Raw genomic sequence first — 57,671 nt, forward strand, 5'->3', positions numbered from 1 at the left:
GCGATGTTGATCTCCGAAGAAGGGCGCGTCAGCAGATAGCCGCCGCCGGGGCCGCGGAAGCTCTCGACCAGCCCGGCCTTGCGCAGCTTGAGGAAGATCTGCTCCAGATAGGCCAGCGAAATGTCGCGCCGCTCGGAGATGTCGGCGAGCGCCACCGGCGCCCCCGGCGGCTGAAGAGCGATGTCGGCGAGGGCGGTCACGGCGTAGCGGCCTTTGGTGCTCAGTTTCATTCTTGCTTGTCTTTCCAGAGCGAGAGGTGAGCGGCTGAGTTGACCCGGAGCGCGGCGACGACTACTTGACAAGGGCTTGACGTCGGCGGCGTCGCGGCTGTGGCGGCCCGGCGTTTCGGGCGTCGGCCAGCGACGCCTGAAATTTAGAATAACTCTAAAATGCCGGAGCGATTTCGTCAAGAACATCGCGCCGCCGCGCCGCCCTCGCGGGGACGGGCGACGGATGCGCCGAATGCGGAGAATCCATGCCTGAAGTCACGTTCCCCGGCCCGGAAGGGCGTCTTGAAGGGCGCTATCAGCCCAGCAAGACCAAAGACGCCCCCATCGCGCTGGTGCTGCATCCGCATCCGCAGCATGGCGGCACGATGAACAACAAGGTCGTGTATAACCTTTATTACGCTCTGCATGATCTCGGCTTCTCGGTTTTACGCTTCAACTTCCGGGGCGTGGGCCGCAGCCAGGGCGAGTACGACCAGGGCGTCGGCGAGCTTTCCGACGCCGCTTCGGCGCTGGACTACCTCCAGACGATGAATCCCGCCGCGCCGCAATGCTGGGTGGCGGGCTTCTCCTTCGGCGCCTGGATCGGGATGCAGCTTCTGATGCGCCGCCCGGAGATCGTGGGCTTCGTCTCCATCTCGCCGCCGGCGAATCTCTACGACTTCTCCTTCCTCGCGCCTTGCCCGGCCTCGGGGCTGATCGTCAACGGGATGAACGACCGCGTGGCCCCGCCCGAGGACGTGGCCCGGCTGGTGGCCAAGCTGCGCACGCAGAAGGGCGTGGTCATCTCCCATGAGACGCTCGAAGGGGCGAATCACTTCTATGAAAAGGGCATGGAGGACATGCTCGGGCTGGTGAAGGGCTATGTCGGCCCCCGGCTCGGCGATCTCTCGGCGCCTGCGGCCTCTTAAGCGGGGCTGAAGCCCAAGCGGGGAGGGCGGCCGAAAGGCGCCCCCCTCCCGTCTCAAGCTCCGGCTCCGGGGCCTGAGCGGCGCGCCCGTCGGACCCTGCGGATCTCAGACCTTGCGGATCAGGGTGCCGCCGCCCGTGGGGGTGAACAGCTCCAGCAAGGCGGCGTGCGGCGCGCGCCCGTCGAGGATCGCCACCGCCTTCACCCCGAGATCCAGCGCGTTGAGCGCCGTGCGCACCTTCGGGATCATGCCGCCGCTGATGACGCCCGAGGCGATGAGATCCTCGGCCTCCTCGCGGGTGAGGTTGGTCAGCAGCTCGCCGTTCGCGCCCTTCACGCCCGGCACGTCGGTCAGCAGCAGGAGGCGCTCGGCGTTCATGGCCGCCGCCACGGCGCCCGCCGCGAGATCGGCGTTGATGTTGTAGGTCTCGCCCTCGCGGCCCACGCCGACCGGCGCCACCACGGGAATGAAGCCCGCCTTGATCAGCACCTCCAGCACTTCCGGATTCACCTCGACCGGATTGCCGACGAGCCCGATGTCCAGCGCCCGCTCGATGTTGGATTCGGGGTCGCGGGCCTTCTGATACATCTTTTCGGCGACGATCAGCCGGGCGTCCTTGCCCGCCAGACCCACCGATTTGGCGCCCGCCGCCCCGATGGCCGCGGCGATCTCCTTATTCACCTTGCCCGAGAGCACCATCTCGACCACCTCGACGGTGGCGGCGTCGGTGATGCGCATCCCCGCGACGGTCTCGGTGCGGATGTCGAGGCGCTTCAGCATCTCGTTGATCTGCGGGCCGCCGCCGTGCACCACCACCGGATGCGCCCCCGCCAGCTTCATCAGAGCCATGTCGCGGGCGAAATCAGCCATGGCCTTGGCGTCGCCCATGGCGTGGCCGCCGAACTTCACCACCACCACGCGTCCGGCGTAGCTCTGGAGATAGGGCAGGCCCTCGGCCAGCGTGCGCGCGGCGATCTGCAGGTCGTCGCGCGAGGCGAGGGGGGAGGCGGGCGGAACGGACGTCTGAGACATGATGCGGACGAAGCCTCCGGAAGGCGTGGCGGAAGGGCGCGGCGCCGGACGGCGCGGCGGAGCGGAAGGCCTTGTGTTTAGCCCCCCCTGAGAAGGCTGAAAACCGAATTTCGCGTCCTTCGCGGCCCCTTCCGGCCTCCTCGCGGCCCTCTCGCGGCTCCCTTGCGGCGGCGGCGCGCCCTTGGGGCGACCATTCTTTAAGGTTCCGGGCCTATCCTCCCGACGTCGGACGCCTCGTCTTTGGGCGGCCGCGCGGCGGTATGGGGAGCGGAGAGACATGTCGAGCATTCTGGCGCAGGCCCGCGATCGCGATCTGAACGCTGAGGACGCGCCTTATTACTTCAACTCCGCTCACTGGCGCGCCATCGACGGCGCGCTGCAAGGCGTCGCGGCTCGACTCGGCCTGATCGTGATCTCCGGCCCGACGGGTTCGGGCAAATCCACCGTGATGCGCGCCATCACCCAGCAGGCGGGCGACTCCATCCGCTTTCTGACTCTGCCTTACGCCAATCTCGGCGTGATGGAGTTCGTCAACTTCATCGAAAAGGGCTTCGACGCCGCCAAGGGCGTGCCCGACGCCCGCAGCAACGCCGAGGCCGTCAAGCGCTTCACGCTCATGCGCGCCGAGGCGGGCGAAAGCCTCGTGATCCTCATCGACGAGGCTCAGAATCTCTCCGAGGAGGTGCTGGAGAATCTGCCGCGCCTTCTGCGCTTCGGCGCCGATAAGAAGGGCCGTCCCATCGGTCTGCAATTCGTGCTGATCGGCGGCGACGAGCTGACGCGCAAGCTCTCGGAGCCGCGCTTCGACGGCGCCCGCGCCGCCGTGGGGGCGCATTTTCAGCTCCGCAACTTCACGCGCTCCGAAATGGAGGCCTTCCTCAAACGCCGCCTCGCGCCCATCGCGCGCATGACCAGCGAGCCCATCACGCCCGAAGGCGTGGACGCTCTGGCGCTCTATACGGCGGGCAATCCGCGGCTTTTGGGCATGGTCTGCGCCCATGCGATGCTCTTCGCCGCCGAGACTCCCGGCCGCTCCATCGATCAGGACATGGTCGAAGAGGCCGCCAAGGCGCTCATGCTGGAGCCCAAGCCGGAAGGCCCGCCCGTCGACGACGAGCCGCATGGCGAGCCGCTGCTCCACGCCGCGCCCAAGATCGAGCTGAATTTCGGCGACGGCGCCGACGACGCCGACGAGGCGCCCGAGGAGGACGAGGACGAAGATCCCGACGTCTGGAGCGAAGGCGACCGCTCCTTGCGCCGCCGCCGCAAGCAAAGCGTCTCCGAGCAGCTCGGGGCGAAGGTCAAAGGTCTGGTCGGCAAGCGCGAGATCTTCGAGGACGGGCGCAAGAAGACCGCCGCCTCCAACGGCGCTGGCCGCAAGGGCGGAGTCCGTCGTCCGCGCACCCGCGCCCGGGGCCGCGGCCGCGACGCCATGCGCTGGGGCGTGCGGGTCGGCGTGATTCTGGCGGCTCTGGCCGTGCTGATCGGGCTGAGCGGCCCGGCCGGCCGGGCCTATGACGCCGTGAGCGGCTCCATCGTCGCCTGGCTGGATCCGCCTCCGGCGCCGACGCCCATCGGCCTCGGGGTCGGCGTGGACGGCGCGCTCGCGGAGGCCAAGCCTCAGGAGCCGGGGATCATGCAGGCGGTCAAGGGCGTTTTGCTGCGCGGCGTGGACACGGTGCAGCTCTGGCTCTTCGGCGCGGTGGACGCCCCCATCATGGAGGCCTTCAATCTGCCGCTCGGCGAGATGCGCAAGATCCTCATGCTGAGTCTGGTGGACACCGATCCGCTCACGGCTTCGGCGGCCTACGCCCTCGACGGCGAGCGCTATTTCGAGATGAGCCAATATATCGAGCCGCGCAGTCAGAACGCCTACGATTCCTATCGCCGCGCTCTGGCGCTCGACGAAAACAACGAAGTCGCCAAACGCGGCGTGGAGCGGCTCGCGGGGATTTACGAAACCCTGTCCGAGAAGGCCCGCGCCGACCGCGACTGGAACACCGCCAATCTGCTCTATGCGCGGTCGGTCTCCATGCGCGACCTCGCGCCCATCCGCTGAGGCGCGTCGGAGGCGCCTGACCGGGCCGCCCCCCGAGCGGGGCGGCCTTGTCCGCCCTCTGCGCGCGGATTCCCTCGGGCCCGTCGCCTTGACGCGGCCTGCGCCGCCCTCCACCTTCGGAGAAGGCGGCGCCTCGTCGCCTGCGGTTCTCTGAGCGGGGAGGCGGCATGAGCGCGCAGCGGCAGGTTTTGACCTGGGGTTTTCTGCTTCTTGTCTTCGTCGGGTTGTTTCTGCTGCTGGGCGCGGTGATCACGCCTTTTCTGGCGGGCATGGCGCTGGCCTATTTCCTCGACCCGGTGGCCGATCGTCTGGAGCGGCGCGGATTTTCGCGGCTCTGGGCGACGGCGCTGATCACCATCCTGCTGCTGACGAGCGTGATCCTCTTCGGCGCTCTGGTGGGTCCGGCCATCGCGGCGCAGACGGCGGGGCTGATCGAGAGCGTTCCGGGCTGGTTCGCCTCGGCCCGCGACTGGGCCATGGGGCTGCTCGGCTCGACGGGGCTTCTGGAGCGGCTGAACGTCGATTTAGGCTCGGGCGGCGCGGACGTCGGCTCGACCGTCGGCTCGACGCTGGCCAGCGTGGGCGACGCCGCCGCCACGGGCGGCGTGCAGATCGCGAAGACCGTCCTGAGCGGCGGCGCGGCTTTGGTCGGCGCGGTCGCCAATACGGCCATCGCTTTGGTGGTCGCCTTCTACATGCTCCTCGACTGGGACCGCATGGTGAAGGCCATAGACGCCTGGCTGCCGCGCGACCATGCTCCGGTCATCCGTCGGCTGGCGCGCGAGATCGACGCCGTGCTGGCGGGATTCGTGCGCGGACAATTGCTGGTCTGCCTGATTCTCGGAACCTATTTCGCCATCGTCCTGACTTTGGTCGGGCTGAATTACGGCTTGCTGATCGGCATTTTCGCGGGTCTGATCTCCTTCATCCCCTTCGTGGGCTCGGCGACGGGGCTTCTGCTCTCGGTGGGCGTGGCGCTCAGCCAGTTCTGGGGCGACTGGATCATGGTGGCGGCGGTGGCGGGCGTCTTCCTCTTCGGCCAATTGGTCGAGGGGAATTTCCTCTCGCCCAAGCTGGTGGGCGACCGGGTGGGCCTGCATCCGGTCTTGCTGATCTTCGCCTTATCGGCCTTCGGCTCGCTCTTCGGCTTCGCGGGGATGCTCATCGCGGTGCCCGCGGCTGCGGCCATCGGCGTTCTGGCCCGCTATGCGCTGGAGCGCTATTTCGAGAGTCGGCTCTATAAGGGCGACGCGCCCGACGCTCAGGCCGAGGCCGACGCCGCCGCCATGATCGCGGCGGTGACGAAGGATCAGGATAAGGCCGAGGCCGCCGCCGTGGTGGCCGCGGTCATGACCGACGTGGCCCGCGAGGCCAAAGGCGACGACGCGGTCGGGCCGCCGCCCAAAACCTCGCCCTCCTGAGCTTGGCCTTAAGAGCGAGGGCCTTCTCGTCATGAGAACGTCATAATCAGGTCGTTAGCCCTTGGAGCCGACGGCCTCTCCCGGTTCCCAAGATTCGCACAGGCAGGACGCCATGAGCTTTGACGCCTCCGTTTCGACCGCCCTCGTTCCCGCCGCTCCGGCGGAGAGCTTCGGCGTCGGCCCCGTCGCCCCGGATGATCCCGCGCGCTTCTTCAATCGCGAACTCTCCTGGCTGGAGTTCAATCAGCGGGTGCTGGAATCGGCGCAGAACCCGGAGCATCCGCTCATGGAGCGCCTGCGCTTCCTCGCGATCTCCGGCAGCAACCTCGACGAATTCTATACGGTGCGCGTGGCGGCTCTGCGGGGCCTGCTGCGGCGCGGAGTCAGCACCCGCAGCGTGGACGGGCTCGCCCCCGCCGAGCAGCTCGCGCAGGTGGACCGCCGCTGCCGCGAGCTGATGGAGGCGCAGCAGCGCGGCTGGACCTCTCTGCGCGACGAATTGGAGGCCGCCGGAGTCTCGGTGGTGGGCGCCGAAGGAATCTCGGCGGAGGACCGCGCTTGGGCGCGCGAGCGCTTCATGTCGGAGATCTTCCCGGTCCTGACGCCGCTCGCGGTGGACCCGGCCCATCCTTTCCCCTTCGTGGCGAACAAGGGCTTCGGATTCATGCTGGATCTGAAGCGCAAGATCGGCGGCGCCTCCATGCGGGCGCTGCTGCTGATTCCCTCGCAGCTGCGCCGCTTCCTGCGCATGCCCGACGCGCCCGGCGCCGAAGGCGTCTCGCCGCGGCCTTTGCGCTTCATGTCCATCGACAGCATCATCGACCTGAATCTCGACCGGGTCTTCCCCGGCTATGAGGTGCAGTCCGAAGGCGCCTTCCGCATCCTCCGCGATTCCGACATGGAGGTCGAGGAGGAGGCCGAGGATCTCGTCCGCGAATTCGAGACCGCGCTCAAGCGTCGCCGCCGGGGCGGGGTGATCCGCCTGACCGTCACCGCCGAGACGCCCGATTATCTCCGCGAGATGCTCGCCAAGGAGATGATCGTGGGCACGGAGGAGATGATCGTCGTGGACCGGATGATCGGCGTGGCCGATCTCTCGCAGCTCATCTCCGACGACCGCCCGGATCTGCTCTGGCGCCCCTACACCCCCCGCGCCCCCGAGCGCGTGCGCGACCATCACGGCGACATCTTCGCCGCGATCCGGCAAAAGGACATGCTCGTCCATCATCCCTATGAGACCTTCGACGTGGTGGTGAACTTCGTGCGTCAGGCCGCCGAGGATCCGGACGTGGTCTCGATCAAGCAGACGCTCTACCGCACCTCGCATCAGAGCCCCATCGTGGACGCCCTCTGCGCCGCCTCCGAGGCGGGCAAGTCGGTCACGGCTTTGGTGGAGCTGAAGGCCCGCTTCGACGAAGCCGCCAACATCCGTCAGGCGCGGCGTCTGGAGCGCGCGGGCGTGCAGGTGGTCTACGGCTTCATGGATTGGAAGACCCACGCCAAGATCAGCATGGTCGTGCGCCGCGAGCCGCAGGGCATGGCCTATTACACCCATTTCGGAACGGGCAATTATCACCCGATCACGGCGCGCATCTATACGGATCTCTCCTTCTTCACCTGCGATCCGGCCTTCGGCCGCGACGCGGCGCAGATCTTCAACTACATCACCGGCTACGCTCAGCCCGAGGCTCTGGAGGAGCTGGCCTTCGCGCCGCTGACTCTGAAATCCACGATGCTGGACGGAATCCGCGCCGAGGCCGCGCTCGCCCGCGAGGGGCGTCCGGGCCGCATCTGGGCCAAGCTCAACGCCGTCACCGAGCCCGAGATCATCGACGCCCTTTACGAAGCCAGTCAGGCGGGCGTGAAGATCGACCTCGTGGTGCGGGGCATCTGCGCCTTGCGTCCGGGGATTCCGGGGCTCTCCGAGAACATCCGCGTGAAGAGCGTGGTGGGGCGCTTTCTGGAGCATTCCCGCATCATCTGCTTTGGAAACGGCTATAAGCTGCCGAGCAAATCCTCGAAGGTCTACATCTCCTCGGCGGATTGGATGGAGCGCAATCTGAACCGGCGCATCGAGACTCTGGTCCCGATCCTCAATCAGACCGTGCGCGATCAGATCCTGCTTCAGGTCATGGCGGCCAATCTGAAGGACGTGGCCAATAGCTGGATCTTGCGTCCTGACGGCTCCTATGTCAAAGCGGAGTCCTCCGGCGAAGGCGCGCCCTTCAACTGTCATGAGTTCTTCCTGAACAACCCCAGCCTGTCGGGACGGGGCCGCGCCGGAATCAAGGACGCGCCGCGTCTTGAGGCGGCGCGCGACTGACCGAAGCGCGCCTCCGAGCCTGCGAAGCTCCAAGCGGCCGCCGAGGCCGCTTTGGAGCGAAAGGCGAGATGATGGCCGAAATCGAACGCATGGGCGCAGCGAGCTTCGAGCGGCTGACGCCGCAGGAGGTCGCGGAGCGTCTGGCTCAGGGCGTCCGGGTGGTGGACGTGCGCGAGCCGGGCGAATATGAAGCCGCCCATATCGAGGGCGCGGAGCTGGTCCCGCTCTCGACCTTCGACCCCGACGCCTTCCCGCCCGATTCCGAAGTGGTGTTTCATTGCCGTTCCGGGGGGCGCACGCGGCGTCTGGCCGAGGCGCTGACCGCGCGCGGCTGGACTCAGGTGACGCATCTGGAGGGCGGCATCCTCGCTTGGGACGAGGCGGGGCTGCCGGTGGTCCGGCCGGCGGATTGAGCTTGTCCGGCGCAGCCGCTCCGGCTTCGCCTCGTGAAATTCGGAGTTCTGGAGAAGGCGGGCGCCGCGGCGGCCCGCCTTTTTTCGTGGTTTTGCGGGCGGCGCCCTGAGTCTCCGAGAAATTAGGTCAGGATAAGAGACTCAATTCTGAGGGGTCTTCTGAAAAAAAACGTCGCAGGTTCGGAAAAATCTTGATTTAGGTCAATCTTGCTGTCTTTTATGCGCGGGCGAGATCGCGTTAAAAAACGCGCCCGCAAGTTCGCCGAGGCCGCCCCAAAAGCGACGCGTCCGGACTTCGACGGCTCATGGGACAGGAGACCAGCAGGCATGGCCGGCCAGAAGATGTTGAAGTTCGTCTCGCGCGAACGCCAGAGCCCCGACAAGAGATCCGCCGCGGAGCGCTCCGAGGATTTCGACGAGATTTATCGCGCCTTCGCCGCCGTCAAGGCGGAGGAGCAGGCGAGCCGCTGCTCGCAATGCGGCGTGCCGTTCTGTCAGACTCATTGCCCTTTGCATAACAACATCCCGGACTGGCTCATGCTCACCGCCGAGGGGCGGCTTGAAGAGGCCTATGAGCTCAGCCAGGCCACCAACAGCTTTCCCGAGGTCTGCGGCCGCGTCTGCCCGCAGGACCGCCTCTGCGAGGGCAATTGCGTGGTGGAGTTCTCCGGCCATGGGGCGATCACCATCGGCGCGGTCGAGAAATACGTCACCGAAACCGCTTGGGAGAAAGGCTGGGTCCAGCCGCCCAAGCCCCGCGGCGCCGAGCGTTCGGAAAGCATTGGAATCATCGGCGCGGGCCCGGCGGGTCTGGCGGCGGCGGAGCGTCTGCGGCGCAAGGGCTTTCAGGTCGTCGTCTACGACCGCCATGACCGCGCGGGCGGGCTGCTGACCTACGGCATTCCCGGCTTCAAGCTCGAAAAACATGTGATCGAGCGGCGGATCGCAAGCTTCGAGGAGGCGGGGATCGTCTTCCGCCTGAATTGCGAGATCGGCAAGGACGTCAGCTTCGCGGATCTGCGCTCGCGTCACGACGCGGTGCTGATCGCCACGGGCGTTTATCAGGCGCGCGATCTCGGAGGTCCCGGCTCGGGCCTGCCGGGCGTCGAGAAGGCGCTGGATTACCTCATCGCCTCCAACCGCAAGAGTTTCGGCGACGCCGTTCCCGCCTTCGACGAGGGCCGCCTCGACGCCAAGGGCAAGCATGTGCTGGTGGTCGGCGGCGGCGACACCGCCATGGACTGCGTGCGCACGGCGATCCGTCAGGACGCGGCTTCGGTGCGCTGCCTCTATCGCCGCGACCGCGAGAACATGCCGGGCAGCCAGCGCGAGGTCGCCAACGCCGAAGAAGAGGGCGTGATCTTCGAATGGCTCTGCGCGCCCAAGGCCTTCATGGGGGCCGCCGAGGGCGGCGACCGCGTCGAGGCGATGAAGGCCGTGCGCATGCGCCTAGGCGAGCCGGGGCCGGACGGCCGCCGCGCGCCGGAGGAGGCGCCGGGCTCGGAATTCCTGCTCGAAGCGGATCTGGTCATCAAGGCCCTCGGCTTCGATCCTGAGCCGCTGCCGCAGCTTTGGGACGCGCCGGATCTCGAAACCACGCGCTGGGGCACGGTCAAAGCCGATTTCCGCAGCAAGATGACCAATCTGCCGGGCGTCTTCGCGGCGGGCGACATCATGCGCGGGGCTTCTCTGGTGGTCTGGGCCATCCGCGACGGCCGCGAGGCCGCCGACGCCATCATGGCCTATGCGGATCAGCGCGCCCAAGCCGCAGGCGTCGCCGCCGAATAAGGCCGCCGAATAAGGTCGCCGAACGAGATTTCAGCCGCGCCCTTCAGGCGGCGCGGCGATCCGATTTTCCCCAAGGGGCGGCGCGAAGCCCCCCTCAGGCTGAAAGAGACCGTCATGGCTCAGGATTTCACCCTTCCCGCGAATTGGTCGGAGACCCATGAGGCCGAGCGCCGCAAGCTCGCCGAGACCGGCATGTATCGCCTTGAGGACGAGCGCGACAGCTGCGGCGTCGGCTTCGTGGTGGCCATCGACGGCAAGCCCCGCCGTGAGGTGGTCGAGAACGCCATCGCCGCGCTCAAGGCGATCTGGCATCGCGGCGCCGTCGACGCCGACGGCAAGACCGGAGACGGCGCGGGCATTCATGTGCAGATCCCGCAGGAGTTCTTCCGCGAGCATGTGCGGCGCACCGGACATGAGCCTCTGCCGGGACGTCTGGCGGTGGGGCAGATCTTTCTGCCGCGCACCGATTTCGGCGCTCAGGAGGCCTGCCGCACCATCGTCGAATCCGAAATCATCCGGATGGGCTATTACATCTACGGCTGGCGTCAGCCGCCGGTGAACGTCTCGATCCTCGGCGAGAAGGCCAACGCCACCCGCCCCGAGATCGAGCAGATCCTCATCGGCGATCCCAAGGGCGTCGACGACGAGACTTACGAGCGCGAGCTTTACATCATCCGCCGGCGCATCGAGAAGCGCGTGGCGGCCTCCTCCATCGCGGGCTTCTACGTCTGCACGCTGTCTTGCCGCTCGATCATCTATAAGGGCATGATGCTCGCCGAGCAGGTCGCGGAGTTCTATCCCGACCTCAAGAACGAGAGCTTCGCCTCCAGCTTCGCGATCTATCACCAGCGCTATTCGACCAACACCTTTCCGCAATGGTGGCTGGCGCAGCCCTTCCGCATGCTCGCGCATAACGGCGAGATCAACACCATCAAGGGCAATCTCAATTGGCTGAAGAGCCATGAGATCCGCATGGCCTCCAGCTTCTTCAACGGCAATGAGGAGGACATCAAGCCGATCGTCCTTCCGGGCGGCTCGGACTCCGCCTCTCTGGACGCGGTCTTCGAGCTGATGGTGCGCGGCGGACGCTCGGCGCCGATGACCAAGACCATCCTCGTGCCCGAGGCCTGGTCCAACACCGGCGAATCCATGCCCGAGGCGTGGAAGGCGATGTACGCCTATTCCAACTCCGTTATGGAGCCCTGGGACGGCCCCGCCGCCCTCGCCATGACCGACGGACGCTGGGTGGTCGGCGGCCTCGACCGCAGCGGCCTGCGCCCCATGCGCTTCGTGCAGACCGGCGACGGCCTGCTCATCGCGGGCTCCGAGATCGGCATGGTCCCGGTGGACGAGGCGCGGATCAAGGCCAAGGGCCGCCTTGGGCCGGGCCAGATGATCGCCGTGGACATGCTGGAGGGGAAGATCTACCGCGACGCGGAGCTGAAGGATCTCCTCGCCTCCAATCCGGACAAGCCCTTCGACCGTTGGGCCGAGCGCATCACCCCGCTGGAATCGACCATTCCGCCGGGCGCCGTCGAGCCCAAGCGGCTGGAGCGGGCGGAGCTGCGGCGTCGCCAGCGCGCGGCGGGCTACACCATCGAGGATCTGGAGCAGGTGCTCCATCCCATGGGCGAGGACGGCAAGGAGGCCATCGGCTCGATGGGCGACGACACCCCCATCGCGGTGCTTTCGGCGCAATACCGGCCTTTGTCGCATTTCTTCCGGCAGAACTTCAGCCAAGTCACCAATCCGCCCATCGACCCGCTCCGCGAGAAGCGGGTGATGAGCCTCAAGACCCGTTTCGGCAATCTTCAGAACGTGCTGGACGAAAGCTCCAGCCAGACCGAGATCTTCACCCTCGAAAGCCCCGTCGTCACCAACGCCCAATATGACGCCATGCGCGCCTATATGGGCGACCGGGCGCGGGAGATCTCCTGCGTCTTCCCGGTGAACGGCGGCCCCGGCGCCATGGAGGCCGCGCTCAAGCGTCTGCGCGCCGAGGCGGAGAGCGCGGTGCGCTCGGGGGTGGGGCATCTCATCCTCACCGACGAGCATGTCGACGAGAGGCATATGTCCTTGCCGATGATCCTCGCGACTTCGGCGGTGCACGGCTCGCTCGTGCGGGCGGGGCTGCGGACCTTCTGCTCGCTCAACATCCGCTCGGCGGAATGCATGGACGCCCATTATTTCGCCGTGCTGATCGGCGTGGGGGCGACCACCGTCAACGCATGGCTCGCGCTGGAGAGCCTGTCCGACCGCGTGGCCCGCGGGCTGCTCTCCGGGACGACGGCTCAGGCGGCGGCGCGCTTCCGCGAAGCCGTGGATCAGGGCTTGCTGAAGATCATGTCCAAGATGGGCATTTCAGTGATCTCCTCCTATCGCGGCGGCTGCAATTTCGAGGCGCTCGGCCTGAGCCGCGCGCTGGCGGCGGAGTATTTCCCCGGCGTGGCCAGCCGCATCTCGGGCATCGGCCTCGGAGGCTTGCAGAAGAAGGCTCTGGAGCTGCACGACAAGGCCTTCGCGCCTGAGGCCGACGGCGTGCTGCCCATCGGCGGCTTTTATAAGTCGCGGCGCGGCGGGGAATCCCATGCTTGGTCGGCCAATCTGATGCATCTGCTCCAGAAGGCCTGCGAGACCAACAGCTATGAGAGCTTCAAGCAGTTCAGCGAGGGCATGCGCCAGCAGCCCCCAATCCATCTGCGCAATCTCCTCGACTTCCGCCACAGCGTGCGCAAGCCCATTCCGCTGCACGAGGTCGAGAGCATCACCGAGATCCGCAAGCGCTTCGTGACTCCCGGCATGAGCCTCGGCGCGCTCAGCCCTGAGGCCCATGAGGCCCTGAACATCGCCATGAACCGGATCGGCGCGAAATCCGACTCCGGCGAGGGCGGCGAGGATCCCGCCAAGGGCAAGCCCAAGCCCAACGGCGACAACGGCCGCGCCAAGATCAAGCAGGTGGCCTCCGGGCGCTTCGGCGTCACGGCGGAATATCTGAACAACTGCACCGAGCTGGAGATCAAGGTGGCTCAGGGCGCCAAGCCCGGCGAGGGCGGGCAATTGCCCGGCTTCAAGGTCACCGAGATGATCGCCAAGCTGCGCCACGCCACCCCCGGCGTGACGCTGATCTCGCCGCCGCCGCATCACGACATCTACTCCATCGAGGATCTCGCGCAGCTCATCTACGACCTCAAGCAGATCAACCCGGACGCCAAAGTCTGCGTGAAGCTGGTGGCGGGCGCAGGCGTGGGCACCATCGCGGCGGGCGTGGCCAAGGCCAAGGCCGACGTCATCCTCATCGCGGGCCATAACGGCGGCACCGGCGCCAGCCCGGTGACCTCGGTGAAATTCGCGGGCCTGCCTTGGGAGATGGGGCTTTCCGAAGCCCATCAGGTGCTGACGCTCAACCGTCTGCGCGACCGCGTGACCCTGCGCACCGACGGCGGTTTGCGCACCGGGCGCGACATCGTCATGGCGGCCATGCTCGGCGCCGAGGAATACGGCATCGGCACGGCGGCCCTCGTGGCTCTGGGCTGCATCATGGTGCGTCAGTGCCAGTCGAACACCTGTCCGGTGGGCGTCTGCACCCAAGACCCCAAGATGCGCGAAAAATACGTCGGCACGCCGGATAAAGTGGTGAATCTCTTCACTTTCCTTGCTCAGGAAGTACGCGAGATCCTCGCTTCGGTGGGCGCCCGCTCGCTGGACGAGGTGGTCGGCCGCGCGGATATGCTGATTCAGGTGAACCGCGGCGCGACCCATCTCGACGACCTCGACATGAATCCGATGCTCGTCCGCGTGGACGGCGACGCCCGCACCACGCTGAACCTCAACAAGCCGCGCAACGCGGTGCCCGACGCCCTCGACGCCGAGATCATCCGCGACGCCGAGCCCTTCTTCTCCAACCGCGAGAAGATGCAGCTCTCCTATAACGTCCGCAACGTTCAGCGGACCATCGGCACGCGGCTCTCGTCTCAGATCGTGCGGCGCTTCGGCATGCGCGACAACGGCCTGCTCGAAGACCATCTGACGATCCAGCTCGCCGGACAGGCGGGACAGTCCCTCGGCGCCTTCGCGGCGCCGGGCCTCAAGATCGAGGTGACGGGCGATTGCAACGACTATGTCGGCAAGGGGCTCTCGGGCGGCTTCATCACGGTGCGTCCGCCTTTGGGCTCTCCGCTGGTTCCGCATGAGAACACCATCATCGGCAACACCGTGCTGTATGGCGCGACGGCGGGCAAGCTCTTCGCCTCGGGTCAGGCCGGCGAGCGCTTCGCCGTGCGCAATTCGGGCGCGACGGCGGTGATCGAGGGCTGCGGCTCCAACGGCTGCGAATACATGACCGGCGGAGAGGCGGTCATCCTCGGCGGCGTGGGCGACAACTTCGGCGCGGGCATGACCGGCGGCATGGCTTGGGTCTATGACGAGCGCGGGGATTTCGAAACCCGCATCAACCCGGAGACCATCCTCGTCCAGCGGGTCGACAGCGCCCATTGGGAGGGCGTCCTGCGCGGCCTCGTCGAGGCGCATGTTCAGGAGACCCGCAGCCCGCGCGGCCGCGAGATTCTGGAGAACTGGGAGGAGGCTCTCGCCCGCTTCTGGCAGATCTGCCCCAAGGAGATGGTCGCGCGGCTGAGCCATCCGCTTTCCGACCGCGCAGAGGCGGCGGCTTCGGCCTGATCCCGCGCCGGTTTCTGCGAAGACAAGGGCGGCTCCCGCAAGGGGGCCGCCTTTTTCCTCAGCCGCGCCGGACATGAAAACGCCCCGCCGAAGCGGGGCGTCTCGAATCCGGCCGGAGGGTCGGGAAGGCCGGAGACTTCGGCGCGCGCTTCAGCGCCGCTGGACCTGCTCGCCGGTGAGGGGATCGACGCGGATCTCGGTCTTGGCGCCCGAGGCGCTCACGAATTCGATCTCCCAATACCCATCGTCGTCCCAATTGGCTTCGTCGACGTAGCCGACGTCATGGGCGGCCTCGACCTTGGTCAAAATCTCGGAGAGCTTCAGCGCGCCGGCCGGAGGCGGACGATCCGCGAGGGCGGCGGCGGGGGCGGCCAGAAAGGCGCCGGTCGAGAGAAGGGCGGCGAGAGTCGCGCGAGTCATGCGTGCAAGGCTCCTGAAGCGCTAGGGGGAGGGAAATAAGGAGATAAGGAGGGGGCGCGCGCCTCTCAGTCCGGATCAAGGCCGCGCCCGCCCCTTGGCGGGGGAGCCGCTCAGGCCCTTACGGGCGCCGGGCGGCTCCGCGACGTCAACTGTTGGGCTGGCCGGTCACGGCGTCGAGGGAGATGCTCCCTTCGGCGCCTTCGGCGTCCACATAGGCGATGGTCCAGGCCGCCTGATCTTCGTTCCACTCCACTTCGGTCACATAAGCGATTTCGCCCGTGGACTCGACGGTCTGGATGATTTCGGAGAGCGGGAGCGCGTTTTCAGGCGGCTCCGCGAAGGCGGCGGAGACCGAAAAGGCGCTGGCGGCGAGAGCGAGAAAGAGAGGGCTTTTCATCAAAGCCTCCTGTCTTGACTGACCAAAACGAGACGGAAGTCCCGTGTTCAGGAAGATGGGGGCGGGCGCGGAGAAATCCAGCCGCATGTCTGATTTGTAAGAATTCGCCGCCGCCGGGGCGCCGGGGCCTCCTCCCGTTCAGGCCGCGGAGGGAGGGGCTTTCTTATCGGGAATCCGCACGCGGAAATGCGCGCCCTGCAGGCTCTCCATCAGCCGCACCTCGCCGCCATGGGCGCGCGCCAGATCCTGCGCGATGGAGAGGCCGAGCCCCGTGCCGCCTTTGCGTCCGCCGCTTTTGAAGGGCTTGAAGAGCGTGGCCTTGGCCTCGGCGAGCAGACCCGGCCCGTCGTCCTCGACGTCGATGGTCACGCCGCCGTCGCCGCGCCGCGCCGTGATGCGGATCAGCCCCCCCGAGCCCGAGCCCTCGATGGCCTGAGCGGCGTTGCGGATGAGGTTGAGCAGGATCCGATACAGCTGATCGGGGTCGGCTTCGGCCACGGCCTCGGGCGGAGCGTCGATCTCATAGCGCGGCCCGCCTTTCTGCTCGTTCAGCTCGTCCTGAGGGGCGGCGATGGCGGCCACCTCATGGAGGAAGGGCTCCAACGGCAGACGCCGACGCTCCGGCGGGGGCTCGTCGGCCTTGCCGTAGCGCAGCGTTTGGGCGGAGAGATCCGCCGCCCGGTCGAGCGAACGCAGGATCTTGGGCGCGATCTGCTTGACCACGGGGTCTTGGCTGCGCTCCAGACGATCCGCGAGCAATTGCGCGCTGGTCAGGGTGTTGCGCAGGTCGTGGCTGATCTTGGCCATGGCCTCGCCGAGATCCGCCAGCCGCGATTTCTGTTTGAGCGCCGTGCGCAGCTCGCTTTGCAGCGCCGCGAATCCGCGCTCCGCCTCGGCCATTTCGCCGCCGGGCGCGAGGGGTTCGCTGGGGAAGGGCTCGGCGTGTTCGGGATCGGCGCGGAAGGCCTCCACCCCCGCCGCCAGACGCCGCGCGGGGCCGCCCGCCAGACGCCGCGCCGCCAAACCCGCCGCCAAACCCGTCAGCAGCGCGAAGCCGAGCGCCTCCAGAAGATCCTCCAGCGCGGCCGCGCGCAGCCGCCGCTTGAGCGGCGCGCTCTCGATCACGGTGCCGGTGAGGAGGGAATCGGGCGGACGCGGCTGAGCCTGCACGAAGAAGCGCGGCGGAGCGTCGCCGATCAGCGTGCCGAAGGCGCGCAGCAGCCTTGCGCCTAAAGACTCGGTTTCAAGCTGGACCCAAAAGCCCGCCTCTTTCATCTCGCTGCGCCAAAAGACCTGCTCGCGGGCGCCTGCGCGCTCCAGAACGATCAGATCCGAGCTTGCCGCGTTGAGCAGCGTCACGGCCCGCCAGCCCGAGCCGGGGGCGACGGGCGCGGCGGAATCCGCGTCGCGCTCGGAGTCCATCTGAGGATCTTCGGCGAGGGTGACGAGCCATGCGGCGTCCACGCGGTCGCGCAGATGCTCCTCTCGGATCGTGAGCAGATGAAAGGGCAGGGCGAGGATCTGCAGCGCCAGAATCGTCGCGCCCGCAGCGAATCCGATGCGGGCGGCCAGATTGTCGCGAAGTCGCCGCCGATGGGCCAAGAGCTCTCATCCTTCCGAGCGGAGGACGCCGCCCCGCGAGCCTTTCGGCCCGCGCTTCGGCGCAGGCCGGGGCCGGAGAAGGCGTCAGGGCGTGGGAGTCGGCGCCGCCGGTTCGGCCTCAGGGGCGGGGGCGGGCGCTTCGGCCTCGGGGGCCGGAGCGGCTTCGGCGGCGGGCCGGACCGGAGCCGGGGCTTCAAGCGTCTCGATCTCGATGTCGACGGGCTCGATGTCGACGGGCTCGATTCCGGCGGGGGCCTCCACGGGGGCCGCAGGGGCAGGAGTCTCGGCCGGAGCCGGAGCTTCTTCGGCCGGGGCCGCCTCGGAGGCCGCAGGCGCGGCGGGAGTCTCGGCCGGAGCGGGGGCCGCGCCGGGGGTCGGCACGGCGCCGATCCCAAGATCCACGACCGGAGCGGGCGCGGCGGGCGCCGCCGCCGGAACCGTCGTCGAAACGCCGTCGAAGAGCGAGCGCGTCGTCGAGGAGGGCGAGGCCGCGATGGCGAGGCTCACGACGAGGAAGGCGGCGATCAGGCCCCAAGTGGTCTTCTGCAGGGCGGTGGTGGCGCTGCGGCCTTGGGCGGCCGCGTTGCCGCCGATCCCGAGCGCCCCGCCTTCCGAGCGTTGCAGCAGCACCGCCCCGATCAGGAACAGGACGACGATGAGCAGAACGATCATCAGGACTTGGGTCATGGCTTATCCGTGAGCGGGTTCGGCGGAGCGCGGCGGGGGGGCGCGGCGAAAGGCGCTTGTGTTCGGGCGAGCGGAGTCCCGCCCGTCCAAGGGCTGATCGAAAATCTTTGGCGCGGCTTGTAGCGCGGCGCCCCGGCCTTGTCGAGGAAAGTCTTCTCGGGAGCCGTTCAGCGCCCGCCTCCGAGGGCCAGCGCCCAGAAATTCGTCAGGGCCTGCGGCGAGGCGAGGAGCAGGGCGCGGGCCTCCAGATCGCCCGCGGCGGAGACGGAGGGGACGAAGGACTCCAGCCGGGTGCCCTGCAAGGCGGCGTCGGCCACGAGATCCACAGGCTGAAGCAGATCCTCGACCGCGGCGCGCAGAGCGGGCGGGGCGGCGCCCATCCGGCCCTCCGGGCGCAGCTTCAGCCCCTGCGGCGAGACGACGTAAGGAAGGCTGGCCTCGAAGGCCGAAGCCTGAACCCGCGCGCCGGGGCGGGGCGCGTGGCGGATCTCTCCGGCCAGATGGAAGGCGCGGGCGTCGGCGGAGAAGCGCGAGAGCGCGACGCCTTCGATCTGGAGCGCGCCCCGGGTGCGGCGGGCCAGCTCCTGCTTCAGGCCGCGCTCAAGATGGCCGCGGATCTGCGGAACCTGCGCGCGGCCCTCCACCTGAAGCCAGCCTTCCGGCCCCGCCGAGGGGCGCAGCCAGACTTGCATCGGCGTCGGGGCGCCGAAGAGGTTCGGCGAGAGGGAGACCGGCGCGCCGCCGCCGCCGAGGAAGCCCGCGAGGGCGCTGAAATCCTGACTCCGGGCGGGCGCCGCACAGAGCGAAGACATGGACAGAGCCGCGATGAAGGCCGCGGCCGCAAGGCTTCTCAGCCGCATGGAGATCCCTCCTGAATCCGGTCCGCCGCGCCGGGGAGGCGGGCGGGCTTTCGGCCAATATAAGGCGCGTCTTGCGGGAAAGAAGGCTCTCCTGACGGATCGGGCGCGCGGGATCCGGCCTCAAGCGCGGGCGGGCCGCTCTTCGCTTGATCCCCCAAGCGCGGGCGGGCCGCGCTTCGCTTGACCCCCCAGCGCGGGCAGGCCCGCGCTTCGCTTGACCCCCCAGCGCGGGCAGGCCCGCGCTTCGCTTGACCAAAGCGGTTTGAAGGCATAAATATTTCTCAAATAAGGCGGTCGCGGCGCGCGGCGGCCCCAAAGGGGCGGCGAAGCGCGCGGCCTCCTTCAGGGCTCCGCCTCCTCAACAAGATCCGCCGCAGGGAGGATCCGACATGTTCATGATCTGCGGAGAAGCGCTTTACGATCTTTTCCTCGTCGAGGCGCGCCCCGACGGCGCCATGACCCTCGACGCCCGCATCGGCGGCTCGCCGTTCAATCTGGCGATGGGGCTGGCGCGGCTGAATCGGGCCGCAGGGCTCTTCGGCGGAATCTCCACCGATCCTTTGGGCGAGCGCCTGACGGCGCGTCTGGAGGCCGAGGGCGTGGAGCCGCGCTTCCTGCGGCGCAAGCCCAACCTCAGCACCATCAGCCTCGTGGCCGCCGACGCGGCGGGCGTCCCGGCCTACGCCTTTTACGGCGTTCAGGCGGCGGACCGGGCGCTGACGCCCGAAGACCTCCCCTCCGAAGCCGAGATGGCGGGCGTGAAGGCGGTGCATGTCGGCTCCTACGCTCTGGTGACGCCGCCCACCTCCGAGGCTCTGGCGGCGCTGATTCAGCGCGAATCTGGCCGCGAATCGGGCCATGAAGCGGGCCGGGCCTCCGGAGGGCGCTTCTTCAGCCTCGACCCCAATCTGCGGCTCAACGTGGAGCCGGACCGCGAGGTCTGGCGGCGCAAGATGGCCGAGATCCTGCCGCGGATGGATCTCGTGAAGGTCAGCGACGAGGATCTGCGGCTGCTCCATCCCGAAACCTCCGCCGAAGAGATCGCCGCCGCATGGCTGGCGCTCGGTCCGGCTCTGGTGGTGGTCACGCGCGGGGCGGAGGGCGCCTTCGCGCTGGCCGCCGGGGGCGCGCGGGCCGAGATCCCCGCCGAGAAGATCGCCCTGATCGACACGGTGGGGGCGGGCGACAGCTTCATGGCCGCCCTGCTCGCCGGATTGGCGGAGACGGGGCGGCTCGACCGCGCCCGGCTGGCCGAAATCCCCTCCGAAGACTTGGCGGAGCTTCTGCGCTTTTGCGCCAAAGCTTCCGGCTTGACCTGCGCGCGGCGCGGAGCCGATCCTCCCCGGCGCGACGAACTGCCCGCCCTTTCGACCTCCACGCCGCCCCATCCATAGGAGCCCGCCGAGCCCATGAGCAGCGTCATCATCCCCGTCGACCCCTTCGACCTCGTGATTTTCGGCGCCACGGGCGACCTGACGCGGCGCAAGCTGCTTCCGGCGTTGTATCAGCGCGACCGGGCGGGGCAATTGCCTCCGGACGCCCGCGTGATCGGCGCGGCCCGCACGGAGATGGCCTCCAAGGCTTGGCGCGCCGAGGCGCAAAAGGCGCTGGAGGAGTTCGTTCCTCAGGAGGATCTCGACCCCGAGGCGGTGAAACGCTTCCTCGGGCGGCTGGAATACGTCCGGGTGGACGCGGGTTCGGAGACGGGATGGCCCGCTCTGGCCAAGCATCTGGAAGGGCGCGAAGCCCTCGTGCGGGCCTTTTATCTGGCGGTGGGTCCGGCCTTCTTCGGCTCCATCGCCGAGCGGCTCAAGGCGCATGGCCTCGTGACGGAGAAGGCGCGGCTGATCGTCGAGAAGCCGCTCGGCCATGACCTCGCCAGCGCCCATGCGCTCAACGACCAGCTGCGCGCGGCCTTCCCGGAGAGCGGCATCTACCGCATCGACCATTATCTCGGGAAGGAGACGGTGCAGAACCTCATGGCGCTGCGCTTCGCCAACGCCTTGTTCGAACCGCTCTGGAACGCGCAATACGTCGACCACGTTCAAATCACCGTCGCCGAGACGGTGGGTCTGGAGGGGCGCGGCGGCTATTACGACCAGTCGGGCGCCATGCGCGACATGGTGCAGAACCACCTGCTTCAGCTTTTGTGCCTCACGGCCATGGAGCCCCCCGCCGTCTTCGACGCCGACGGCGTGCGCGACGAAAAGCTGAAGGTGCTGCGCTCTCTGGCGCCGATCTCCGCGAGCAACGCCCATGACGTCACCGCGCGCGGGCAATATGGCGGGCGCAAAGGCGAGAAGAAGAGCTATCTCGAAGATCTCGGGCTTCAGGCCTCCAACACCGAGACCTTCGTGGCCATCAAGGCCGAGATCCGCAATTGGCGCTGGGCGGGGACGCCCTTTTATCTGCGCACCGGCAAGCGGCTGAGGGCGCGCTCTTCGGAGATCGCGGTGATCTTCCGCCATCCGCCGCATATGATCTTCCCGCATCTGGCCCAAGGGCTGCGGCGCAACGCGCTGATCATGCGGCTTCAGCCCGACGAAGGCGTGACTCTGCGGGTGACGGTGAAGGAGCCGGGGCCGGGCGGGATGCGTCTGCGCGAGGCGGCGCTGGACATGACCTTCGCCGACGCTCTGAACGGCGTGCGGATGCCGGACGCCTATGAGCGCCTCGTGATGGACGTGATCCGGGGCGATCAGACGCTCTTCATGCGCGGCGACGAGGTGGAGGCCGCCTGGGCCTGGATCGATCCGATTCTGGCGGCCTGGGCGGGCTGGACGGAGCCTCCGGCGGTTTATGATCCCGACGGGCGCGGCCCCGAGGACGCTTTGCGGCTGATCCATCAGGACGGCCGCCGCTGGCGGGAGATCGAGCCATGAGCGGATTGGTCTCCAAAGTCGAAATCCGGGCCTTCGCGGGCCGCGAGGCTCAGGCTCTGGCTTTGGCCGAGGCCGTGGCGGCGGATCTCGCCGAGGCGATCCGCCTGCGGGGGCGGGCCTCTCTGGCGGTTCCGGGCGGAACCACGCCGGGGCCTTTCCTCGCCGAGCTCTCGCGCGCCGGTCTCGACTGGGCGAAGCTCTCCGTCACCCTGACCGACGAGCGTTGGGTTCCTGAGACCAGCGAGCGCTCCAACGGGCGGCTCTTGCGCGGGGCCTTGCTGCGCGGTCCGGCTTCGGCGGCGCGTTTCGTTCCGCTCTTCACCGGCGCCCCGACGCCCGAAGAAGCCTTCGGCGCGCTCGACGCCGCCCTGAGGCCGCTCGCGCCTCTGGACGTCTGCGTGGTCGGCATGGGGACGGACGGACATACGGCCTCGCTCTTTCCCGGCGGGGATCGTCTGGCGGAGGCCATGGACCCGGCGCAGCCTCTGGCGGCTTTGGCTTTGCGGGCGCCGGGCGCGCCCGAGCCGCGCCTCACGCTGACGCGCCCTCTCCTGACCGGAGCGCGGCGCGCCTATCTGTTGATCAACGGCGCCGAGAAACGCCGTGTCCTCGCCGAGGCGCTGGATCCCGCAGGCGCCGAGGCTGAAATGCCCGTGCGGGCGATCCTGCGCGCGCCGGGGGGCCTGACCGTCTACGACGCGCCTTAATAATCTCTCTTGTGACCTATGGGGCCTCGTCCCCTCGGCGAAAGGAGCCTTCTCCATGACCAGCGCCAGCCAGAATCCGACCCTCGCGGCCGTCACGGAGAGGGTGACGGAGCGCAGCCGCCGCTCGCGTCAGGCTTATCTCGACATGATCCGCCGCGCCGCCGAGAACCGGCCCGCCCGCCGCGATCTCGGATGCGCCAATTTCGCCCACGCCTTCGCCGCCTGCTCGGCGCATGACAAGGACAAGCTCGTCGGCGCCGAGGCCCCGAATCTCGGGATCGTCACGGCCTATAACGATATGCTCTCGGCCCATCAGCCCTATGAGCGCTTCCCGGAGATCATCCGTCGGACGGCGCATGCGGCGGGCGCCACGGCGCAAGTGGCGGGAGGCGTGCCCGCCATGTGCGACGGCGTGACTCAAGGCCGGGCGGGCATGGAGATGTCGCTCTTCTCCCGCGACGTGATCGCGCTCTCCACGGCGGTGGCGCTGAGCCATGAGAGCTTCGACGCGGCGGTTTATTTGGGCGTCTGCGATAAGATCGTGCCGGGTCTGGTGATCGGGGCGGCGCGCTTCGGGCATCTTCCGGCGGTGTTTCTGCCCGCCGGACCCATGACCTCCGGCCTGCCCAACGACGAGAAAGCGAAAACCCGCCAGCGCTACGCCGTGGGCGAGGCCACCCGCGCCGAATTGCTCGCCTCCGAGATGAAATCCTATCACGGCCCCGGCACCTGCACCTTTTACGGCACGGCCAACAGCAATCAGATGCTCATGGAGATCATGGGGCTGCATCTGCCGGGATCGAGCTTCGTCAATCCCAACACCCCCCTCCGCGACGCCCTGACCGAGGCGGGCGTCAAACGCGCTCTGGCGATCACGGCTCTGGGCAATGAATATATTCCGGCGGGCGAGATCCTCGCGGAGAAGAATTTCATCAATGCGGTGGCGGGGCTGCACGCCACGGGCGGCTCGACGAACCACGCCCTGCATCTCATCGCCATGGCGCGGGCGGCGGGGATCCTGCTGACTCTGGAGGATTTCGCCGAACTCTCCGGCGTGGTTCCCTTGCTGGCGCGGGTCTATCCGAACGGCCTCGCCGACGTGAACCATTTCCACGCGGCGGGCGGGATGCAATACGTCATCCGCGAGCTCTTGGGCGGCGGGCTGCTCCATGACGAGGTCCGCACCATCGCCGGAGACGGCATGAGCCGCTACACCCAAGAGCCCAAGCTCGGCGCGGACGGCGAAATCCAATGGGTCGAGACCTCGGGCGAATCCCTGCATAAGGACATCCTGCGGCCCGTCTCGGCGCCCTTCCAGCCGACGGGCGGCCTTCAGCTTCTGAAAGGCAATCTCGGGACCAGCGTGATCAAGGTTTCGGCGGTGAAGCCGGATCGTCATGTGATCGAGGCTCCGGCGCGGGTCTTCCACAGCCAGGAGGCTCTGGCGGCCGCCTTCAAGGCGGGCGAGCTGGAGCGCGACGTGATCTGCGTCGTGCGCTTCCAAGGCCCCAAGGCCAACGGCATGCCCGAACTCCATAGCCTCACGCCGCCGCTCAGCGTGCTTCAGGACAAAGGCTTTCGCGTGGCTCTGGTCACCGACGGGCGCATGTCGGGGGCTTCGGGCAAAGTGCCCGCCGCGATCCATCTGACGCCCGAAGCCGTCGAGGGCGGCCCCATCGCGAGGATCCGCGACGGCGATCTCATTCGCCTTGACGCCGACGCCGGAACTCTTGAAGTCTTCGCCGAGGGCTTCGACTCCCGCGAAGCGGCGACCGCCGATCTCTCCGCGCATGAATTCGGCGTCGGGCGCGAGTTGTTCGCGCCTTTCCGCGCGGCGGTGGGGCCTGCGGACCAAGGGGCGAGCCTCTTCTCCTTCTGATGTTTTGTTTGGCCGCGCGATTCATCCGAAAAATCGGGTGATTTTTCGGATTGCGCTTGGGGATTGAGGGTCTGGCCATGACGCAGATGAAAACCCGGCTCGGCCTCGGCTTGGTGGCCCATGATCGTCTGAAGCCCGCTTTGGCGGAATGGGCGAGGGCGAATCAGGAGCGTCTGACGCGCCACAGGCTGTTCGCCACCGGCACCACCGGACGCCTGCTGCTGGAGGCCATGCCCGGCGCCGAGATCGCGCGCGTCGAGAGCGGACCCTTGGGCGGAGACCTCCAGATCGGGGCGGCCATCGTCGAGGGCCGCATCGACGCTCTGATCTTCCTCGTGGATCCTCTGACGCCTCAGCCGCATGACGTGGACGTCAAAGCCTTGATCCGCATCTGCACGCTCTATGGCGCGCCTCTGGCGCTGAATCTGCCCACGGCGGAGGCTCTGCTCTCCGCCGAATGGTTCGAGCGTCCCGAATTGCTGTTGCGCGCGCCGAATCCCTTCGCCGAGAGCTATAAAAGCCGCAAGCTTCCCGCCTCCCCTTCAGCTTCAGGAGCCTGAGCCATGAGTTTCGCCGCCGCATGGGAGGCCGCAGGCCGAGAGGCCGACCGCCTCAAGGGCCAGCATCTGCGTCAGTTGTTCGCTCAGGATCCGGAGCGCTTCGCGCGGCTTTCGCGCCGCTTCGGGGATCTTCTGGCGGATTTCTCCAAGGAGAAGCTCGACGCCGGGGCGCTGAAGGCGCTGCTCGCCCTCGCCGAGGCCGCCGACGTCGCGGGCAAGCGCGAGGCCATGTTCCGCGGCGAGCCGATCAACCTCACCGAGGGGCGGGCGGTTCTGCATGTGGCGGCCCGCGATCCCTCCGGAAGCTACGACGCGCCCGGCTTCGCGGAGGTCGCGCCGACCCTCGACCGCTTCCTCGCCTTCGCCGAAGAGGTCCGGTCCGGCGCCTACGCCCCCCCGACGGGCGGGCGCTTCACGGATGTGGTCAATATCGGGATCGGCGGCTCGGATCTCGGCCCGGCCATGGCGGTGCGGGCGCTCGCGCCCTATCACGACGGCCCGAGGGTTCATTTCGTCTCCAATGTGGACGGCGCCCATCTGACCGACGCGCTGAAGGGCCTCGATCCGGCCCATACGCTGATCCTCGTCGCCTCCAAGACCTTCACCACGCTGGAGACCATGACCAACGCCCGTTCGGCGCGGGATTGGCTGGCGGCGAAGCTCGGAGAAGCGGGGGCGGGCGCCCATCTCGCGGCGATCTCGACCAATCTGAAGGAGACGGCGAAATTCGGCGTGGAGGATTCCCGCGTCTTCGGCTTCTGGGACTGGATCGGCGGGCGTTATTCCGTCTGGACGGCCATCGGCCTGCCTCTGGCCCTCGCCGTGGGGGCCGAGAACTTCCGCGCCTTCCTCACGGGCGCCAAGGCCATGGACGATCATTTCCGCTCAGCGCCCCCGGCGGAGAATCTGCCTCTGCTCATGGGCTTGGTGGGGATCTGGCGCCGGAACTTCATGGAGGCTTCGAGCGTCGCGGTCATTCCCTATGACGAGCGGCTTGGGCGGCTTCCGGCCTATCTTCAGCAATTGACCATGGAATCCAACGGCAAGCGCGTGACGCGCGGCGGCGAGGCCGTGAAGGTCGCGACCTGTCCGGTGGTCTGGGGCGAGGCGGGCACCAACGCGCAGCATAGCTTCTTCCAGCTCATCCATCAGGGCGCCGACGTGATTCCGGTGGATTTCCTCGCGGCGGCTCAGGCTCATGAGGCTCTCGGCGATCATCACGTCAAGCTTCTGGCCAATTGCTTCGCGCAGTCTCAGGCTCTGGCCTTCGGCAAGACGCCGGAGGAGGTCGCCGCCGAGATGCGCGCCAAGGGCCTTCCCGATTCCGAGATCGCGCGGCTGACGCCGCACCGGACCTTCCCCGGCGACCGCCCTTCGACGACTCTGCTTTACGCGATCCTCGACCCGGCGCGGCTGGGGAGCCTCATCGCGCTTTACGAGCATAAGACCTTCGTGGAGGCCGCCCTCTGGGACGTCAACGCCTTCGATCAATGGGGCGTGGAGCTGGGCAAGGAGCTGGCGGTGAAGCTTCTGCCCGGCGTCGAGAAGGGCGAGGCTCCGGCGGGGGCGGATTCCTCCACGGCGGGGCTGGTCGCGGCGGCGGCGGCTCTGCGCGAAACGCGCTGATTTTTTTGAAGGCCGCGTTTTCACGACGCGAAGCCGAAGCGGCTGCGCTGGAAAACGCTCTGGGAAGGGTGAAGCCATGGGAAGCATGATGAGCGCGCGCGAGGTTCTGGCTCTGGCGCCGGTGGTGCCGGTGCTGATCGTGGAGACTCTGGCCGAAGCCGAGCCTTTGGGCCGGGCTCTGGTCAAGGGCGGGCTGAAGGCTCTGGAGGTGACTTTGCGCACCCCCGTCGCCCTCGACGCCATCCGCGCCATGAGCGAGATCGAGGGCGCGGTCGTCGGAGCGGGCACCTTGCTGACCCCCGCCGACGTCAAGGCGGCCAAGGCGGCGGGGGCGCGTTTCGGCGTCGCGCCGGGCTGCACCGAGACGCTGTTGAAGGCCGCCAAGGACGAGGGCCTGCCGCTGCTTCCGGGGGCGGTCACGGCCTCCGAGGTCATGCGGCTGCTGGAGCTGGGCCTCGACGTGATGAAGTTCTTCCCCGCCGAGCAGGCGGGCGGCGCGGCTTTGCTCAAGGCCTGGAGCAGCCCTTTGCCTCAGGTGAAGTTCTGCCCGACGGGCGGAATCTCTCTGGCCAACGCGCCGCAATATCTGGAGCTGCCCAACGTGCTGGCGGTGGGCGGCTCTTGGGTGGCGCCCAAGGCGGCGATCAAGGCGGGCGACTGGGCGCGGATCGAGGAATTGGCCCGCGAGGCCGCGGGCCTCAAGCGCGCCGCCTGATGAGGGCGTTCTGATTGGGGCGCGGACGGGGGCGGACGGGGCTTTCCCTCGCCGCCGCCCCGGCCTAGCATAGGCCCCCCGGGAGCGCAGAAATCCGGGAGCGCCGAAACAGGAGGCCGCGCATGGGCTGGATTCCGAATCCGCACCGCTATGACGCCATGACCTACAGGCGCTGCGGGCGCTCAGGCTTGGTTCTGCCCGCGCTTTCGCTGGGACTCTGGCATAATTTCGGCGAGGACGTCCGCTTCGAGCCGAAACGCGACCTGTGTCGGGCGGCCTTCGATCTGGGGATCACCCATTTCGACCTCGCCAATAATTACGGCCCGCCGCCCGGCTCCGCCGAAACCGCCTTCGGCGAGATCCTGCGCGCGGATTTCAAAAACCATCGCGACGATCTCGTGATCTCGACCAAGGCGGGCTATTTCATGCGCCCCGGCCCCTATGGGGAATGGGGGAGCCGCAAATATCTGATCTCCAGCTGCGACGCGAGCCTCAAGCGCATGGGGCTGGATTACGTCGACGTCTTTTACTCCCACCGCTTCGACCCCAAGACGCCTCTTGAGGAGACCATGGGCGCGCTGGATCAGATCGTGCGTTCGGGGAAGGCGCTTTACGTCGGGATCTCCTCCTACGACGCCGAGCAGACCCGGCGCGCCACGCGGCTTCTGGAGGATCTCGGCACGCCTTGTCTGGTCCATCAGCCGAGCTACTCCATGCTCAACCGCTGGATCGAGAACGACGGGCTGCTCGACGTGCTGGAGGCCGAGGGTCTGGGCTGCGTCGTCTTCTCGCCTCTGGCTCAGGGCATGCTGACGAGCCGCTATCTGAACGGCGCCCCGGAAGGCAGCCGCGCCACGCAGGGCAAATCCCTCAAGCCCGAGATGCTCAGCGAAGAGAACCTCGCCCGCATCCGGGGTCTGAACGCCGTGGCCGAGAAGCGGAATTGCTCTTTGGCGCAATTGGCTCTGGCCTGGGCCTTGCGCGATCCGCGCGTGACGTCGGCTCTGATCGGGGCCAGCCGCGTGGAGCAGCTTCAGGATTCGGTCGGGGCCTTGGCTCTGGAGCCTCTGACGCCCGAGGAGCTGGCCGAGATCGACCGATATGCGCAGGAGGGCGGACTCAACATCTGGTCCGGGCGCGGCCAACCGACGGTTTGAAGGAGCGGTCATGACGCGCAAATTGCGTCTGGGGATGGTCGGCGGCGGGCGCGGGGCCTTCATCGGGGCGGTGCATCGCTTCGCGGCGCGGCTCGACGGCGATTATGAGCTTGTCGCGGGGGCCTTCTCCGCCGATCCGCAGAAGGGGCGGGCCTCGGCGGAGGATCTGGGGATCGCGCCGGAGCGGGCGTATGAATCCTGGGCGGAGATGGCCCGCGCCGAAGCCGCCCGGCCCGACGGAATCGAAGTCGTCTCCGTCGTCACGCCGAATCATCTGCATTTCGGCCCGGCGAAAGCCTTTCTCGAAGCCGGGATTCATGTGATCTGCGACAAGCCTCTGACCTCCACGCTGGCCGACGCCAAGGAATTGGCGCGGGTTCTGGCGGCCCGGATCGCGGAGGGCCGGCCTCTGGTCTTCGGCCTGACCCACGCTTATGCGGGCTATCCTCTGGTGCGTCAGGCGCGCGAGATGGTGGCGCGGGGCGATCTCGGACCCTTGCGGATCGCGCAGGTGGAATATCCGCAGGACTGGCTCACCGAGCCCGCCGAGGAGGCGGGGAATAAACAGGCGCTCTGGCGCATGGACCCCGCCAACGCCGGAGAAGGCGGCGCCGTCGGCGACATCGGGACCCACGCCTATCACCTGCTGCGCCATGTGACGGGGCTGAAGCTGGAGTCGCTTTCGGCGGATCTGCGCAGCTTCGGAGCGGGCCGCCGCCTCGACGACGACGTGCAGGCCATGCTGCGCTTCAAAGGCGGGGCGCGCGGGATGCTCTGGGCCAGCCAGATCGCGCCGGGCCATGAAAACGGCCTGCGTCTGCGGGTCTACGGCGCCAAGGGCGGACTCGAATGGGCGCAGGAGAACCCCAATCAGCTTTGGGTCTCCCCCTATGGCGAGCCCCGCCGCCTGCTGACTCGCGGCGGCGCCGGAGCCGGCCCCGGCGCCTCGGCCCTGACCCGAACCCCCGCCGGACATCCTGAGGGCTATCTCGAAGCCTTCGCCAATCTCTATCAGGATTACGCCCGGGCGATCCGCAGGGTTCAGGCGGGCGGCTCGCCCGAGACGCCGGAATCTCCCGGCCTCGCCGACGGGCTGGAGGGCATGGCCTTCATCGACGCCTGTCTGCGCTCCTCGCGGGCGGACGCCGCATGGACCGCCCCCGATCTTCTGGACATCCCCCAACCCGGAGCCCCCTCATGAGCGCCCCCGACGAGGCCCGGCTTCCGCCGGTGAACCACGACCGCGATCCTCATGGGGGCCGCTATTGGATCGCCCTCGGCGAGGAGGAGGCTGAAATGACCTATCGCCTCTCGGGCGGCGTCATGGCCATAGACCACACCTTTTCGCCGCGCTCCGCGCGCGGATCGGGCGTGGCGGAGCGGATGGTCCTGCGGGCCGTCGGAGACGCCCGCGCCGAAGGGCTGAAGATCGCGCCGCTCTGCTCCTATGTGGCGGCGCAATTCGCGCGCCATCCCGAATGGTCGGATCTGCTGCCCGGATGAAGCCGCCCGCATTCTGGTCCGATCCCGATTCCGTTTTAGGGGCGCTGCTGTCGCCTTTGGGCGCGGTCTACGCCGGGGCGGGGCGTGCGCGCCGCAGGCGGGCGAAGCCCTGGCGCGCGCCGGTTCCGGTGATCTGCGTGGGGAATCTGACGCTCGGCGGGGCGGGCAAGACTCCGACCGCGATCCATATCCTCCGGCGACTCGCCGAGCGGGGCTTGGCGGCGCACGCCCTGAGCCGCGGCTATGGCGGCTCGGAGCGCGGCCCTCATCTCGTGCGGCCTGAAATCGACGACCCCGCGCGCGTCGGCGACGAGCCCTTGATCCTCGCCTCCCACGCCCCGACCTGGATCTCCCGCGACCGGGCGGCCGGGGCTCGGGCGGCCGTGGCGGCGGGGGCTCAGGCTTTGGTGCTGGACGACGGCTTTCAGAATCCCGCTTTGGAGAAAGACCTCTCGCTGATCGTGATCGACGGGCCTGCGGGCTTCGGCTCGGGGCGGGTGGTTCCGGCGGGGCCTTTGCGCGAGCCCGTCGCCGAGGGTCTGGCGCGGGCCGAGGCGGTTTTGATCCTCGGGAGGGGCGATCCTCTGGCGGGGATTCCCTTCGAGAAGCCCGTCCTGCGGGGCAGGGTGGAGCCCGCCTTCGCCGGGATTCCCTTCAAGGGGCTGCGGGCTCTGGCCTTCGCGGGGATCGGGCGTCCGGAGAAGTTCTTCGCCATGCTGCGGGGCTTGGGCGTGGAGCTCGCGGCGACGCGGGCTTTTCCCGATCACGCCCCCTATGACGACGCGATTTTGCGCCGTTTGGCCCGCGAGGCCGAGGCCCTCGACGCGCAATTGATCTGCACTGAAAAGGACGCGGTGAAGTTCCCGGCGTGGTTTCGCGGCGCCGCTTTGCCGGTTCCGGCGAAATTGACTCTTCAGGATGAGAAGGCCCTTGACGCCTTGCTGGACGGGACGTTAAGAAAATTTTAGCCATGGGTTAAAAATTTTTTGATCTGGGATCTTTTTCCCCTGCGCGACGCTCCTATATCCTGATTCAGCGCACCAAGTCCCTCTGCTGCGCGATCTGGCGGCGGACGCGCCCCCCGCTCCCCCCTCTATGCATGCGCGTCCGCCGCTTTTTACCTCCGCCAGATCCCCCCAAAACCCCCTGACCTCGCGTCAGGCGCCCTCGCGGATGCGGCGCCGTCTCCCTTGTCCGGGAGGCCGGAGGGGGCTACCTCTGCCCTTTCATGAGGCAGAGGGGGCGCGCATGTATCCTTTCGTGAGATTGATCGGGCTTTATGTCTTCGCGCGGCGTCGCCCCAGGCTGACCTGGTCGGAGACGAGCGAATTCTCCACATGGACGCGCCCCTGGGACTGCGACATGTTCGGCGAAATGAACAACGGCCGCCATCTGACCCTGCTGGATCTCGGGCGCTTTGATTACGCCATCCGCATCGGCATGATGGAGATGCTGAAAAAGCAAGGCTGGGGGCTGGTGGTGGGCGGCGGCTCGGTGCGCTACCGCAAGCGGCTTTTGCCCTTCGACCGTTTTTCGATCCGCACGCGCCTCGCGGCGGTGGACGAGAAGTGGTTTTATTTCCAGCAAAGCCTCATCCGAGACGGCGAAGCCTGCTCCTCGGCGCTGATGCGCACCGCCGTGACGCGCGGTTCGGGCACGGTGCCGACCGCCGAAGTGGCCGCCGCCATGGGCGTTCCGAATTTCTCCCTCCCGACTCCCGATTGGGTTCAGGCCTGGATCGAGGCCGACGCCGCCCGGCCCTGGCCGCCGGACGCCGATCTCAAGACGCCGACTCGGCGCGCCGCGAGCGAAGTCTCCGGCGTGTGAACGCGCGTCTTTTTGAGCGAGTTCTTGGGAACTGAGCTCTCTCTCCAAGAGTAAATTACGCATGCGGCTCAGTCATGGCGCGTCGCCGGACGACGCCTCAGAGCTTGCGAAAATTCTTTGGAGGGTTTTCCACTGTGATTATTATGTGTCTTTCTCCTTTTCCGCGTCGGTTCTGAATCTCTTCAAAACCCTCTGGATCAGCTATTCCAAAGGCGTAGATTTTGCGCGAATTTCGTCTGGTTTTATCAGAATTCTGATGCTTTTTTTCTTTCACGATATTGATCTGTATTCTGATTAACCATTTGAGTTCTTATTTGCTCCGCATGAGTTCGGAAAAATCGTGTTTTCTCATGAGGTCGGCGCTTGGCAGGGGGTAGGCGGAGCGCATATTCCTTACGAAGTATGAGAGCATGCACCAGTGAACATAAGAACCATAAGGAGATATCATGCTGAAGATGGGGCTTTTTGCTTGCGCTTTGCTCGCCGCCGCATCTCCCAGCCATGCGCAAGTGGTCGCCGCCAATCCCGCCGCCTTCACGCAGAGTCTGCGCGACGCGCGGGTGGGGATCATCACAGGCGGCGCAGGGGGAACTTATCTGCAATTAGGGGCCGATCTCCAGCGCCTCGTCGAGGGCGCGGGCCAGAACTCGGATCTGCGCGTCCTGCCGACGGTGGGGCGCGGCTCGGTGGGCAATCTGCAGGATCTGCTTTATCTGGAGAATGTGGATTTCTCTTTCGTCCAAGCCGACGTGCTGCATTCGATCCGGCTGAAGAATCCTGAAGAATTCGAATATCTGAAAAACCGCGTCGCCTATGTGACGCGCCTCTATCCCGAGGTGATCCACATCGTGGCGCGGGACGGGATGCGCCGTCCGGCCGATCTGCGCGGCAAGACCGTCGCCATCGGCGGCGCGGGGGGCGGCAGCGCTCTGACGGCGCCCATCGTCCTGCGCGATCTGCTCAAGGTGGACTTCACCGCCTCGCCCATGGGGCCGCAGGAGGCGCTGAACAATCTTCTCTCGGATTCGCCGAGCATCGACGCCTTCGTCTATGTGGCCGGGCGGGGCTCGCCGCTCTTCACCTTCTTCTCGCCGGAGATGGAGGCCCGCATCCGCGAAAAGGGCGTGGGCTTCGTGTCTCTGCCCGAGCCGCCGCAGAACTCCGGCGCGCCCTACGAACGCCTAACGATCCGCGACGCCGATTATCCGGCGCTGATTCCCGAAGGCGCGGGCGTCTCCGCCTGGGGGGTTCCGGCGGTGCTGGCGGTCTATAACTGGGACACCGATCAAAATTCCCGCACGCGTCAGCGCTATCGGCGGATGGAGCAGTTCATCGAGTCTTTCTTCGCCCGCCGCCATGATCTGAACGACGGGCCGGGCGGCTATAACGAAAACTGGTGCAACGTGGATTTAGGGCAGGGCCTCGAAGGCTGGGACGGGTGGACGCGTCTGCGCGCCGCTCAGGAATGGCTGACGGCTCATCCGCGCGCCAAAACCGCGGTCTGCGCGGCGAAGCCCGGAGAGGTCGGCTTCGTCATGGCCTACGAATGCGCGCCCTTCCATGCGCATCTCGCCCGGATCGACCTGCGTCTGGAGGATCTGGCCGAGCCTGAGATCATGTTCGAGCGCTGGCTGGAGAGCAATCCGAACGGCTGCGCCGGCACGCTCTGAAGCGCGCTCCTGCGGCGCCGGAAAGCCCGGAGCGTCCGCCCCGCCCGATGGGGTCGGGCGACGCCCCGAGGCCGCGCGCCAAGCTTCGTCCCCAGATTCGCCCTCAGCCCCAGAGCGCGGCCCCTCCCGCCTCAAGGCGCTGTGCGGATCGCGCAAATCCGGAAGGAGGCGCTCAGAAAGGCGATCCGCGATTTTTCCTGATAGGGGAAAATCCGTGCCGGTCATCGTGAATATGATGAAGATCCGTACAGGGTTCATCTATATTCGGGACTGGGCGCGATTCCTCCTAACGATTCAGGGAATTCTATCGTAGCATGCCCCGCCATGGACGCCGGCCTTCCGTCCGCCGCCTGCGCGGCTCCGGGGGAGGAGCGGGCGTCTCAAGGGGGACGACGACCAGCGCGTTTGAAAACGGCGCCTCCATGCGTCTGGGCGCGCGGGAACGAGGATCGCGACTGGAGGGAGACATATGTTGAAATGGGGAGTTTTCGCCTGTCTGGCGGCGAGTTTCGCCACGCCGTGCTTCGCGCAGGTCGTCGCTCCAAGTCCCGGCGCCTTCGCCCAGAAGCTCCGGGAGACGCGCATTGGAATCGTGACCGGCGGGCCGGGCGGAGTCTACATCCAGCTGGGCGCCGATCTCCAGAATCTGGTCGAGAAGGCCACGGAGGGCGGCTTGCGGGTTCTGCCCATCGTGGGACGCGGCTCGGTGGGCAATCTTCAGGATTTGCTCTATCTTGAATATACGGATTTCGCTCTGGTGCAGGCGGACGTCCTGCTCTCCATCCAGCAGGGCGATCAGAAGGAGTTCGATTTCCTCAAACGGCGCATCTCCTACGTCACGCGGCTGCATTCGGAGATCGTCCACGTCCTCGCCCGCGACGGCCTGCGCGACGTCGAGGATCTGCGCGGCAAGACCATCGCCGTCGGCGGCGCGGGCGGCGGCAGCGCCATCACGGCGCCCATCGTTCTGCGCGATCTGCTCGGGGTGGAGTTCGAGGTTTCGAATCTGAATCCGGGCGCGGCGCTGAACGACATGGTCTCCGACGACCCCGAGGTGGACGCCCTCGTCTATGTGGCCGGACGCGGCTCGCCGATCTTCCGCGAGTTCTCCGACGAGATGAAGGCGCGCCTCGTCGAGAAAGGCGTGGGCTTCGTCTCGCTGCCGCCTCCGCCGAGCGAGGGCGCGCCCTACCAGCCCGTCGGGATCGGCCATGAGGATTATCCTCTGCTGGTCGGCGAAGAGGAGGGCGAGGTCTCGGGTTGGGCGGTTCCGGCGGTGCTGGCGGTCTATAACTGGTATTCGGAAAGCAACACCCGCACGCGGCAGCGCTATGGCCGGGTCGAGACCTTCATCAACGCCTTCTTCAGCGCGCGCCATGAGCTCAACGACGGGCCGGGCGGCTATAACGCCAATTGGTGCGACGTGGACGTCGGCGCCTCCATCGAGGGCTGGACGCGTCTGCGGGCGGCTCAGGAATGGCTGAACCGCAATCCGCGGGCGGTCACGCAGATCTGCGCGGTGAAGCCGGGCGGCCCGAGCGTGATTCTCGCCGCCGATTGCCGCCCCTTCCATGAGCACATCGCGCAGGTGGGCTTGCGTCTGGAGGATCTGGTGGACCCCTACGCCCAGTTCGAGCGCTGGCTGGTGGCCAATCCCAAAGGCTGCGCGCCCCCCTGACGAGGGCTTCCTGCTTCGGGCGAAGACGAGAGGGGAAAGGAAGATGGTACCACCTCCCCGGCTCGAACGGGGGACCCCTAGATCCACAATCTAGTGCTCTAACCAACTGAGCTAAGGCGGCGCCTGTCTTCTTGCGGCGCATCTTAAGGGCTTCGGCGCGCGGAAGCAAGAGCGGATCGCGCGAAAGGAGGGGAGAGCCTGCGGCGTCTCCTCCCCCCGCTTCATTCCCCTCCCCCGCTTCATTCCCCTCTGTGACGCCCAAGCCCCTTTCGCCGGAGCGCGGAATGCGCTACCCCCTTTCGGGACAGCGAAGGACGGCGCGGGAGCGGCGCCGGCGAGGAGGGCCTCATGCCGATTGTGACCATGTTCGGCGGTTCGGGATTCATCGGGCGCTATGCGGCGCGCAAGCTGGCCAAGCGCGGCTGGCGGGTGCGGGCGGCGGTGCGCCGGCCCAATGAGGCGCATTTTCTGCGTCCCTATGGCGACGTCGGGCAGATCGAGCCGGTGCAGGCCAACATCCGCGACGAAGATTCCTGCCGCCGCGCCCTCGAAGGCGCCGACGCGGTGGTGAATTTCGTCGGCATCCTCAGCCCCTCGGGCAAGCAGAGCTTCGACGCCGTGCAGGCTGAAGGCGCAGGCCGCGTGGCGCGTCTGGCCGCCGAGGCGGGCGTCCGGCGCTTCGCGCATGTTTCGGCCATCGGCGCCGATCCGGATTCCGATTCGGATTACGCCCGCACCAAGGGCGAAGGCGAGACCATGGTCCGCACCGCCATGCCCAACGCCGCGATTCTGCGGCCCTCCCTCGTCTTCGGCGAGGAGGATGAATTCTTCAACCGCTTCGCGCGCATGGCGCAGTTTACGCCGGTTCTGCCCGTCGCGGGGGGCGAGACGCGCTTTCAGCCGGTCTATGTGGACGACGTGGCCGAGGCCGCCGTCCGCGCGCTTGAGGGCGAGATCGCGGAAGGCCGGACCTTCGAGCTCGGCGGCCCCGAGGTCCTGACCATGAAGGAGCTGATGGAGCTGATGCTGAAGATCACGCAGCGCAAGCGCGTGGTGGCGGACGTTCCTCTGCCTCTGATGCGCTTCGGCGCGGCCCTGACCGATTGGCTGCCCTTCGCGCCGGTCACGCGCGATCAGCTCAAGATGTTGGCGCGCGACAATGTGGCTTCGGGCGAATTGGCGGGCTTCGAGGCTTTCGGCATCGAGCCGAAATCCATGGAGAGCGTGCTTCCGGGCTATCTCTACCGCTTCCGCCCCTACGGCCAATACGCCCGCATGGAGAAGCCCGCCCGTCCCGACGAGGCTTGATCTCTCTCTGAACGGCGCAGGCGCGAATTCGCCCTTGCGCCGATCCGCGTCCTGAGCCAGCATCTCTCTAGAGGCAGCATTTGGCTCTGGAGGCCGCTTGACCGACGAGACCGCGCATCCGTCCGACGCCCCGTCCCCGACCGAGGGGACGGTCTTTGAATTCTCAGACAATCGCGTGGCGGCGGCCGTCTTCGGGCCGTTCAACCTCCACCTCGCCGAGATCGAGCGGGGCCTTGGGGTGAAGATCGACCAGCGCGGCAACCGCCTTGAAATCCGCGGCCCCGAGCTTGAGGTCGCCGCCGCTTTGGCGGTTTTGGCCCGTCTGCGCGAGCGCGCTCAACGCGGCGCCGCCATCGAAGCGGGCGACGTGCTCGGGGCTCTGCGCTTCGCCCGCGAGGGCGAGGAGCCGGGCGAGCCCTCTTCCGGCCGCTCCTCGGGCCGCGCCGAGGCCGTGCGCACCCGGAAAAAACTCATCGAGCCGCGCACGCCCGCGCAAAGGGCCTATCTGGATCTTCTGGCGAAAAAGGATCTGGTCTTCGGCGTGGGGCCCGCGGGCACCGGCAAGACCTATCTGGCGGTGGCCGCCGCCGTGGCCGCCTTCCTCGACCGCAAAGTCGAGCGGGTGGTCCTCTCGCGCCCCGCCGTGGAGGCGGGCGAGCGGCTCGGCTTTCTGCCCGGCGACATGAAGGAGAAGGTCGATCCCTATCTCCGCCCGCTCTATGATTCGCTGCATGACATGATTCCGCCCGAGCAAGTCGCGCGGAATCTGGAAAGCGGCGTCTTCGAGGTGGCGCCTCTGGCCTTCATGCGCGGCCGCACTTTGGCCAACGCCTATGTGGTGCTCGACGAGGCCCAGAACTGCACCGTCATGCAGATGAAGATGTTCCTGACCCGCCTCGGCGAGAACGCCCGCATGGCCGTGACGGGCGACCCCACTCAGGTGGATCTGCCCAATGGCGTGGAATCGGGATTGGCCCATGCGGTCAAGCTGCTGGAGAACGTCGAGGGCGTGGGCGTGGCCCGCTTCACCGGCGACGACGTGGTGCGTCATCCTCTGGTGGCGCGGATCGTCAAGGCCTATGACGCCGAGGGCGCCCGCCGCGCCGAGGCCCGTCAGCCGGGGCTGACTTCGTGATCCCCGAGATCGAAGCGGATGTCAGGATCGCCGATCCCGCCTGGGAGGCGGCGCTCCCTGAGGCCGAATCGCTCATCGCGCGAGCTCTCGCGGCGCTCTTCGCCGAGGAGGAGGCGCGGGCGGCTCTGAAGGGGGCTCCGGCGGCGGAGCTGGCGATTCTGCTGACCGACGACGCGGAGATCGCCGAGCTCAACGCTCAATGGCGCGGCAAGCCCAAACCGACCAACGTCCTCTCTTTTCCCGCCGATTCCCCAAGCTTCGGGGGGACTCCGCCCGGCGCGCCGCGCCATCTCGGCGATTTGGCCTTAGCCTTCGGCGTCTGCGCGCGCGAGGCGGAGGAGGGCGCAAAACCCTTGGCGGATCATCTCGCGCATCTTATCATACATGGAGCTTTGCATCTTCTCGGCTTTGATCATGAGCGCGGCGACGCGCAGGCGGAAGAGATGGAGGCTGTTGAAATCGCCGCTCTGGCGCGTATGGGGGTGGTCAATCCTTATGCGGCCTGACCCGGCTTCGGGAGTTTGACCTTTAATGAGCGACGGCTCATCCGGCGGAGGCTCATCCTCCGCAAACGGCGCGCCCCCCCTCTTCGAGCGTTTCAGGCGTTTCGCCGGACTGGCCCCAAGGGGCTCCGCCGAAGCCGGGACTGCGGACGGCGCCGACGAGGCCGCCGAGCCTCCCAGTCCGGCGCGCGATTCCTCCTCCGCGGCTTTGCGGGCCATTCAGGAGAACGTGCGGCGCCTCAGCGAATTCACGGTCGAGGACGCGATGGTCTCGCGCGCCGAGGTCGAGGCGCTGGAAGAGGGCGCGAGCTTCGACGAGGTGGTCGAGGCCTTCCGCAACGGGCGTCATTCGCGTCTGCCCGTCTATCGGGAGACTCTGGACGATCCTCTGGGCTTCGTCCATGTGAAGGACATCTTCAAGCTTTACGGCGTGGAGACGGGGATGCGCGGCTTTCGTCTGCGCGACCATATGCACGCCGCGCTGATGGCGCCGCCCACCATGCCTGCGGCGGCTCTGCTTCAGCAGATGCGCACCGAGCGCGTCCATATGGCTTTCGTCATCGACGAATATGGCGGCGTGGACGGCCTCGTGACCAATGAGGATCTCGTGGAGCTGATCGTCGGCGACATCGTCGACGAACATGACGACGAGAACGTCGAATGGACGCGGGAGTCGGACGACGTCTGGCTCGTGGACGGCCGCGCCTCGATCAAGGAGTTCGAACGCGAAATCGGCGTCGAGCTTTACGACGAGGACGAGGAGGTCGACACGCTCGGCGGTCTGGTCACGGCTCTGAACGGCCGCGTGCCTCAGACGGGCGAGACGCTGCTGCATCCCGAGGGCCACGCCTTCGACATCCTCGAAGCCGATCCGCGCCGGGTGAAGCGCATTCGTCTGCGGCTCGCGCGGCCGCGCGCGGAGGAGGCGACGCCCGTCGCCGCTTCGGCGGAGACGGCGGCCTCCGGCTCCGGCGAGGGTCAGGGTGACGCCTGAACCCGCGTCGAGGGCGGAGTCCGGCGCGCGCCCGGCCTTTGGACTGAGGCTGGCGGCGGCGCTCGCGGCGGGCTTGCTGGCCTCCGCGGCTCAGCCGCCCGCGCCCGGCTGGGCCTTCGCGGGCTTGGCTGCGGCTCTGCCGCTGCTGTTCCTGCTTCAGGCGGGCGCCGGGACGCGCCGTCGCGCCTTTCTGATCGGCTGGGGCGCGGGCTTCGCCTATTTCGCCTTCGGGCTGCGCTGGATCGCCGAAGCCTTTCAGGTGGACGCCGCCGCCCATGCTTGGATGGCGCCTTTCGCTGTGGGCGGGCTCGCGGCGGGGCTGGCGCTGTTTTGGGGCGCGGGCTTCGCCTTGGCGCCGCGCGCGAAGGGGCTTGCGGGGGCTCTGGCTTTGGCGGGGATTTGGGCGCTGGCGGAATTCGCCCGCGGCCATGTCCTCACCGGCTTTCCTTGGGCGCTCTTCGCCTACGCCGCCATTGAGACGCCTTTCGCTCAGACCGGCGCCCTCGTCGGGCCTTACGGCCAGACTCTCGCGATTCTCGTCGCGGCGGCGCTTCTGGCGGGATTCTGGCGGAGCGGCTTCTTGGGGGGGCTCCTGCGTCTGGCGGGGGCGGCGGCGCTGATCGGCGGCGGCTGGCTTTACGGCGCGGCGCGGCTGGCGGAGGTTCTCGCCGTCAAGGCCGACGCCCCGATGATCGGAATCGTCCAGCCGAACATTCCGCAAAAAGAGAAATGGGATCCGGCGCTGATGTCGGGCCATCTTCAGCTGTTGCTGGAGCAGACCAAGGCCCTCGTGGAGGCCGGGGCGACCGCCGTGATCTGGCCGGAATCCGCCGCGCCTTGGCCTTTGGCGCATCCCCGGATGCGCGAATTGGCCGCCGAAGCTTTGGAGGGCCGGGCGGTTCTGATCGCCGGAACCCAGCGCGTGGAGCCCGCGCCTCCCGGGGGAAGCGGGATTCTCTCCGGCGCGGCGGGCCGAGACCGCTGGTTCAACGCCGTGATGGCGGTGGAGTCCTCAGGCGCGGCGGGCGAGGTCTTCGATAAACGCCATCTGGTGCCTTTCGGCGAATATATGCCCTTCAGCGCGGCCATGGAGCGGCTGGGAATCAGCAAGCTCGTGCAGGCGCCGGGCGATTTTCAGGCGGGCGACGCGCCGCGTCTGATGCGGGCGCCGGGCTTGCCGCCTTTCGCGCCGCTCATTTGCTATGAGGCTATTTTCCCCGGGGAGATTCTGGAGCGGGGAGGCGAACGGCCTTCTTGGCTGCTCCATCTGACCAATGACGCCTGGTTCGGCGTCAGCGCGGGGCCCTGGCAGCATTTCGCTCAGGCGCGGGCGCGGGCCATCGAGCAGGGCCTGCCCTTGCTCCGCGCCGCCAACACCGGAATCTCCGCCGTGGTCGATCCCTCTGGCCGGATTTTGGAGAGCCGCGGCGTCGGCGTTCGGGGGATGATTCTCGCGCGCCTGCCCTCCGCCGCGCCGCCGACGCCTTACGGGCGCTGGGGCGACAAGGGCTTCCTCGCGGCGGCGGCGCTTTGCCTGATCCTCGGCTTCGGCTTGGGCTCCGGAGGGCGGCGCCCCGGATCGTGACGTGTCCGGATCGTGACCTGAAAGCCTCAAGGGGGAGGGCGCCGGACCCGCGCCTGTGAGCCGCCGCCTCCCCGGAGCCTCTGAACGTGGGCCGCCCGGAGGCTTCGCCTCGAAACCGGTCTTCGGCGTTCGGCGTATTTCTAAGAATGCTCTAAGAAGACGGCTCATTGGGAAATAAACAGTTCAGCCGTGACGGATAAAATTCCGAAAATGCGCCGAGGTCGTCCAGAACATAATCCCAATTCATTCTATTTTCTTCGACCTTGGGTTTGTCCGAAAGCTCTCGTCCCGGTTTTCCATCTCTCCGCCTACGGGTTCTTATTGCGTGCGAGAAAGCGACTCCCTATATGTCGCGGCTGTCGCTGAGCATGGAACCCAAACCTCATCGTTGAAACTCCCTGCTCCGTCGATGGGGATCGAAGGAGGGCGCGGCGGCGCATTGAGGCTTTACGGCCATATTCGCGCGAAGACGTCGCAGCTCGACTCGCCGTCGGTTGATCCGTCCTCGTGCGATCCCCAATATGTTCTGTCTACGCCGGGCGCCCGTGGTTTTGGGCGTCTTCGGAGTTTCGCAAGCCAAAGGAGGCTCTGTGTCCAAATCCCCCAATCCCATCGACGTGCACGTCGGGTCCCGCGTGCGGCTTCGCCGCATGTTGGTCGGGATGAGTCAAGAGAAGTTAGGCGAAAAGCTCAATCTGACTTTTCAGCAGGTGCAGAAATACGAAAAGGGCGCGAATAGAATCGGCTCCAGCCGCCTCTACACCATCGCCTCCATTCTCAACGTGCCTGTCCAGTTCTTCTTCGACGACATGCCCGCCACCATCGACATCTCGTCTCTCGCCTTCGCCGACGGCGGCGTGGCCGAAGACGACGAGGCGCCTATCGTGATGGATTTCGTCAATAGCTCTGAAGGTTTGCAGCTCAACACGGCTTTCTCCAAGATCGCCGATTCCGAGACCCGCAAACGCATCGTGGAGCTTGTGAAGACCCTCGCCTCCGCTTCGGAGGAGCAGTGAGCCGCGAAAAAGCATGAAGCTTTTCGCGTCCGCGACGCTGACCTGCAACAGCTTCCGCCCGCCGTCCGGGGCGGCCGGAAGTTGGTCAGGGCGCCTGAAGCGCCCCTCCCCATGATCCCTTGAAAATCAATCCGAAACGGACCCGCTCACAGACGTTCGAGCGGCGTGCGGTAGCTCATGCGCCGGACCGATCCGGTCTTGGAGCGCATCAGCACGGTCTCGGTCTCCATATGGGTGCGGGTGCGGCGCGCGCCCCGCAGGAAGGAGCCGTCCGTCACGCCGGTGGCGGCGAAGATCACGTCGGCGCGCACCATGTCGTCCAGACGATAGATGCGGTTCAGATCCTCGATTCCGGCCTTGCGGGCGCGGCCGCGCTCGGCGTCGTTGCGGAAGAGCAGACGGCCCTGAATCTGGCCGCCCATGCATTTGAGCGCCGCCGCCGCCAAGACGCCCTCGGGGGCGCCGCCGGAGCCGATGTACATGTCGACGCCGGAGTTTTCGGCGTCGGCGGTGTGGATCACGCCCGCGACGTCGCCGTCGGTGATGAGCCGCACGCCCGCCCCGGTGGAGCGCAGAGCCGAGATCAGCGCCTCATGGCGCGGACGCTCCAGCACGCAGACCGAAATGCCCTCGGGCGAGACGCCCTTGGCCTTGGCCAGAGCGCGCACGTTCTCCTCCGGCGTGGCGTCGAGGCTCACGACGTCCTTGGGATAGCCGGGGCCGACGGCGATCTTGTCCATATAGACGTCGGGGGCGTGCAGCAGCGAGCCGCGCGGCGCCATGGCGATGACCGTCAGAGCGTTGGGCATGGCCTTGGCGGCCAAGGTGGTGCCCTCCAGCGGATCGAGGGCGATGTCGACCTCCGGCCCGTTTCCGGCGCCGACCTCTTCGCCGATGTAGAGCATGGGGGCTTCGTCGCGCTCGCCCTCGCCGATGACCACCACGCCTTTGATCTCCAGCTGATTGAGCTGGTCGCGCATGGCGTCGACGGCGGCGGCGTCGGCGGCTTTCTCGTCGCCGCGCCCCATGAGCTTCGCCGCCGCGATGGCCGCCGCCTCGGAGACTCGGGCGAGCCCGAGCGACAAGAGGCGGTCCTTGAACTCGGGCGTCACGGTCTCGGCCATGGCCTTGCTTCCTTCACATCAAACGACTGAGCGTCAAATCTCTTCGATGCGCAGCGCCACCGGCGGCCGCGCGAGGGCGGGCAGGGCGCCGATCCGCGCCAGAGCCCGGCGCAAATCGCCTTCGCGCGCCTCATGGGTGACGATGGCGGCGGGCGCGGTCTGATCGGTGGGGCGCAGCTGGCGCATCGACTCGATGGAGACGTTCTCCGCGCCCAAGGCCGCCGTGACGCTCGCGAGGGCGCCGGGGCGGTCCTGCAGCAGAAAGCGCAGATAAAAGCGCCCCGTATGGTCTTCGATGGGCCGCGCCTTGATCGGCGCGAGCGCCGAAGCCGCCACCCCGAAGACCGGGCGCTCGTCGCCGCGCGCGAGATCCAGCAGATCCGCGACCGCCGCCGAGGCGGTCGGGCCCGCGCCCGCGCCGGGGCCGGTCAGGAAGATCCGCCCGACGGGCTCGGATTCGATTCCCACGGCGTTGGTCACGCCCTTCAGCCGCGCGATGTCCGATTTGGCGGGCACGAGGCAGGGGCTGACGCGCTGTTCGAGGCGTCCGTCGGGGTGGCGCGCCGCCAGACCCAAAAGCCGGATGCGATAGCCCAGATCCTTCGCCAGATCGATGTCGGCCACGCTGAGCCGGTCCACGCCCTCGATCTCCATGGATTTCAGATCCGGCTCGGCGCCGAAGGCGATGGCGGCCAGAATCGCGAGCTTATTGGCGGCGTCATAGCCGCCGACGTCGGCGGTGGGATCGGCCTCGGCGTAGCCCAGAGCCTGAGCCTCGGCGAGGATCTCGGGATAATCGCGGCCCGAGGATTCCATTTCGGAGATGATGTAGGCGCAGGTGCCGTTCAGCACGCCGTAAAGCCGCGAGACCTCGTTGGCCGCCAGACCCTCGCGCAGCAGCTTGATGGCGGGCGCGCCGCCCGCCACCGCCGCCTCATAGCGCAATTGGGCGCCGTTGGCCTCGGCCAGCCGGGCCAGAGCCCCGCCATGGACCGCCAGAAGCGCCTTATTCGCCGTGACGACGGATTTCCCCGCCTTCAGCGCCGCCTCGACGGAATCTTTGGCCGGGCCTTCCGAGCCGCCCATCACCTCGACGAAGACGTCGATCTCGGGCGAGCGGGCCAGCGCGACGGGATCCTCATGCCAGATCAGCCCGGAGAGGTCGAAGCCGCGGTCCTTGGTCTTGTCGCGGGCCGCGACGGCGGTCAGCGCGATGGGGCGCCCGCCCCGCGCGGTCAGAGCCTCGGCGCGTTCGCGCAGAAGCCGAACGACGCCGCCGCCCACCGTCCCAAGGCCCGCAAGCCCGACGCGCACCCCATTCCCCCTCATGAAAACCCCGCTCTCAGGCCGATTTCGCCGCTTTCGACGCCGGCGAGAATTGCCCGTAGCGGGCCATGATCGCGTCGGCGTTCTGGAACATCTTCTTCACGTTGCGGGCCGCCTGACGGATGCGGTGCTCGTTCTCCACGAGGCCGATGCGCACGAAGCCCTCGCCATATTCGCCGAAGCCGATTCCCGGCGCCACGGCCACCTCGGCCTCTTCGACCAGCAGCTTGGAGAACTCCATGGAGCCGAGCGCCTTGAAGGGCTCGGGGATGGGAGTCCAAGCGAACATGCTGGCCTCGGGCGGGGCGATCTCCCAGCCGGAGCGGGCCATGCTGTCGATGAGGGTGTCGCGGCGCTTCTTATAGGTGGCGCGGATCTCGGCGATGCAGTCCTGCGGCCCGTTGAGCGCGGCGGCGGCGGCCACCTGAACCGGCGTGAAGGCGCCGTAGTCGAGGTAGCTCTTGATGCGCGTCAGAGCGCCGATCAGGCGCTCGTTGCCCACCGCGAAGCCCATGCGCCAGCCCGCCATGGCGAAGGTCTTGGACATGGAGGTGAATTCCACGGCCACGTCCTTGGCGCCCGGAATCTGGAGGATCGAAGGCGGCGGAACATCGCCGTAATAGATCTCGGAATAGGCCAGATCCGACAAGACCCAGACGTCGTAACGCTTCGCCCAGGCCACGATCTCCTTATAGAAATCGAGGTCGGCGACATGGGCCGTCGGGTTGGAGGGGAAGCAGACGATGGTCGCCAGAGGCGAAGGCACCGAATGACGCGCCGCCCGGTCGAGGGCGCGCAGATATTCCTCGGGGTCGAATTTGCCCTCATGCAGCGCGGGCACATGGCGCAGCGCGGCTCCGGCGATGATGAAGCCGTAGGGATGGATCGGATAGGAGGGGTTCGGCGCGAGAATCACGTCGCCCGGCGCGGTGATCGCCTGAGCCAGATTCGCCAGCCCTTCCTTCGAGCCCAGAGTCACGATGATTTCGGTCTCGGGATTCAGCTTCACCCCAAAGCGGCGCTCGTAATAAGCGGCTTGGGCGCGGCGCAGGCCGTTGATGCCTTTGGAGGCCGAATAGCCGAAGACTCCGGGACGCCGGGCGGTCTCGACGAGCTTCTCGACGATATGGGCGGGCGTGTCCATGTCCGGATTGCCCATGCCGAAGTCGATGATGTCCTTGCCCGCCGCTCGCGCCGCGGCCTTCAGACGGTTCACTTCGGCGAACACATAGGGCGGCAGGCGCTTGATGCGATAAAAATCGGTCTGCATGGCGGGCTTCATGAATGCGAGGAAAACGCGGAGGAATCACGCGGCGCGGGCTATGTCGCAAGTCCGCGCCCACGCGAATCCTTGGGCCTTATAAGCCCGCGCCCGCGCGAATCCTAGACTCAAAACCCTGCGCCCAAAGGAGGGAGGCGGAGTCATTCGTCGCGCATGGCCTCTTCGGCGCGGGTTTGGGCGGCGGTGCCGAGGCTCGAGAGCGCGGAGGCGTCGAAGGGCGCGGGGGCTCCGGCGACGCCTTGGGCGCGGGCGGCGGCGGTCTGAAGCGCCGAAGCGTTCACCCCGAAAGGCCGCGCGGCGCGGGCGCGGGCCGCCGCGAGGACCGCCGCGTCGGCGGAGGAGGAGGCGGGCGGCGTCGTCTCTCCGAAGGGACGGGCGGCGCGGGCGCGCGCCGCGGCCAGAGCGGCGGCGTCCTCGGCCGAGAGCCCCGACAGGGCGGAAGAGGGCGCGGCGGCCGGAGCGGCGGAAGGCGGCGCGATCTGCGGCGAAATCTGAGGCGCCGGTTGGGCGGCCCGGCTTTGGGCCGCCGTCCCCGCCGAAGCCAGAGCCGCGACGTCGAAGGGCGCGGAGGCGGGCGGCGGCGCCTGCCGGGCCGAAGCCGCGAGGCTCGCCGAATCGAAGGGCGGAGAGACGGGCGGCGCGCGGCGGGCGAGGGCCTCCAGCGCCGCGATGTCCACCGGAGCGCCCGAAGCGGGGGGCGTCCTCTCGGCCAGAGCCTCCAGCGCGGCGAGATCGGGAATCGGCGCGCCCTGAGGCTGAGGCGGCGGCGTCACGCCGCGGGCTTCGGGGGCCACGTCCACCGCGCCGACCACGATCGCCCGCGCGGCCAAGCCTTGCGCCTGAGGCTCCAGAATCGCCCGGGCCTCGGCGGCGCGGGCGACGGCCCCGGCCAGATCGGCGGGCGCCTGAGGCGCCTCCTCCAGCTTCGGCCAAGGCGCGGCCTCGACCCAGGGGCTTTCCGGCAAAGCGGGAATGGGTTTGAGCGCGCAGCCGCCCAAGGCCGACAGCGCGAAAAGCAGGACGGAGCCTCGGATGGGGGGCAAAGGACGCCTCCTGATTGATTTCGCACGCGCCTTCGCGGTCATAGCCCTCCCTGCGCCTCTCCGGCAAGAGGATCGGACGGAGAAGGGGACGATGGGGGCCGTGACAGAAGACGAACGGCTTGCTAATTTTCTAAGCGACGCCGCGCTCAGGGATGCGCAGAATGTCCCGGAGGCGTCGCCGCTCCGACCGCAGACGCGAGTCCGCGCCGGAGGCCGCCGCCTCTATATAAGAATGAGGAAGCGCTTCAGATCCGTCGGATCGCCGAGCGCGCCAGGGAGGAGACAGCATGTCCACGACCAAGTCCGCCGATTCGCCGGACCCGAAAAGAGAGCCTCAGGCCGTCCCGACGCCCGCCGACGCCATCGAGGATCTCAGCGCCTTCGGCGAGAATCTCGCCACCGCCTGGACGCTCGGCCAACAGGCTTGGGCGCGCATGGCCACCGGCCAGAAAGGCCCCCTCACCGGGAGCGGCTCGCCGGCGGTGGATCCCTTCAACGTCATGCCCGCCTGGATCGAATTCGCGCGCGGCATGATGACCCGCCCCGACAAGGCCGCTCAGACGGCGATGAATTTCTGGACCGACTACGCCCAGCTCTGGCGGCAAAGCTGGATGCGGGCGCTCGGCGCCAAGCCCGAAGCCATGGCCTCCGCCAAAGGGGACAAGCGCTTCGCCGATCCCGCATGGACGGAGAACGCGCTCTTCGACCATGTGAAGCAGACTTACCTTCTGGCGGGGAATCATCTGCTCTCGACCATCGCCGACCGCGACGATCTTTCCGCCAACGAGCGCCAGAAGGTCGAATTCTTCATGCGGCGCTTCGTCGAGGCGCTTTCGCCGACGAATTTCTTCGCCACCAATCCCGAGGCTCTGCGCGAGACCCTCGCCCAGCGCGGCGAGAATCTCGTGCGCGGCATGCGCAACGTCATCAAGGACATCGAGCGCGGCGAAGGCACGCTCACCATCTCGCAGACCGACACCAGCGCCTTCAAGCTCGGCGAGAACATCGCCAACACCCCCGGCAAGGTGGTCTTCCGCAATGAAGTCATCGAGCTGATTCAATATTCGCCGACCACTGAAAAGGTCTATGCGCGGCCTTTGCTGATCTCGCCGCCCTGGATCAATAAATTCTACATCATGGACCTCGATCCCAAGAAGTCGATGGTCAAATGGCTGGTGGATCAGGGCTATACTTTGTTCATGATCTCCTGGCGCAATCCGGTTCCGGGCGGGCCTCGGCTCGGGATGGAGGAATATATCCGTCAAGGCTTCTTCGCCGCCGTGGACGCCGTGCTCAAGGAGACCGGGCGCAAATCCACGAACGTCGCGGGCTATTGCGTGGGCGGAACCATGGTGGCGACGGCTCTGGCCTATATGGCCAAGACCGGCGACGCCCGGGTCAACGCCGCCACCTTCTTCACCGCTCAGACGGACTTCGACCTCGCCGGAGACCTCAAGGTCTTTGTGGACGATAAGATTCTGGAATCCCTCCGCGATAAGATGGAGAGCGAAGGCGGCGTCCTCGATTCGCAATATATGGCGCAATCCTTCAACATGCTGCGCAGCTCGGATCTGATCTGGAGCTACGTCATCAGCAATTACATGCTCGGCAAGACGCCTTTCCCCTTCGACATGCTGTATTGGAACAGCGATTCCACCCGCATGCCCGCCAAGCTGCATTTCAACTATCTGCGCGATTATTACCGCGACAATCTGCTCAGCCGGGGCAAGCTCACGGTCTTCGGGCAAGAGGTGAATCTGGAGGAGGTCATGACGCCGATCTACTCCATCTCCACCCGCGAAGACCATATCGCCCCCGCCGCTTCGGTCTATCGGGGCATGCGCAAGATGGGCGGCGACGTGCGTTTCGTCTTGGGCGGCTCGGGGCATATCGCCGGAGTCATCAATCCGCCCGCCAAGAGCAAATACCAATATTGGACCCGCGAAGACGGCCAATGGCCCGAAACCCTCCCCGAATGGCTGGAGGGCGCGACCGAAACCGCCGGAAGCTGGTGGCCGGATTGGGATAAATGGCTCGCCTCTCAATCGGGCGAGCAGGTCGCGGCGCGTCCGCCGGGGCGCAAGCTCGGGGTGATCGACGAGGCGCCCGGCGCTTACGTGCGCGAACGCGATTGACCGCGCTGTTTTGAGCGGTGATTGTGACAAGACCGTCACGCTTGAGACCTCATCAAGCTGACGAAAGGCGAGGGCGCGCGCCGCCTTCGCCTCAAAAACATTTGGGAGAGGGAGACCCCTCATGCGTCACGTCTTCACCTGCGTCGCGGCCTCGGCGCTTTTGGCCGGCTTCGCGGGCTTCGCGCCCGCCGCCCATGCTCAGGAAGGGGCCGCTCAGGGGGCGGATCTCTTCACGCTGACCATCCTGCACACCAACGACTTCCATTCGCGGGTCGAGGCGATCAACCGCTTCGACTCCACCTGCTCCGCCGAGGAGGCGGGCAAGAACGAGTGCTTCGGCGGCGTGGCGCGTCTGGCTTCGGCCATCCGCATGCGCCGCAGCGAGCTGGACGCCGCCGGACGCCCCTATCTGCTGCTCGACGGCGGCGATCAGGTGCAGGGCACGCTCTACTACACCCATTACAAGGGCGCGGTCGAAGCCGAATTCCTGAAGGCTCTGGGCTATCAGGCCATGGCGGTCGGCAATCATGAATTCGACAGCGGCCCCCAGTCCCTCGCCGATTTCATCAAGAACTCCGGCGGGACGCCGATTCTCTCGGCGAACATCGTGCCGGATTACGAAGGCGCCTTGCGCGGGCTGATTCAGGGCTCGACCATCCTTGAGGCGGGCGGCCAGAAGATCGGCGTGATCGGCCTGACGCCCGAAGACACTTGGGAATTGGCCTCCACTGGCGAGGTGGCCTTCCTCGACGCCGTGGGGACCGTGCGCGGCGCCGTGACGGCTCTGACCGCCGCCGGGGTCGATAAGGTGATCCTGCTCTCGCATTCGGGCTATCACCGCGATCAGCAGATCGCCGCGCAGGTGCCGGGGATCGATTTGATCGTCGGCGGGCATTCCCACACCTATCTCTCCTCCAAGGAGCCCGCCGAGGGCGCTCAGAAGCCCGAAGGCGCTTATCCGACTTGGGTCGACTCGCCGGACGGCGGCAAAACCCCCATCGTGCAGGCCTACGCCTACGGCAAATATCTCGGCGAGGTGACTTTGGCCTTCGACGCCGCCGGAAACGTGGTCTCGGCCGAGGGCGAGCCGCTGCTCCTCGACCACAACATCCCCGAGGATAATGAATTCGCCGCCCGCGTGGCCGAACTCGCCAAGCCTCTGGAGGAGATCCGCAATCAGGTGGTGGCTCAGGCCGCCGAGCCCATCGACGGCTCGCGCGACACCTGCCGCGCCGGAGAATGCGCCATGGGCAACCTCGTCGCCGAGGCCATGCTGGCGCGCGGCGCGGCTCAGGGCGTGCAGATCGCGATCCAGAACGGCGGCGGACTTCGCGCCTCCATCGACGCGGGCGAGATCACCATGGGCGAAGTGCTGACGGTTCTGCCCTTCCAGAACACGCTGGCGACCATGCAGCTCAAGGGCTCCGAGATCGTGCAGTCTCTGGAATCGGGCGTCAGCCGCGTCGAGGAAGGCGCGGGCCGCTTCCCGCAGGTGGCGGGTCTGCGCTTCACCTGGACGCGCGACCGCCCGGCCAACGAAGGCCGGATCATCAAGGTCGAGGTCTCCGACGACGGGGGCGGCTGGAAGGCCATCGACCCCAACGCCTCCTATATCGTGGCGACCAACAACTTCATGCGCAACGGCGGCGACGGCTATGCGCTCTTCGCCTCCAACGCCGTGAATCCCTATGACTACGGCCCGAACATGGAGGATGTGACGGTCGAATATCTGCTCTCCCTCGGCGAAGCCTATGAGCCCAAGCTCGACGGGCGCATCTCCGAAGTGAAGTGAGCGGCCCATGTGCGGGCGGTTCTTCCTGACGCAAGGCCCCGCCGAATTGGCGGGGCTGGTTCAGGCGCGGCTCGATCCGGCCTTTGAGGAGAGGCCGGAGCTTGCGGCGCAGCGCTTCAACATCCGCCCGACGCAAAAGATTCCCGTCCTCCGGCGCGATGTGGAGGGCGGGCGGTTTTTGACGCCCATGCGCTGGGGCTTCATTCCGGCTTGGTATGAGGCGCCCGGCGCGGGGCCGCTGATCATCAACGCGCGCTCGGAGGGGATCGCCGAGAAGCCTTCCTTCCGCGAGGCCGTCCGCCGGACGCGCTGCCTCATCCCGACCTCGGGCTTTTACGAATGGACCGAAAGCGCAGGCAAAGGCGCAGAGCCTTGGCTCGTGCGGCGCAAGGGCGGGGCGCCCATGGTCATGGCGGGAGTCTGGCGGGAATGGACCGATCCGGCTTCCGGCGAGAAGCTTCAGACCTGCGCCATCGTCACCACCGAGGCCAACGCCGAACTCGCGCCGATTCATCATCGCTCGCCGCTCTGGCTGGCGCCGGAGCGCTGGGGCCTCTGGCTCGGCGAAGAGGGCCATGGCGCGGCGCGTCTGATGGCGCCGCCGCCTTTGGGCGAGATCGAATTCTGGCGCGTCTCGACGGCGCTCAACAAGCGCGACGCCGAGGGCGAGGATCTGACGGCGCCGCTCAAGGAGGAGGCCGAAGCTCCGGAGCCCCGGCCTCCCGATCAGGCGAGCCTCTTCTGAGGCTCAGCGGCGGGCCGGCCAAGGATCGTAGATCGGCGCGGGGCCTTTGGAGGGCGTCGCGGGGACAGGAACATAGACCGGCGCGGGCTGATGGGGCTGAACCTGAACCGGCGCATGCTGCTGCGGCCGGACCTGAACCGGCGCGGGCTGATGGGGCTGATGGGTCTGCTGTTTGCGGAAGGGATTGGCGCCGAAGCCCAGAGCCTGAACCGGCGCCCAGCCGTCCGGCCCGGCCTTGGCGAGCAGACACCAGTTTTCGACGCAGCGCCGGATCTCGAAATCGTCGCCGCGATTCAGCTGGCCGACGACCCGGTGATTCAGTCCGGGACCGGCGCGCAGGCTCAGGCCCTCCTTGACGTAGGCCGGGCCGGAACGGTCGTGGCGTTGCTGCGCGGAGGCCTCCGGCGCGAGGCTGAAGGAGAGAAGCCCGGCGCCCAGAAGGGCCAGGAGAGCGGCGCGATTCGGTTTCATATTCAAGTCTTTCGTGGTTCTTCCGGGGGCCTGAGGGCTTCGCCGGACGACATGTCCCGCCTTCTCGGGGAAGGCTGAGAGTGATACGGAGGATCTCCGGATTTCCGGCGCGGATTTTCGCGGAAAAAGCTCTGGGCGCGCCGGATCATCCGCCCGCCAGACGCATCATGGAGAAGGCGAAGGCCGCCTCCAGCCGCCGATCCGCTCTGAAACGCAGAAAGCCGAGCATGAGGAGGGCCCCATCCGGATGCTCGAACAAGAACGCCGTCGCCGCTTCCATGAAGATTCGGGCGGAGCATGGAGGCGGGTCGATCAATCAGACGAAGCGCGCGCTCCGTACTTTGGGCGCGAATTCAGAAAGGCGTCTCGTCGGATTTGGTCACGAAGCTGGCTTTGAGGCGCTTTTCATCGGCCTCGTCGAAAGCGACGGTCAAAGTGTCGGCCTCCACCGCGATGACCACCCCCGCGCCGAATTTCGGATGGCTCACCCGCTCGCCGGGCGCGAAGTTCGGCTTCGGCGCGGATTTGCGCGGCGCGGCGGGCAGGGGCGCCGCCTGTCTCGCCTGAGCCTGCATCCGCTTCCAGCCGGGCGAATCATAGGGATTCGAAGCCTGCCGCACTTGCTCTTGAAGCGGCGAGGGGCCGCCCGGACGCCAGGTCTTCGGCTCGACGTCGGTCACGCCATAGCCGCCCCCATATCCACCCCGTCGCGCCGCGCCGTAAGATCCGCCGTAAAGCCCCGGCGGAGTCAGAATCTCCATGACCGCGGGCGGCGTCTCGTCGATGAAGCGCGAGGGCAGGGCGGATTGCCATTGATTATAGATCCGCCGATTGGCCGCGAAGCTGATGTTGAGGATCTTGCGCGCCCGCGTCATGCCGACATAGGCGAGGCGCCGCTCCTCTTCGAGCCCCTGACGTCCGCTTTCGTCCAGAGAGCGTTGCGAGGGAAACAGCCCCTCCTCCCAGCCGGGCAGGAAGACCAGATCATATTCCAGACCCTTGGCCGCATGGAGCGTCATCAGCGTGAGGCGCTCGCCTGCGCCCTCGCCGTCGCGGGAGGCCTCCATGACGAGGCTCACATGCTCCAGAAAGCCTTGCAGGGTCGGGAAATCGCCGATGGAGCGCACCAGCTCCTTGAGGTTGTCGAGGCGGCCGGGCGCGTCGGCGCCTTTATCGGCCTTCCACATGGCGGTGTAGCCCGATTCGTCCAGCACCAGAGCCGCAAGCTCGGAAGGCGTCAGCTTTTCGGCTTCGGCCCGCCAGCGGCTCATGGCCTCGAAGAAGAGGATCAGAGTCCCGCGCGCCTTGCCGCCGATCTCGCCGCTTTGCGCCATCTTCAGCGCCGCCCGCGAGGGCGACACGTTGTCGAAGCGCGATTGCTGATGAATCGCCTGCAAGGTCTGCTCGCCGACGCCCCGGCGCGGCAGATTCACGATGCGCTCGAAGGCGAGGCCGTCGTCCGGCTGAGCGACCAGCCGCAGATAGGCGATGGCGTCGCGGATCTCCTGACGTTCGTAGAAGCGCGGCCCGCCGATCACCCGATAGGGCAGGCCGATGGCGAGGAAGCGCTCCTCGAAGGCGCGCATCTGATGCGAGGCCCGCACGAGGATCGCGGTTTGATTCAGACCGATCTTCGCCCGTCGCCCGAGTCCGGCCATATAGGCCTCGATCTCCTCGCCGACCCAGCGCGCTTCCTCGTCGCCGTCGTAGAGCCCCATGAGCCGGACCTTGGAGCCGGAGGGATTCTGCGTCCAGAGCGTCTTGCCGAGCCGCGCCTGATTGCCGGAGATCACCGCTCCGGCGGCGGCGAGGATCTCGGGCGTGGAGCGGTAATTCTCCTCCAGCCGAATGACCGTGGCGCCGGGGAAATCCTTCTCGAATTTCAGGATGTTGCCGACCTCCGCCCCGCGCCAGCCGTAAATCGACTGATCGTCGTCGCCGACCACGCAGATGTTCTTATGGCCGCCCGCCAGAAGCCGCAGCCAGAGATATTGGGCGATGTTGGAATCCTGATATTCGTCCACCAATAAATAGCGCAGCCGCTCTCGGAAGCGCTCCAGAACATCGGGGTGGCTTTGCAGGATGGTCAGCATATGCAGCAGCAGATCGCCGAAATCGGCGGCGTTCAGCGTGCGCAGGCGGTCCTGATAGAGCGCATAGAGCTTGGCGCCCTTGCCCTGCGCGAAGTCGTCGCCTTCGCCTTTGGGCAGCTTTTCGGGCGTCAGGCCGCGATTCTTCCAGCCGTCGATCAGGGCGGCGAGATTCTTGGCGGGGAATTTCTTCTCGTCGATTCCCTCCGCGAGGATCACCTGCTTGAGCAGCCGGACCTGATCGTCGGCGTCGAGAATGGCGAAGCTGGAGGTCAGCCCGACCAGCTCCGCATGACGGCGCAGCATCTTCGCCGCGATGCTGTGGAAGGTGCCGAGCCAGGGCATGCCCTCGACGGCCTCGCCGATGATCCGCCCGACGCGCTCGCGCATTTCGCGGGCGGCCTTATTGGTGAAGGTCACCGCGAGGATCTCGGAGGGCCGCGCCCGGCCCGTGGCGATCAGATGCGCCAGACGGGCGGTCAGCACGCGGGTTTTGCCCGATCCGGCGCCCGCCAGCACCAGCACCGGGCCGTCGAGGGTCTCCACGGCCTCGCGCTGAGGCTCGTTCAGCCCTTCGAGATAATCGCGCGGGATGGGGCCTCCCGCCTGCGCCAACTGCGAGAGGGGAATCCGCTCGGCGTAAGCCGCCAGCGGGTCGTCTTCGGGATCGAAAGGCCATTCGGTGCTCATGGCGCGGAATTTATAAACCTTTCGATCAAAAAGGGAACAGAGAAAAGCCCCTTTCAAGGCCCTTCAAGCCGGACGACCGCCCCTTCGGGGGTGGTCAGCAGGCCCTCGGCGCGGTCGAAACGCAGGTCCGCCAGACCGACCCCGCCCAGATGCGAGCGCAGGATTCCGGCGGGTTTGCCCTCGGCGTTGCGGATCTCGGCGCCTTCGGGGGCTTCGCCCTCGACGCGCACCCGCGCCAGACCTTTGCGCAATTCCGTCTTATGCTTCATGCGGGCGACGATCTCCTGCCCGACATAACAGCCTTTGCGGAAATCCACGCCATGGAGCCGCTCGAATCCGGCCTCCAGAATATAGCCCTCGCCGGAGATGAGATCCCGCCCCGAAGCCGGGATTCCCAAGGCCAGACGATGGGCGTCGTAATCTCCGGGCTCGGCTTGCGCGAGGGCCGCCTCCAGCGCGGGGAGGGCGCCGTAAAGCCGGGTTCCCAAAGCCGGATCGCGGGGGTCGGCGAGGCCGGGCTTCGCGCCCTCGCCCCAAAAAGCCGCGACGCCCTGATCCTCCTCGACGCGCAGCTTCAGCGGGCGGCGCAGCCGATACATGGTCAGGCGCTTGAGCAGATCCTCGATTTGCCCGGCTTCGGCGTCGAGGCGGAGATTCCCCCCGGCCCCCTCGAAGATCAGGAAATCCGCGAGATATTTGCCCTGCGGCGTCAGCAGCGCGGCGTAGACGGGCCGGTCCTGCGTCGCGCGCCGCACGTCGTTGCTCACAAGGGCGTTGAGGAAGTCGACCTGCTCGGCGCGCGGACCTTCGAGCGCCAGAATCCGGCGCTCGGGCAAGAGCGCGCCAAGGATCTTGTCTTGAAGCCTCGTCGTCACGCGGAAGTCTCCGTGATAGAAGCGCGCCAAATCAGGCGCATCAGGAGGCCGCATCATGGCGCAAAGCTTCGATCTCGTCATCAAGGGCGGAACGCTGGTCAATCACGATGGGATCGGCCTTGCGGATCTCGGGGTGAGGGACGGCAGGATCGCGGCCATCGGCGAGCTCGGCGGGGCCGCGGCGGCGGAGGTCCTCGACGCCAGAGGGCTGCATGTGCTGCCCGGCGTCATCGACACGCAGGTCCATTTCCGCGAGCCGGGGATGGAGGCCAAGGAGGATCTCGAAACCGGCTCCCGCGCGGCGGTCATGGGCGGCGTGACGGCGGTTTTCGAAATGCCCAACACCAAGCCCCTCACCACCACCCCGGAGGCCCTCGCCGATAAGGTGGCCCGCGCGAAAAACCGCATGTGGTGCGATTTCGCCTTTTTCTTCGGCGCCACGGCTCAGAACGTGGAGATGCTGCCCGAAGCCGAAATGCTGGAGGGCTGCGCGGGGATCAAGATCTTCATGGGCTCCTCGACGGGGGATCTGCTGGTCAGCGAGAGCGCCGACGTCCTGCGCGTGCTGCAAAACGGGCGGCGGCGGGTTTCGGTCCATTCCGAGGACGAGGCCCGCTTGCGCGAGCGGCTGCATCTGCGCCGCCCCGGAGATCCTTCGTCTCATCCCGTCTGGCGCGACCCCGAGGCCGCCCGCATGAACACCGAGCGCCTGATCCGCCTCGCCCGCGAGGCCAAGCGCCGGGTGCATGTGCTCCATATCTCGACCAAGGAGGAGATCCCGCTTCTGGCGGCGAATAAGGATCTCATCTCGGCGGAGGCGACGCCCCATCATCTGACCCTCGACGGAGACGAGGCTTACGCCCGGCTCGGGACTTTGGTTCAGATGAATCCGCCGGTGCGCGGCGCGGATCATCGCGACGCCATCTTTCAGGCGGTGCGGGACGGGATCATCGACATCCTCGGCTCGGACCACGCCCCCCATCTACGTGACGAAAAAGCCAAAGCTTATCCGGAATCGCCCTCGGGAATGACCGGAGTCCAGACCCTGACGCCGATCATGCTTGACCATGTGGCGGCGGGACGCTTGAGTCTGCAACGATTCGTCGACCTCACCAGCGCGGGGCCGCAACGCCTGTTCGACATCGCAGGCAAAGGCCGTCTCGCGGTCGGCTATGACGCCGACATCGCCCTCGTGGACCTCAAACAAAGCCGCCGCATTGAAGATTCTTGGATCGCTTCGCGATGCGGCTGGACTCCCTATCACGGCCGGACCGTCACGGGCTGGCCGCGCGGGACGGTCGTTCGCGGGCGCGTGGTCATGCGTGAGGACGAACTGATCGGCGTCGCCTCCGGCGCGCCGGTTCGTTTTCAAGAAGGATGGCTCGGATGACCTCCGCTCCTCAGACGCGCGACCCGCGCGATTCCGCCCAGCGCGTTCCGCGCGATCCCGACCAACCCATCAGCCTGCAGGCTCTGGGCTCCTCCCTCGGCTTCGGCGAGCTGGTCGCCATGCTCGCCACGATCATGGCTCTGGCGGCCTTCGCCACCGACATGATGCTGCCCGCTCTGCCGATGATCGGCGCCGACCTCAAGGCGCCGACCGAGAACGACCGGCAATTGCTCGTGCCGGTGATGTTTCTCGGCATGGCCTTCGCGCAGATCTTCTACGGCCCGATCCTCGACGCCTTCGGGCGCAAGCGCGGGCTCTACATCGGCCTGACGATCTTCCTCGTCGGAACCCTGACCTGCATCTTCGCGCCGAATTTCCAGATGATGCTGGTCGGGCGCCTGCTTCAGGGCGTAGGCGCGGCGGGGCCGCAGGTCATGGCCATGGCCGCGACCCGCGATCTCTTCGTCGGGCGCGGCATGGCGCGGGTGACCTCGCTGATCATGATGATCTTCATGGTGGTGCCGGTCTTCGCGCCGATGCTCGGGGCGCAGATCCTGCGTCATTTCGACTGGCATATGATCTTCTGGGTCTTCGCGCTGCATGCGCTGGTCGCCTGGATCTGGTCCTGGACGCGCCTGCCCGAGACTCTGCCGCCGGAGCGTCGCCGCCCCTTGTCCGCCAAGACCTCCTGGGCGGCCTTCAAGGAGATGGCCACGCATCCGGTCTCCATCGGCTACGTCATGGCGAGCGGCTTCATCTTCAGCTCTCTGGTGGCCTATCTGACGGCCTCCGAGCAGGTTCTCGGCGAGCTTTACGCATGGGGGCCGGATTTCGTCTATCCCTTCGGCGCGGGCGCGGTGGCCATCGGCTTGGCGAGCTTCGCCAATTCGAAATTCGTCGTGCGCTTCGGCATGCGCAAGCTGTCTCAGGCGGCCATGACGGTCTTCGTGATCCTCGCGGCCGTCGGGCTGATCCTCTCGCTGCTGAACGAAGGCAAGCCGCCGTTCTGGGCCTTCATGGCTCTGCTCTGCGGGCTGTTCTTCTGCTGCGGCCTGATCTTCGGCAATCTGCGCGCTCTGGCGATGGAGCCCATGGGCCATATCGCGGGCATGGCGGCGGGCGCCGGCGGCTCGATCTCGACGCTGG

The 57,671-nt window shown here is 67.3% G+C and carries 45 protein-coding genes, 1 tRNA gene and 1 pseudogene (2 of these 47 only partly in view); 32 read left to right on the forward strand and 15 right to left on the reverse strand.

The annotated features are described in order from the left end of the window. A protein-coding gene (locus tag B161_RS0102680; protein ID WP_018631814.1) for an Rrf2 family transcriptional regulator crosses the window boundary here: on the reverse strand, positions 1-230 show its 5' end (the start). It extends 253 nt beyond the left edge of the window; 230 of the gene's 483 nt are visible here — the first part of the coding sequence; the start codon lies at positions 228-230; the stop codon falls past the left edge of the window. Positions 231-475: 245 nt separating this feature from the next. On the opposite strand from B161_RS0102680, the gene B161_RS0102685 reads away from it, so the two are divergent. After that, a complete protein-coding gene (locus B161_RS0102685; protein ID WP_018631815.1) occupies positions 476-1,138 on the forward strand; it encodes an alpha/beta hydrolase in 663 nt (220 codons plus the stop codon). A 105-nt stretch (positions 1,139-1,243) separates the two neighbouring features. Here B161_RS0102685 and argB read toward each other — a convergent pair whose 3' ends face one another. Then, positions 1,244-2,170: an acetylglutamate kinase gene (argB, locus tag B161_RS0102690; RefSeq protein ID WP_018631816.1), complete on the reverse strand. Its 927-nt coding sequence runs from the start codon at positions 2,168-2,170 to the stop codon at positions 1,244-1,246. A 277-nt stretch (positions 2,171-2,447) separates the two neighbouring features. Between argB and B161_RS0102695 the strand changes: the two genes are divergently transcribed. The 6 genes from B161_RS0102695 to gltB all read left to right on the forward strand — a co-directional run bounded on the left by B161_RS0102695 (position 2,448) and on the right by gltB (position 14,851). Next, entirely contained in the window at positions 2,448-4,229 is a 1,782-nt protein-coding gene (locus B161_RS0102695; protein WP_026310141.1) for an ExeA family protein, read from the forward strand. A gap of 167 nt (positions 4,230-4,396) precedes the next feature. Further along, complete coding sequence (locus B161_RS0102700; protein WP_018631817.1) at positions 4,397-5,650, forward strand: AI-2E family transporter; 1,254 nt, start codon at positions 4,397-4,399, stop codon at positions 5,648-5,650. Between the two features lie 112 nt (positions 5,651-5,762). Beyond that, a complete protein-coding gene (locus B161_RS0102705; protein ID WP_018631818.1) occupies positions 5,763-7,973 on the forward strand; it encodes an RNA degradosome polyphosphate kinase in 2,211 nt (736 codons plus the stop codon). Between the two features lie 71 nt (positions 7,974-8,044). Next, the gene (locus B161_RS0102710) at positions 8,045-8,386 is read left to right on the forward strand and encodes a rhodanese-like domain-containing protein (RefSeq protein WP_026310142.1); all 342 of its coding nucleotides are present in this window, start codon (positions 8,045-8,047) and stop codon (positions 8,384-8,386) included. 327 nt (positions 8,387-8,713) lie between these two features. After that, positions 8,714-10,174 carry an NAD(P)-dependent oxidoreductase gene (locus B161_RS0102715; RefSeq protein WP_018631820.1) on the forward strand — a complete coding sequence of 487 codons (1,461 nt, stop codon included), beginning with the start codon at positions 8,714-8,716 and terminating at the stop codon, positions 10,172-10,174. 114 nt (positions 10,175-10,288) lie between these two features. After that, on the forward strand, positions 10,289-14,851 hold the full coding sequence (gene gltB, locus B161_RS0102720) for a glutamate synthase large subunit (RefSeq protein WP_018631821.1): 4,563 nt from the start codon (positions 10,289-10,291) through the stop codon (positions 14,849-14,851). A gap of 150 nt (positions 14,852-15,001) precedes the next feature. Here the strand turns inward: gltB and B161_RS0102725 are convergent, their stop codons facing one another. The 5 genes from B161_RS0102725 to B161_RS18515 form a co-directional block, all read right to left on the reverse strand. Next, positions 15,002-15,271 carry a PepSY domain-containing protein gene (locus tag B161_RS0102725; RefSeq protein WP_018631822.1) on the reverse strand — a complete coding sequence of 90 codons (270 nt, stop codon included), beginning with the start codon at positions 15,269-15,271 and terminating at the stop codon, positions 15,002-15,004. 145 nt (positions 15,272-15,416) lie between these two features. Beyond that, positions 15,417-15,668 carry a hypothetical protein gene (locus tag B161_RS16395; RefSeq protein ID WP_018631823.1) on the reverse strand — a complete coding sequence of 84 codons (252 nt, stop codon included), beginning with the start codon at positions 15,666-15,668 and terminating at the stop codon, positions 15,417-15,419. A 138-nt stretch (positions 15,669-15,806) separates the two neighbouring features. After that, a complete protein-coding gene (locus B161_RS16400) occupies positions 15,807-17,270 on the reverse strand; it encodes a sensor histidine kinase (RefSeq protein ID WP_018631824.1) in 1,464 nt (487 codons plus the stop codon). Between the two features lie 84 nt (positions 17,271-17,354). Then, positions 17,355-17,957, reverse strand: a complete 603-nt coding sequence (gene secG, locus B161_RS0102740; RefSeq protein ID WP_018631825.1) for a preprotein translocase subunit SecG — start codon at positions 17,955-17,957, stop codon at positions 17,355-17,357. Positions 17,958-18,124: 167 nt separating this feature from the next. Then, positions 18,125-18,817 (reverse strand): hypothetical protein, encoded by a 693-nt coding sequence (locus B161_RS18515; protein WP_018631826.1) that lies wholly within the window; start codon positions 18,815-18,817, stop codon positions 18,125-18,127. A gap of 389 nt (positions 18,818-19,206) precedes the next feature. Here B161_RS18515 and B161_RS0102755 point away from each other — a divergent pair, with 389 nt between their 5' ends. The 14 genes from B161_RS0102755 to B161_RS0102825 all read left to right on the forward strand — a co-directional run bounded on the left by B161_RS0102755 (position 19,207) and on the right by B161_RS0102825 (position 35,021). After that, positions 19,207-20,211, forward strand: coding sequence for a carbohydrate kinase family protein (locus tag B161_RS0102755; protein WP_018631828.1), 1,005 nt, complete (start codon positions 19,207-19,209; stop codon positions 20,209-20,211). 15 nt (positions 20,212-20,226) lie between these two features. Next, a complete protein-coding gene (gene zwf, locus B161_RS0102760; protein WP_018631829.1) occupies positions 20,227-21,699 on the forward strand; it encodes a glucose-6-phosphate dehydrogenase in 1,473 nt (490 codons plus the stop codon). Further along, on the forward strand, positions 21,696-22,406 hold the full coding sequence (pgl, locus tag B161_RS0102765) for a 6-phosphogluconolactonase (protein ID WP_018631830.1): 711 nt from the start codon (positions 21,696-21,698) through the stop codon (positions 22,404-22,406). Before zwf ends, pgl begins: the two co-directional genes overlap by 4 nt. Positions 22,407-22,461: 55 nt before the next feature. Next, entirely contained in the window at positions 22,462-24,285 is a 1,824-nt protein-coding gene (gene edd / locus B161_RS0102770) for a phosphogluconate dehydratase (protein ID WP_018631831.1), read from the forward strand. A gap of 77 nt (positions 24,286-24,362) precedes the next feature. Then, complete coding sequence (locus B161_RS16410; RefSeq protein WP_018631832.1) at positions 24,363-24,845, forward strand: methylglyoxal synthase; 483 nt, start codon at positions 24,363-24,365, stop codon at positions 24,843-24,845. Between the two features lie 3 nt (positions 24,846-24,848). Continuing rightward, positions 24,849-26,471: a glucose-6-phosphate isomerase gene (pgi, locus tag B161_RS0102780; protein ID WP_018631833.1), complete on the forward strand. Its 1,623-nt coding sequence runs from the start codon at positions 24,849-24,851 to the stop codon at positions 26,469-26,471. 76 nt (positions 26,472-26,547) lie between these two features. Further along, positions 26,548-27,186: a bifunctional 4-hydroxy-2-oxoglutarate aldolase/2-dehydro-3-deoxy-phosphogluconate aldolase gene (gene eda, locus B161_RS0102785; protein ID WP_018631834.1), complete on the forward strand. Its 639-nt coding sequence runs from the start codon at positions 26,548-26,550 to the stop codon at positions 27,184-27,186. 122 nt (positions 27,187-27,308) lie between these two features. After that, positions 27,309-28,343, forward strand: a complete 1,035-nt coding sequence (mgrA, locus tag B161_RS0102790) for an L-glyceraldehyde 3-phosphate reductase (protein ID WP_018631835.1) — start codon at positions 27,309-27,311, stop codon at positions 28,341-28,343. 10 nt (positions 28,344-28,353) lie between these two features. Continuing rightward, positions 28,354-29,544, forward strand: coding sequence for a Gfo/Idh/MocA family protein (locus tag B161_RS0102795; RefSeq protein WP_018631836.1), 1,191 nt, complete (start codon positions 28,354-28,356; stop codon positions 29,542-29,544). Continuing rightward, on the forward strand, positions 29,541-29,846 hold the full coding sequence (locus tag B161_RS0102800) for a GNAT family N-acetyltransferase (protein ID WP_018631837.1): 306 nt from the start codon (positions 29,541-29,543) through the stop codon (positions 29,844-29,846). The genes B161_RS0102795 and B161_RS0102800 overlap by 4 nt, the downstream gene beginning before the upstream one ends. Continuing rightward, positions 29,843-30,814 (forward strand): tetraacyldisaccharide 4'-kinase, encoded by a 972-nt coding sequence (lpxK, locus tag B161_RS0102805; protein ID WP_018631838.1) that lies wholly within the window; start codon positions 29,843-29,845, stop codon positions 30,812-30,814. The genes B161_RS0102800 and lpxK overlap by 4 nt, the downstream gene beginning before the upstream one ends. Before the next feature lie 280 nt (positions 30,815-31,094). Next, a complete protein-coding gene (locus tag B161_RS16415) occupies positions 31,095-31,673 on the forward strand; it encodes an acyl-CoA thioesterase (RefSeq protein WP_018631839.1) in 579 nt (192 codons plus the stop codon). Between the two features lie 446 nt (positions 31,674-32,119). After that, complete coding sequence (locus tag B161_RS0102820) at positions 32,120-33,343, forward strand: TAXI family TRAP transporter solute-binding subunit (protein WP_018631841.1); 1,224 nt, start codon at positions 32,120-32,122, stop codon at positions 33,341-33,343. Between the two features lie 469 nt (positions 33,344-33,812). Then, entirely contained in the window at positions 33,813-35,021 is a 1,209-nt protein-coding gene (locus B161_RS0102825; RefSeq protein WP_018631842.1) for a TAXI family TRAP transporter solute-binding subunit, read from the forward strand. A 44-nt stretch (positions 35,022-35,065) separates the two neighbouring features. Here B161_RS0102825 and B161_RS0102830 read toward each other — a convergent pair. Continuing rightward, positions 35,066-35,142 (reverse strand) — tRNA-His (locus B161_RS0102830). A 227-nt stretch (positions 35,143-35,369) separates the two neighbouring features. Here B161_RS0102830 and B161_RS0102835 point away from each other — a divergent pair. The 6 genes from B161_RS0102835 (at position 35,370) to B161_RS0102860 (ending at position 41,562) form a co-directional block, all read left to right on the forward strand. Then, positions 35,370-36,329 carry a complex I NDUFA9 subunit family protein gene (locus B161_RS0102835; protein ID WP_018631843.1) on the forward strand — a complete coding sequence of 320 codons (960 nt, stop codon included), beginning with the start codon at positions 35,370-35,372 and terminating at the stop codon, positions 36,327-36,329. Between the two features lie 97 nt (positions 36,330-36,426). Further along, on the forward strand, positions 36,427-37,464 hold the full coding sequence (locus B161_RS0102840; RefSeq protein ID WP_018631844.1) for a PhoH family protein: 1,038 nt from the start codon (positions 36,427-36,429) through the stop codon (positions 37,462-37,464). Continuing rightward, positions 37,461-37,970, forward strand: a complete 510-nt coding sequence (ybeY, locus tag B161_RS0102845; RefSeq protein ID WP_018631845.1) for an rRNA maturation RNase YbeY — start codon at positions 37,461-37,463, stop codon at positions 37,968-37,970. The genes B161_RS0102840 and ybeY overlap by 4 nt, the downstream gene beginning before the upstream one ends. Before the next feature lie 25 nt (positions 37,971-37,995). After that, entirely contained in the window at positions 37,996-38,961 is a 966-nt protein-coding gene (locus B161_RS16420; RefSeq protein WP_018631846.1) for a hemolysin family protein, read from the forward strand. Continuing rightward, positions 38,951-40,546 (forward strand): apolipoprotein N-acyltransferase, encoded by a 1,596-nt coding sequence (gene lnt / locus B161_RS16425; RefSeq protein WP_018631847.1) that lies wholly within the window; start codon positions 38,951-38,953, stop codon positions 40,544-40,546. Before B161_RS16420 ends, lnt begins: the two co-directional genes overlap by 11 nt. 590 nt (positions 40,547-41,136) lie before the next feature. Beyond that, on the forward strand, positions 41,137-41,562 hold the full coding sequence (locus B161_RS0102860; RefSeq protein WP_018631848.1) for a helix-turn-helix domain-containing protein: 426 nt from the start codon (positions 41,137-41,139) through the stop codon (positions 41,560-41,562). Positions 41,563-41,708: 146 nt separating this feature from the next. On the opposite strand, the gene glpX is transcribed toward B161_RS0102860, so the two are convergent. The 4 genes from glpX to B161_RS0102880 form a co-directional block, all read right to left on the reverse strand. Next, entirely contained in the window at positions 41,709-42,686 is a 978-nt protein-coding gene (gene glpX, locus B161_RS0102865) for a class II fructose-bisphosphatase (protein ID WP_018631849.1), read from the reverse strand. Positions 42,687-42,719: 33 nt separating this feature from the next. Further along, on the reverse strand, positions 42,720-44,015 hold the full coding sequence (locus tag B161_RS0102870; RefSeq protein ID WP_026310145.1) for a homoserine dehydrogenase: 1,296 nt from the start codon (positions 44,013-44,015) through the stop codon (positions 42,720-42,722). Between the two features lie 13 nt (positions 44,016-44,028). Beyond that, positions 44,029-45,282, reverse strand: a complete 1,254-nt coding sequence (locus tag B161_RS0102875) for an LL-diaminopimelate aminotransferase (protein WP_018631851.1) — start codon at positions 45,280-45,282, stop codon at positions 44,029-44,031. Positions 45,283-45,434: 152 nt separating this feature from the next. After that, positions 45,435-46,337, reverse strand: coding sequence for a hypothetical protein (locus B161_RS0102880; protein WP_026310146.1), 903 nt, complete (start codon positions 46,335-46,337; stop codon positions 45,435-45,437). A 287-nt stretch (positions 46,338-46,624) separates the two neighbouring features. Here B161_RS0102880 and B161_RS0102885 point away from each other — a divergent pair, with 287 nt between their 5' ends. The 3 genes from B161_RS0102885 (at position 46,625) to B161_RS16430 (ending at position 51,009) form a co-directional block, all read left to right on the forward strand. Next, positions 46,625-48,472: a PHA/PHB synthase family protein gene (locus B161_RS0102885; protein WP_018631852.1), complete on the forward strand. Its 1,848-nt coding sequence runs from the start codon at positions 46,625-46,627 to the stop codon at positions 48,470-48,472. Between the two features lie 121 nt (positions 48,473-48,593). Further along, the gene (locus B161_RS0102890; protein WP_018631853.1) at positions 48,594-50,264 is read left to right on the forward strand and encodes a bifunctional metallophosphatase/5'-nucleotidase; all 1,671 of its coding nucleotides are present in this window, start codon (positions 48,594-48,596) and stop codon (positions 50,262-50,264) included. Between the two features lie 7 nt (positions 50,265-50,271). Beyond that, the gene (locus tag B161_RS16430; protein ID WP_018631854.1) at positions 50,272-51,009 is read left to right on the forward strand and encodes an SOS response-associated peptidase; all 738 of its coding nucleotides are present in this window, start codon (positions 50,272-50,274) and stop codon (positions 51,007-51,009) included. A 3-nt stretch (positions 51,010-51,012) separates the two neighbouring features. On the opposite strand, the gene B161_RS0102900 is transcribed toward B161_RS16430, so the two are convergent. From B161_RS0102900 to ygfZ, 3 genes are all read right to left on the reverse strand, one after another. After that, complete coding sequence (locus B161_RS0102900; RefSeq protein ID WP_018631855.1) at positions 51,013-51,480, reverse strand: SH3 domain-containing protein; 468 nt, start codon at positions 51,478-51,480, stop codon at positions 51,013-51,015. A 353-nt stretch (positions 51,481-51,833) separates the two neighbouring features. Further along, positions 51,834-54,260 (reverse strand): ATP-dependent helicase, encoded by a 2,427-nt coding sequence (locus B161_RS0102910; protein ID WP_040789159.1) that lies wholly within the window; start codon positions 54,258-54,260, stop codon positions 51,834-51,836. 53 nt (positions 54,261-54,313) lie between these two features. Then, on the reverse strand, positions 54,314-55,111 hold the full coding sequence (gene ygfZ, locus B161_RS0102915; protein WP_026310147.1) for a CAF17-like 4Fe-4S cluster assembly/insertion protein YgfZ: 798 nt from the start codon (positions 55,109-55,111) through the stop codon (positions 54,314-54,316). Between the two features lie 73 nt (positions 55,112-55,184). Between ygfZ and B161_RS0102920 the strand changes: the two are divergent. After that, positions 55,185-56,525 (forward strand): annotated as a pseudogene (locus B161_RS0102920) (dihydroorotase); the annotation flags it as partial. After that, a protein-coding gene (locus B161_RS16435) for a multidrug effflux MFS transporter (RefSeq protein ID WP_018631860.1) crosses the window boundary here: on the forward strand, positions 56,522-57,671 show its 5' portion. 164 nt of this gene lie beyond the right edge of the window; only the first 1,150 of its 1,314 coding nucleotides appear in the window; its start codon is at positions 56,522-56,524; its stop codon lies off the right edge, out of view. The pseudogene B161_RS0102920 and the gene B161_RS16435, both read left to right, overlap by 4 nt.

This window comes from Neomegalonema perideroedes DSM 15528, from assembly GCF_000374145.1.
Taxonomy (GTDB): domain Bacteria; phylum Pseudomonadota; class Alphaproteobacteria; order Rhodobacterales; family Rhodobacteraceae; genus Neomegalonema; species Neomegalonema perideroedes.

Bases quoted from the DNA above. Each gene is read 5' to 3' on its own strand.
- B161_RS0102685 (WP_018631815.1), top strand. From the start codon at position 476: ATGCCTGAAGTCACGTTCCCCGGCCCGGAAGGGCGTCTTGAAGGGCGC.
- argB (WP_018631816.1), bottom strand. From the start codon at position 2,170: ATGTCTCAGACGTCCGTTCCGCCCGCCTCCCCCCTCGCCTCGCGCGAC.
- B161_RS0102695 (WP_026310141.1), top strand. From the start codon at position 2,448: ATGTCGAGCATTCTGGCGCAGGCCCGCGATCGCGATCTGAACGCTGAG.
- B161_RS0102700 (WP_018631817.1), top strand. From the start codon at position 4,397: ATGAGCGCGCAGCGGCAGGTTTTGACCTGGGGTTTTCTGCTTCTTGTC.
- B161_RS0102705 (WP_018631818.1), top strand. From the start codon at position 5,763: ATGAGCTTTGACGCCTCCGTTTCGACCGCCCTCGTTCCCGCCGCTCCG.
- B161_RS0102710 (WP_026310142.1), top strand. From the start codon at position 8,045: ATGGCCGAAATCGAACGCATGGGCGCAGCGAGCTTCGAGCGGCTGACG.
- B161_RS0102715 (WP_018631820.1), top strand. From the start codon at position 8,714: ATGGCCGGCCAGAAGATGTTGAAGTTCGTCTCGCGCGAACGCCAGAGC.
- gltB (WP_018631821.1), top strand. From the start codon at position 10,289: ATGGCTCAGGATTTCACCCTTCCCGCGAATTGGTCGGAGACCCATGAG.
- B161_RS0102725 (WP_018631822.1), bottom strand. From the start codon at position 15,271: ATGACTCGCGCGACTCTCGCCGCCCTTCTCTCGACCGGCGCCTTTCTG.
- B161_RS16395 (WP_018631823.1), bottom strand. From the start codon at position 15,668: ATGAAAAGCCCTCTCTTTCTCGCTCTCGCCGCCAGCGCCTTTTCGGTC.
- secG (WP_018631825.1), bottom strand. From the start codon at position 17,957: ATGACCCAAGTCCTGATGATCGTTCTGCTCATCGTCGTCCTGTTCCTG.
- B161_RS18515 (WP_018631826.1), bottom strand. From the start codon at position 18,817: ATGCGGCTGAGAAGCCTTGCGGCCGCGGCCTTCATCGCGGCTCTGTCC.
- B161_RS0102755 (WP_018631828.1), top strand. From the start codon at position 19,207: ATGTTCATGATCTGCGGAGAAGCGCTTTACGATCTTTTCCTCGTCGAG.
- zwf (WP_018631829.1), top strand. From the start codon at position 20,227: ATGAGCAGCGTCATCATCCCCGTCGACCCCTTCGACCTCGTGATTTTC.
- pgl (WP_018631830.1), top strand. From the start codon at position 21,696: ATGAGCGGATTGGTCTCCAAAGTCGAAATCCGGGCCTTCGCGGGCCGC.
- edd (WP_018631831.1), top strand. From the start codon at position 22,462: ATGACCAGCGCCAGCCAGAATCCGACCCTCGCGGCCGTCACGGAGAGG.
- B161_RS16410 (WP_018631832.1), top strand. From the start codon at position 24,363: ATGACGCAGATGAAAACCCGGCTCGGCCTCGGCTTGGTGGCCCATGAT.
- pgi (WP_018631833.1), top strand. From the start codon at position 24,849: ATGAGTTTCGCCGCCGCATGGGAGGCCGCAGGCCGAGAGGCCGACCGC.
- eda (WP_018631834.1), top strand. From the start codon at position 26,548: ATGGGAAGCATGATGAGCGCGCGCGAGGTTCTGGCTCTGGCGCCGGTG.
- mgrA (WP_018631835.1), top strand. From the start codon at position 27,309: ATGGGCTGGATTCCGAATCCGCACCGCTATGACGCCATGACCTACAGG.
- B161_RS0102795 (WP_018631836.1), top strand. From the start codon at position 28,354: ATGACGCGCAAATTGCGTCTGGGGATGGTCGGCGGCGGGCGCGGGGCC.
- B161_RS0102800 (WP_018631837.1), top strand. From the start codon at position 29,541: ATGAGCGCCCCCGACGAGGCCCGGCTTCCGCCGGTGAACCACGACCGC.
- lpxK (WP_018631838.1), top strand. From the start codon at position 29,843: ATGAAGCCGCCCGCATTCTGGTCCGATCCCGATTCCGTTTTAGGGGCG.
- B161_RS16415 (WP_018631839.1), top strand. From the start codon at position 31,095: ATGTATCCTTTCGTGAGATTGATCGGGCTTTATGTCTTCGCGCGGCGT.
- B161_RS0102820 (WP_018631841.1), top strand. From the start codon at position 32,120: ATGCTGAAGATGGGGCTTTTTGCTTGCGCTTTGCTCGCCGCCGCATCT.
- B161_RS0102825 (WP_018631842.1), top strand. From the start codon at position 33,813: ATGTTGAAATGGGGAGTTTTCGCCTGTCTGGCGGCGAGTTTCGCCACG.
- B161_RS0102835 (WP_018631843.1), top strand. From the start codon at position 35,370: ATGCCGATTGTGACCATGTTCGGCGGTTCGGGATTCATCGGGCGCTAT.
- B161_RS16420 (WP_018631846.1), top strand. From the start codon at position 37,996: ATGAGCGACGGCTCATCCGGCGGAGGCTCATCCTCCGCAAACGGCGCG.
- glpX (WP_018631849.1), bottom strand. From the start codon at position 42,686: ATGGCCGAGACCGTGACGCCCGAGTTCAAGGACCGCCTCTTGTCGCTC.
- B161_RS0102870 (WP_026310145.1), bottom strand. From the start codon at position 44,015: ATGAGGGGGAATGGGGTGCGCGTCGGGCTTGCGGGCCTTGGGACGGTG.
- B161_RS0102875 (WP_018631851.1), bottom strand. From the start codon at position 45,282: ATGCAGACCGATTTTTATCGCATCAAGCGCCTGCCGCCCTATGTGTTC.
- B161_RS0102885 (WP_018631852.1), top strand. From the start codon at position 46,625: ATGTCCACGACCAAGTCCGCCGATTCGCCGGACCCGAAAAGAGAGCCT.
- B161_RS0102890 (WP_018631853.1), top strand. From the start codon at position 48,594: ATGCGTCACGTCTTCACCTGCGTCGCGGCCTCGGCGCTTTTGGCCGGC.
- B161_RS16430 (WP_018631854.1), top strand. From the start codon at position 50,272: ATGTGCGGGCGGTTCTTCCTGACGCAAGGCCCCGCCGAATTGGCGGGG.
- B161_RS0102900 (WP_018631855.1), bottom strand. From the start codon at position 51,480: ATGAAACCGAATCGCGCCGCTCTCCTGGCCCTTCTGGGCGCCGGGCTT.
- B161_RS0102910 (WP_040789159.1), bottom strand. From the start codon at position 54,260: ATGAGCACCGAATGGCCTTTCGATCCCGAAGACGACCCGCTGGCGGCT.